Origin of the sequence: Aurantiacibacter marinus (assembly GCF_001021555.1) — a bacterium.
In the GTDB taxonomy this organism is placed as follows: domain Bacteria; phylum Pseudomonadota; class Alphaproteobacteria; order Sphingomonadales; family Sphingomonadaceae; genus Alteraurantiacibacter; species Alteraurantiacibacter marinus.
Window position 1 is genome coordinate 1 of sequence record NZ_LDCP01000002.1, and the last position, 57,671, is coordinate 57,671.

The 57,671-nt window shown below is 58.5% G+C and carries 51 protein-coding genes (1 of these 51 running past the window's edge); 33 read left to right on the plus strand and 18 right to left on the minus strand.

Annotated elements, in window-relative coordinates:
* Positions 1-10 precede the first annotated feature (10 nt).
* Positions 11-1,162 (minus strand): OmpA family protein, encoded by a 1,152-nt coding sequence (locus AB731_RS06355; RefSeq protein WP_047310199.1) that lies wholly within the window; start codon positions 1,160-1,162, stop codon positions 11-13.
* A gap of 120 nt (positions 1,163-1,282) precedes the next feature.
* Positions 1,283-2,365, minus strand: a complete 1,083-nt coding sequence (locus AB731_RS06360; RefSeq protein WP_047093840.1) for a PA0069 family radical SAM protein — start codon at positions 2,363-2,365, stop codon at positions 1,283-1,285.
* A 28-nt stretch (positions 2,366-2,393) separates the two neighbouring features.
* Here AB731_RS06360 and AB731_RS06365 point away from each other — a divergent pair, with 28 nt between their 5' ends.
* Positions 2,394-2,753, plus strand: a complete 360-nt coding sequence (locus tag AB731_RS06365; protein WP_231638871.1) for a VOC family protein — start codon at positions 2,394-2,396, stop codon at positions 2,751-2,753.
* Between the two features lie 3 nt (positions 2,754-2,756).
* On the opposite strand, the gene moaB is transcribed toward AB731_RS06365, so the two are convergent.
* From moaB to AB731_RS06380, 3 genes are read right to left on the minus strand one after another with little or no spacing between them, the layout of a single operon-like run.
* A complete protein-coding gene (moaB, locus tag AB731_RS06370) occupies positions 2,757-3,284 on the minus strand; it encodes a molybdenum cofactor biosynthesis protein B (protein ID WP_047093838.1) in 528 nt (175 codons plus the stop codon).
* Complete coding sequence (locus AB731_RS06375; RefSeq protein ID WP_231638872.1) at positions 3,284-5,050, minus strand: lytic transglycosylase domain-containing protein; 1,767 nt, start codon at positions 5,048-5,050, stop codon at positions 3,284-3,286. The genes moaB and AB731_RS06375 overlap by 1 nt, the downstream gene beginning before the upstream one ends.
* Before the next feature lie 2 nt (positions 5,051-5,052).
* Complete coding sequence (locus AB731_RS06380; RefSeq protein WP_047093836.1) at positions 5,053-5,778, minus strand: uracil-DNA glycosylase family protein; 726 nt, start codon at positions 5,776-5,778, stop codon at positions 5,053-5,055.
* Positions 5,779-5,864: 86 nt separating this feature from the next.
* Here AB731_RS06380 and AB731_RS06385 point away from each other — a divergent pair, with 86 nt between their 5' ends.
* The 7 genes from AB731_RS06385 to AB731_RS06415 all read left to right on the plus strand — a co-directional run bounded on the left by AB731_RS06385 (position 5,865) and on the right by AB731_RS06415 (position 13,944).
* A complete protein-coding gene (locus AB731_RS06385; protein ID WP_047093835.1) occupies positions 5,865-7,511 on the plus strand; it encodes an electron transfer flavoprotein-ubiquinone oxidoreductase in 1,647 nt (548 codons plus the stop codon).
* Positions 7,512-7,524: 13 nt separating this feature from the next.
* Positions 7,525-8,337, plus strand: a complete 813-nt coding sequence (locus tag AB731_RS06390; RefSeq protein ID WP_047093834.1) for a 4-(cytidine 5'-diphospho)-2-C-methyl-D-erythritol kinase — start codon at positions 7,525-7,527, stop codon at positions 8,335-8,337.
* The gene (locus AB731_RS06395) at positions 8,334-9,062 is read left to right on the plus strand and encodes an N-formylglutamate amidohydrolase (protein ID WP_047093833.1); all 729 of its coding nucleotides are present in this window, start codon (positions 8,334-8,336) and stop codon (positions 9,060-9,062) included. The genes AB731_RS06390 and AB731_RS06395 overlap by 4 nt, the downstream gene beginning before the upstream one ends.
* Positions 9,063-9,161: 99 nt before the next feature.
* Complete coding sequence (ilvD, locus tag AB731_RS06400; protein ID WP_047093832.1) at positions 9,162-11,027, plus strand: dihydroxy-acid dehydratase; 1,866 nt, start codon at positions 9,162-9,164, stop codon at positions 11,025-11,027.
* A complete protein-coding gene (locus tag AB731_RS06405; protein ID WP_047093831.1) occupies positions 11,024-11,350 on the plus strand; it encodes a hypothetical protein in 327 nt (108 codons plus the stop codon). Before ilvD ends, AB731_RS06405 begins: the two co-directional genes overlap by 4 nt.
* Positions 11,351-11,353: 3 nt before the next feature.
* Entirely contained in the window at positions 11,354-12,748 is a 1,395-nt protein-coding gene (locus tag AB731_RS06410; protein ID WP_047093830.1) for a bifunctional ADP-dependent NAD(P)H-hydrate dehydratase/NAD(P)H-hydrate epimerase, read from the plus strand.
* The gene (locus AB731_RS06415; protein WP_047093829.1) at positions 12,745-13,944 is read left to right on the plus strand and encodes a class I SAM-dependent RNA methyltransferase; all 1,200 of its coding nucleotides are present in this window, start codon (positions 12,745-12,747) and stop codon (positions 13,942-13,944) included. Before AB731_RS06410 ends, AB731_RS06415 begins: the two co-directional genes overlap by 4 nt.
* On the opposite strand, the gene AB731_RS06420 is transcribed toward AB731_RS06415, so the two are convergent.
* From AB731_RS06420 to AB731_RS06435, 4 genes are read right to left on the minus strand one after another with little or no spacing between them, the layout of a single operon-like run.
* Positions 13,903-14,700 (minus strand): hydrolase 1, exosortase A system-associated, encoded by a 798-nt coding sequence (locus AB731_RS06420; protein WP_047093828.1) that lies wholly within the window; start codon positions 14,698-14,700, stop codon positions 13,903-13,905. The genes AB731_RS06415 and AB731_RS06420 overlap by 42 nt on opposite strands.
* Entirely contained in the window at positions 14,697-15,374 is a 678-nt protein-coding gene (locus tag AB731_RS06425) for an alpha/beta hydrolase family protein (protein ID WP_047093827.1), read from the minus strand. Before AB731_RS06425 ends, AB731_RS06420 begins: the two co-directional genes overlap by 4 nt.
* Positions 15,375-15,379: 5 nt before the next feature.
* Complete coding sequence (locus tag AB731_RS06430) at positions 15,380-15,673, minus strand: acyl carrier protein (RefSeq protein ID WP_047093826.1); 294 nt, start codon at positions 15,671-15,673, stop codon at positions 15,380-15,382.
* Between the two features lie 12 nt (positions 15,674-15,685).
* A complete protein-coding gene (locus tag AB731_RS06435; protein ID WP_231638874.1) occupies positions 15,686-16,705 on the minus strand; it encodes a GNAT family N-acetyltransferase in 1,020 nt (339 codons plus the stop codon).
* Between AB731_RS06435 and AB731_RS06440 the strand changes: the two genes are divergently transcribed.
* From AB731_RS06440 to AB731_RS06495, 12 genes are all read left to right on the plus strand, one after another.
* Positions 16,698-18,200: an acyl-CoA ligase (AMP-forming), exosortase A system-associated gene (locus tag AB731_RS06440; RefSeq protein WP_047093825.1), complete on the plus strand. Its 1,503-nt coding sequence runs from the start codon at positions 16,698-16,700 to the stop codon at positions 18,198-18,200. The genes AB731_RS06435 and AB731_RS06440 overlap by 8 nt on opposite strands.
* Positions 18,197-19,423 carry a pyridoxal-dependent decarboxylase, exosortase A system-associated gene (locus tag AB731_RS06445; RefSeq protein WP_047093824.1) on the plus strand — a complete coding sequence of 409 codons (1,227 nt, stop codon included), beginning with the start codon at positions 18,197-18,199 and terminating at the stop codon, positions 19,421-19,423. The genes AB731_RS06440 and AB731_RS06445 overlap by 4 nt, the downstream gene beginning before the upstream one ends.
* A gap of 195 nt (positions 19,424-19,618) precedes the next feature.
* On the plus strand, positions 19,619-20,263 hold the full coding sequence (locus tag AB731_RS06450) for an XrtA/PEP-CTERM system exopolysaccharide export protein (protein WP_047093823.1): 645 nt from the start codon (positions 19,619-19,621) through the stop codon (positions 20,261-20,263).
* A gap of 13 nt (positions 20,264-20,276) precedes the next feature.
* Complete coding sequence (locus AB731_RS06455; protein WP_047093822.1) at positions 20,277-21,809, plus strand: XrtA system polysaccharide chain length determinant; 1,533 nt, start codon at positions 20,277-20,279, stop codon at positions 21,807-21,809.
* Positions 21,810-21,819: 10 nt separating this feature from the next.
* The gene (locus AB731_RS06460; RefSeq protein ID WP_047093821.1) at positions 21,820-22,857 is read left to right on the plus strand and encodes a P-loop NTPase family protein; all 1,038 of its coding nucleotides are present in this window, start codon (positions 21,820-21,822) and stop codon (positions 22,855-22,857) included.
* Positions 22,858-22,862: 5 nt separating this feature from the next.
* A complete protein-coding gene (locus tag AB731_RS06465) occupies positions 22,863-24,509 on the plus strand; it encodes a hypothetical protein (RefSeq protein WP_047093820.1) in 1,647 nt (548 codons plus the stop codon).
* Positions 24,510-24,532: 23 nt separating this feature from the next.
* Positions 24,533-25,687, plus strand: coding sequence for an XrtA/PEP-CTERM system-associated ATPase (locus AB731_RS06470; RefSeq protein ID WP_047093819.1), 1,155 nt, complete (start codon positions 24,533-24,535; stop codon positions 25,685-25,687).
* A 13-nt stretch (positions 25,688-25,700) separates the two neighbouring features.
* Complete coding sequence (locus AB731_RS06475) at positions 25,701-26,624, plus strand: XrtA system polysaccharide deacetylase (RefSeq protein WP_231638875.1); 924 nt, start codon at positions 25,701-25,703, stop codon at positions 26,622-26,624.
* Positions 26,621-27,679: a FemAB family XrtA/PEP-CTERM system-associated protein gene (locus tag AB731_RS06480; protein ID WP_047093818.1), complete on the plus strand. Its 1,059-nt coding sequence runs from the start codon at positions 26,621-26,623 to the stop codon at positions 27,677-27,679. The genes AB731_RS06475 and AB731_RS06480 overlap by 4 nt, the downstream gene beginning before the upstream one ends.
* Positions 27,676-28,911 (plus strand): TIGR03087 family PEP-CTERM/XrtA system glycosyltransferase, encoded by a 1,236-nt coding sequence (locus AB731_RS06485; protein WP_047093817.1) that lies wholly within the window; start codon positions 27,676-27,678, stop codon positions 28,909-28,911. The genes AB731_RS06480 and AB731_RS06485 overlap by 4 nt, the downstream gene beginning before the upstream one ends.
* Positions 28,901-30,457 carry an exosortase A gene (gene xrtA / locus AB731_RS06490; protein WP_047093816.1) on the plus strand — a complete coding sequence of 519 codons (1,557 nt, stop codon included), beginning with the start codon at positions 28,901-28,903 and terminating at the stop codon, positions 30,455-30,457. Before AB731_RS06485 ends, xrtA begins: the two co-directional genes overlap by 11 nt.
* Positions 30,458-30,468: 11 nt before the next feature.
* Positions 30,469-32,364: an XrtA/PEP-CTERM system amidotransferase gene (locus AB731_RS06495; RefSeq protein ID WP_047093953.1), complete on the plus strand. Its 1,896-nt coding sequence runs from the start codon at positions 30,469-30,471 to the stop codon at positions 32,362-32,364.
* On the opposite strand, the gene zapE is transcribed toward AB731_RS06495, so the two are convergent.
* Complete coding sequence (zapE, locus tag AB731_RS06500; protein ID WP_047093815.1) at positions 32,361-33,467, minus strand: cell division protein ZapE; 1,107 nt, start codon at positions 33,465-33,467, stop codon at positions 32,361-32,363. The two genes, AB731_RS06495 and zapE, sit on opposite strands and share 4 nt — an antisense overlap.
* A gap of 4 nt (positions 33,468-33,471) precedes the next feature.
* Positions 33,472-34,254, minus strand: coding sequence for a succinate dehydrogenase iron-sulfur subunit (locus AB731_RS06505; RefSeq protein WP_047093814.1), 783 nt, complete (start codon positions 34,252-34,254; stop codon positions 33,472-33,474).
* A 222-nt stretch (positions 34,255-34,476) separates the two neighbouring features.
* Between AB731_RS06505 and AB731_RS06510 the strand changes: the two genes are divergently transcribed.
* Both AB731_RS06510 and AB731_RS06515 read left to right on the plus strand, forming a co-directional pair.
* Positions 34,477-35,193: an SDR family NAD(P)-dependent oxidoreductase gene (locus AB731_RS06510; RefSeq protein WP_047093813.1), complete on the plus strand. Its 717-nt coding sequence runs from the start codon at positions 34,477-34,479 to the stop codon at positions 35,191-35,193.
* A gap of 107 nt (positions 35,194-35,300) precedes the next feature.
* Positions 35,301-35,942, plus strand: coding sequence for an HAD-IB family phosphatase (locus AB731_RS06515; RefSeq protein WP_052769007.1), 642 nt, complete (start codon positions 35,301-35,303; stop codon positions 35,940-35,942).
* Here the strand turns inward: AB731_RS06515 and AB731_RS06520 are convergent.
* Together AB731_RS06520 and AB731_RS06525 are read right to left on the minus strand one after the other, a co-directional pair.
* Positions 35,939-37,033, minus strand: a complete 1,095-nt coding sequence (locus tag AB731_RS06520; RefSeq protein ID WP_047093811.1) for a glycosyltransferase family 4 protein — start codon at positions 37,031-37,033, stop codon at positions 35,939-35,941. The genes AB731_RS06515 and AB731_RS06520 overlap by 4 nt on opposite strands.
* On the minus strand, positions 37,024-38,205 hold the full coding sequence (locus AB731_RS06525; RefSeq protein ID WP_052769006.1) for a hypothetical protein: 1,182 nt from the start codon (positions 38,203-38,205) through the stop codon (positions 37,024-37,026). The genes AB731_RS06520 and AB731_RS06525 overlap by 10 nt, the downstream gene beginning before the upstream one ends.
* Before the next feature lie 158 nt (positions 38,206-38,363).
* Here AB731_RS06525 and AB731_RS06530 point away from each other — a divergent pair, with 158 nt between their 5' ends.
* Both AB731_RS06530 and AB731_RS06535 read left to right on the plus strand, forming a co-directional pair.
* On the plus strand, positions 38,364-39,695 hold the full coding sequence (locus AB731_RS06530) for a lipopolysaccharide biosynthesis protein (RefSeq protein WP_047093810.1): 1,332 nt from the start codon (positions 38,364-38,366) through the stop codon (positions 39,693-39,695).
* Positions 39,692-40,450, plus strand: coding sequence for a nucleotidyltransferase family protein (locus AB731_RS06535; RefSeq protein ID WP_047093809.1), 759 nt, complete (start codon positions 39,692-39,694; stop codon positions 40,448-40,450). The genes AB731_RS06530 and AB731_RS06535 overlap by 4 nt, the downstream gene beginning before the upstream one ends.
* A 169-nt stretch (positions 40,451-40,619) precedes the next feature.
* On the opposite strand, the gene AB731_RS06540 is transcribed toward AB731_RS06535, so the two are convergent.
* Positions 40,620-43,412 (minus strand): Rne/Rng family ribonuclease, encoded by a 2,793-nt coding sequence (locus tag AB731_RS06540; RefSeq protein ID WP_047093808.1) that lies wholly within the window; start codon positions 43,410-43,412, stop codon positions 40,620-40,622.
* Between the two features lie 510 nt (positions 43,413-43,922).
* On the opposite strand from AB731_RS06540, the gene AB731_RS06545 reads away from it, so the two are divergent.
* From AB731_RS06545 to AB731_RS06570, 6 genes are all read left to right on the plus strand, one after another.
* Entirely contained in the window at positions 43,923-44,795 is an 873-nt protein-coding gene (locus AB731_RS06545; RefSeq protein ID WP_047093807.1) for an N-acetylmuramoyl-L-alanine amidase family protein, read from the plus strand.
* 75 nt (positions 44,796-44,870) lie between these two features.
* Positions 44,871-47,420, plus strand: a complete 2,550-nt coding sequence (locus tag AB731_RS06550) for a penicillin-binding protein 1A (RefSeq protein WP_047093806.1) — start codon at positions 44,871-44,873, stop codon at positions 47,418-47,420.
* Positions 47,421-47,518: 98 nt separating this feature from the next.
* Positions 47,519-48,646: a peptide chain release factor 2 gene (gene prfB, locus AB731_RS06555; RefSeq protein WP_047093805.1), complete on the plus strand. Its 1,128-nt coding sequence runs from the start codon at positions 47,519-47,521 to the stop codon at positions 48,644-48,646.
* Positions 48,647-48,700: 54 nt separating this feature from the next.
* Entirely contained in the window at positions 48,701-49,498 is a 798-nt protein-coding gene (locus AB731_RS06560) for a class I SAM-dependent methyltransferase (RefSeq protein WP_047093804.1), read from the plus strand.
* A complete protein-coding gene (locus tag AB731_RS06565) occupies positions 49,479-50,885 on the plus strand; it encodes an NAD(P)H-dependent flavin oxidoreductase (protein WP_047093803.1) in 1,407 nt (468 codons plus the stop codon). The genes AB731_RS06560 and AB731_RS06565 overlap by 20 nt, the downstream gene beginning before the upstream one ends.
* 1 nt (position 50,886) lies before the next feature.
* Positions 50,887-51,591: an alpha/beta hydrolase family protein gene (locus tag AB731_RS06570; RefSeq protein ID WP_047093802.1), complete on the plus strand. Its 705-nt coding sequence runs from the start codon at positions 50,887-50,889 to the stop codon at positions 51,589-51,591.
* Here AB731_RS06570 and AB731_RS13800 read toward each other — a convergent pair.
* Both AB731_RS13800 and AB731_RS06580 read right to left on the minus strand, forming a co-directional pair.
* Entirely contained in the window at positions 51,588-52,100 is a 513-nt protein-coding gene (locus tag AB731_RS13800; protein WP_082126404.1) for a DUF805 domain-containing protein, read from the minus strand. The two genes, AB731_RS06570 and AB731_RS13800, sit on opposite strands and share 4 nt — an antisense overlap.
* 6 nt (positions 52,101-52,106) lie before the next feature.
* A complete protein-coding gene (locus AB731_RS06580) occupies positions 52,107-53,417 on the minus strand; it encodes an ammonium transporter (protein WP_047093800.1) in 1,311 nt (436 codons plus the stop codon).
* A 131-nt stretch (positions 53,418-53,548) separates the two neighbouring features.
* Here AB731_RS06580 and AB731_RS06585 point away from each other — a divergent pair, with 131 nt between their 5' ends.
* Complete coding sequence (locus AB731_RS06585; protein ID WP_047093799.1) at positions 53,549-54,019, plus strand: SH3 domain-containing protein; 471 nt, start codon at positions 53,549-53,551, stop codon at positions 54,017-54,019.
* Positions 54,020-54,097: 78 nt separating this feature from the next.
* On the opposite strand, the gene AB731_RS06590 is transcribed toward AB731_RS06585, so the two are convergent.
* The gene (locus AB731_RS06590) at positions 54,098-54,490 is read right to left on the minus strand and encodes a hypothetical protein (RefSeq protein ID WP_047093798.1); all 393 of its coding nucleotides are present in this window, start codon (positions 54,488-54,490) and stop codon (positions 54,098-54,100) included.
* Between the two features lie 104 nt (positions 54,491-54,594).
* Complete coding sequence (locus AB731_RS06595) at positions 54,595-55,791, minus strand: thiolase family protein (protein WP_047093951.1); 1,197 nt, start codon at positions 55,789-55,791, stop codon at positions 54,595-54,597.
* A 125-nt stretch (positions 55,792-55,916) separates the two neighbouring features.
* On the opposite strand from AB731_RS06595, the gene AB731_RS06600 reads away from it, so the two are divergent.
* Both AB731_RS06600 and ndhC read left to right on the plus strand, forming a co-directional pair.
* Positions 55,917-57,356, plus strand: coding sequence for a coniferyl aldehyde dehydrogenase (locus tag AB731_RS06600; RefSeq protein WP_047093797.1), 1,440 nt, complete (start codon positions 55,917-55,919; stop codon positions 57,354-57,356).
* Between the two features lie 195 nt (positions 57,357-57,551).
* On the plus strand, positions 57,552-57,671 hold the 5' portion of the coding sequence (gene ndhC / locus AB731_RS06605; RefSeq protein WP_047093796.1) for an NADH-quinone oxidoreductase subunit A. It continues 267 nt past the right edge of the window; the window shows 120 of its 387 coding nt (coding positions 1-120); it begins with the start codon at positions 57,552-57,554; its stop codon lies beyond the right edge, outside the window.

Below are 57,671 nucleotides of genomic sequence, written 5' to 3' on the forward strand. Positions count from 1 at the left end.
TAGGCTGGACTTACATGCCCGAACCGGGGCCGTAGGTCACTTCAACGCGGCGGTTCTGCAGTTCGCGGACGCCGTCTGCCGTAGCAACGCGTGGCATGCTTTCACCGAAAGCTTCGCTTGCGATGCGAGCAGCTGGAATGCCGCGGCCTGTCAGATAAGACTGAACAGATGCGTTACGACGCTCTGCCAGGCCCATGTTGTAGGTTACGCTGCCCGAACGGTCTGTGTGACCGGCAAGCATGACGCGTGCAGTTCCGCAATCGCCGTAGGCTGTGACAGCGCTGTTAAGCACGGTCGCTGCTTCTGGCGTAATGTCCGACTGATCCCAATCGAAGAATACGATGTAGGGGCCCGTGTTACACTGCGCCTGCGGAGGAGGCGGAGGTGGTGGGGGCGGAGGAGGCGGAGGTGGGGGCGGAGGAGGTGGCGGCGGTGGGGGCGGAGGAGGCGGAGGAGCTTCCGTGCCACCGAAGTTGAAGATGAACGAGCCGAGCACCGAGTGCGTCCGAACGCTTGCGTCAAAGGTACGGCCGACCTGGTCGACGTAGGTACCGCCTTCCACATTGTGGAACTTGTACTTCAGCGAGGCGTCAATGTTGTCGGTTACCGGGCCATAAAGCTGGGCAACTGCCTGCCATGCGAAACGCACGTCATTTTCATCAAGGAAGCCCGGGCCGGTGTCGAATGCACGCACATCATTGAAGCTGGCGTTCGAGATGCCGACGCCGCCACCGATGGCGAAGCCAAAGCTGTCGTTACCGCCAAAATCGAGAAGGGCATTGAGCATGCCGCTCCAGATTTCGCCTTCACCGCCGACGGGTGAGAACGTGCCGAAAGCGAACTGGTCTTCACCACCTGCGCCAACGCTTGCAACGGTTCCGAGGTCTTCGACGTTCAGAACTTCAAGATCAAAGTTCTGGTAAGATCCTTCGACTTCGAAACGAATTGGGCCGGCATCGTAACCAAGCACCGCTTCACCAGTCCAACCGTAATCGCTTTCCAGCGTGGCGGTTTCGATAGTTCCGGTATCGGTTTCGAAATCAATGTCTTCTGCGTCCATAACACCGGCACCAAGGCCGAAGTAGAATTCACCATCACCGGCCAAGGCCGGCGTAGCGATCAGCGCGGTGGCTGATAGGAGCGCGGTAGTGATCTTCCTCATGAGGTTATCCCCTATAATCATACGTTTGCGAATCATTGCACGGCACCAACAGGGCGAAAACCCCATAATGCGACAAAGCCGATACTGCCCTAGCGCAAAAATATGCTCGTTGAACAGCATTTATATCAGACTGAGCTGACCGCCAGTATGGGGCCGGCGAAACTGTGCACAATCCAGTTCAAACTGCTCCGTGTTGATTCCAGCGCGGCGGCAAGCCAGCCGGAAGCGGGAGCGAAAAAGTTCGGCCCAGATGCCATCCGGCTTCATCCGGGAGAAAAACTCCGGATCATTGTCGCGTCCGTTCCGGATAGATTGCACGATGCCCATCACTTTCTTGGCGCGCTGCGGATAGTGAATGTCCAGCCATTCCCGGAATAACGGGCCAACTTCGTGCGGTAGTCGTAAGGGTATCCACCCGCATCTTTTCACCCCGGCCGCGGCGGCGCGCGTGATGATGTCTTCCATAAACTCGTCTGTAATAGCCGGAATGACGGGTGAAATCGAACAATGGGTCGGGATGCCTGCCCTGGCCAGTGTCTCTAGAGCCAGCATGCGCTTTTCCGGTGCTGCTGCTCGCGGCTCCAGCTTGCCCGACAACACGGGGTCGAGCGAAGTTACTGATATTGCAACGGCGACAAGCCGACGTGCCGCCATCTCCGAAAGCAAATCGATATCGTGCAGAACGCGGTCGGATTTGGTTGTAATCGTGACGGGATGACCGGTGTCGTTGCACACTTCCAGAAGTTCTCTGGTGATACGGTAGGTTTGCTCGATCGGCTGGTAGGGGTCTGTATTGGTGCCCATTGCGATGGGCCGAGGGCGGTAATTTGGCCGCGCCAGTGTTTGACGCAGCAACCGCGCTGCATCAGGTTTGGCAAACAGTTTCGTTTCGAAATCCAGTCCGGGCGAAAGATCGTGGTAGGCATGGGTGGGCCGGGCAAAGCAATAGACGCAGCCGTGCTCACACCCGCGATAGGCATTGATAGAGCGATCAAACGGGATATCGGGCGAGCGGTTGAAGCTTATGATCGTTTTGGGATGTTCCTCTGTCACGGTCGTGCGCAATTTGACCGGCGGCCCGTCCAGCGTCTCCATAACGTCTCGCCAGTCACCATCGGTGTGGCGCTGGGCAAGGCCGAACCGATCCGGCACATGTGCGGATTGGGCGCCGCGACCTTTAATAGTTGTGTTTGCTTTGGCCATGAAACAAAAGTAGAACAAAGTTTCTGGAATGCCAAGTAGGAGAGAGCTTGTGCCAAAGCTGGATTATGTCGAACTCCCTGTCGCGACGGCGGAAAATGCCGTCAGGTTTTACAGCGAGGCATTCGGGTGGGACTTCACGAGGTACGGCCCCGGTTACGCATCATATGAAGGAGGGCCAAGCCATCTTGGGCTGGACGGGACTGATGATCCGAAAAAGGCCGCTGCAATTTTGCCAGTTATCAGGGTGGAAAATCTTGAAGATGCCTACTCATCGGTGGTTGCGGCAGGGGGCACTGTCTCGCAGGAAATATTCGCCTTTCCAGGTGGAAGGCGCTTTCACTTCACAGATCCTGACGGACATGAGCTGGGATGTTACCAACCCGCTTGAGCCTCAGCGTTCCTGCAAACGTGGGATAAGCTCGACGAAGTTGCAGGGCCTATGGCGGCTGTCCAGCTGATCGGACAGGATGCGATCCCAACCATCACGCACGGCTCCGTTGGAGCCTGGCAGAGCGAAGATATAAGTGCCGGCAGCAAGTACAGCGCAAGCCCGCGACTGGATCGTCGAGGTTCCTATGGACTCAAGACTTATCCAGCGGAACAGTTCGCCGAAGCCTGGAATATCCTTATCTTTTACCGCCTCAAGCGCCTCTGGCGTCACGTCGCGGCCTGTCAGCCCGGTGCCGCCGGTCGTGATGATTACATCAACCTCTGAATCCGCTATCCATTCGCGCAATTGCGCGGCGATCAATCCGGCGTCGTCTTTCACAATCGTTCGGCGGGAAACCACATGTCCCTTTTGATTGATACGCTCACACAGGATATTCCCCGACGTATCATCTGCGGGCGTGCGCGTATCCGATACAGTCAGAACAGCGATAGTTATGGGGACGAAGGCGAGGCTTTCGTGAATTGGCATCAATTGCCGCCGGTCGACATGTAGACCCGTCCATCGCTCAGGCCTGTACCGTCAGGAAACAGCGGCCAACCGTTCTGCGCCAAAGCCCTGCGGCTAGGCGACGCCGCATTGGCCTGACGTTCGTACATCCAGTAATTGCGCATAACGATGGAAACATAGCCACGCGTTTCCCAATAAGGGATGGCCTCCATATACAGCAGCGGATCGTCAAAATCGCGGATTTCGGTTTCCCAGCGACGGATTGGCGTCATCCCGGCATTATAAGCCGCCATGATGATCGGCAGGCGCTGGCGTGTTGCGGGATCATCGCGCAGCATTTCAAGATTGCGCTGACCGAACGCCAGGTTGATTTCCGGGTCGTAAATATTCACGCTGCTGGCGCTCATCCCTAAAGATGGCGCATGCTGGCGAACGGTAATCGGGGTAATCTGCATCAGGCCTTGCGCATCGGCAGGGCTTGTGGCGTTGGGCCGAAAGGCGCTTTCCTGAAGGATGTGCGCAAAGGCAAGCGCCGGGTCTACGCGCCAGCCATTTGATGGTGCGATTTTGGGCGCGGGAAAGTGGGAAGCCGGGTCTGCGCTGGTGCCGCTGGGCGCATTGAAAGCCATAAACAATTGTGTCTGCGGGAATCCGAGTGATCGGGCGAGGCGAGACAGCGCCGCGTAATCCTGCGGATTGCCTATGCGTGCCTGATGAAGAAGGACCTGGCTGCCAGGTCCGTCACGGCCGATTTCTGCAAGAGCCACGGCGATGCGAACGTTTCTTTCGGCACCAACTGCCTGCCAGTCCTCTTGCGTAAAATCTGCGCTTTCCACGCGGTCGGGCAAGTTGCGCCCAAGCTGCTCCGCAGCCAGCATCCCGTACATGGTACGATCATCGATCGCGGCATCGCTGAGGAGGCGGGTGCTGAGATCGGGTTGCCTGCACCGCAATGCCGCTCGCGCACCCCAATACAACGCGGCAGCGCGCAGGCTTGGGCTGGATGCACCGGCAGCGGTTCGCTGGAAATAGTCGCTTGCGGTCTGGCAATCGTTCAACCGCCATGCGGCAAGACCGGCAACCCAGTCGCCTTCTGCAACCCATGGTCCGCTGCCCGCGCCCACCGTTTGCGCCATTGCCAGCGCTTCTGCATCAAGATTTTCTATAAAAAAGCTGAAGGCAACACGTTGGCGCCATTCGGCTCTTGCCTGACTGCTCAGGCTGGCATCGATTCCGTCAAGCAATTGCCGCGCACCGTAGGGGTCATCATCAGATATGTGCTGCAAGATGGCCGATCGAATGCTGGCAGGCATACTGCCATCGCCGACGGAACTTGGCCGCGTACGGCGAGGCATTGTGCCTTGTGACGTCGTTTGGCGGACATATGGCAGATCTGGTTCACGCTCGGCTCCGCGCGTTACGCTCAGGCGGCCAATCTGTTCTGCCTGCGGCAATTCCTGCCCGCGCCGAAGCCAGTCCAGCAATGCAGGCAGTTCTACGCGTGGTGAATTGGCGTGCAGATAATATTCAGCCCGCGCAAAATCGGTGAGCAGGCCGTCAGGCCGCTGGGCAAGAAGCGTCTCGACATCGGCCCAGCGCTCCCCGTCAATCGCATTGAAAAGGCGGGAGTAATGATCACGCTCCTCAGAGGAGAGCTGCTGCGGCACTTCTTGTGCGTTGATGCGGGCAGTGAAGTAGGTGCGTGTATCCTGCGCCTGCGCCAACAACGGAGCGAAAGCTGCAGCGGCAAGAGCGAGTATGCTGATGCAAGTCTTCATCGATTTCATTGTCAGGCAGTCCATTGAAGCAGTCTGTGCCACAGCCGCGCGCGCTGGCGCGGATGGTCAAGCAGACGGTCAGGGGCAAAAGTGGTGAGCGCAGGAATGTTTGCGATCTCGGTAAAAGATTCGGGCGGTGCAGCAGGATCGTGGCCAAGCATGGCCGGCAATTTGCTGCCAAACAGGATCACGCGCTGTGGCTTTGCCAATTCGATATGGCGTTGCAGTGCTGCGCCAGCGCCTTCGGACAGGAGTCCACCCCAGTCGGGCAGGGTCATATTGCCCGGTATGGCAGAAGCAAAATAGGCCCGGCCCACGTCGATGCCCAGTGCAATGGCAATGTTGTCCAACATCTTGCCCTGCGGGCCGGCTAGCAATCGTTCGCGGTCGTCAACCTCTGGCATGGGCACAAGCAGCATCAGCTGTGCGCCGATTTCTCCGCGCGGGGCAATGCGAGGGGAATGGCCGGAAGGAAGCGGCGTTTCAGGGTCCATCCACCAGCCGCGAAAAGCGGGCATATCCTTAGGAAGATCGATTTCCGGTATTACCGGTTCCGGCGCGACCTTCACGTCACTTTCAGGAGCCTGGGCTGCCGCGTTTTTGTTCGCTGACTCGTGTTCATTAGCAAGAAGGTTTTGAACATCATCTTCAAACAGGCAGTCCACGCCTGCATCGCGCCACCAATCCAGCGTGGCGGAATATTGCTCTGCGAGCGTTAATTGGGGGCGTGTTTCCATCGTATAGACCAACCGCGGTCTTGACCTGCACATGGGCAACGATCAAGTCCTCTTGCAACGGATTATATGCAAAACGGGATAAAGCGATGAGTGAACGGGAATCTATGCCCGTCGACGTGGTTGTTGTCGGCGGCGGTGTTGCCGGTTTGGCGGCAGCCATTCGGTTGAAGCAGGTCAATGAAGAGCTTGAAGTTGTGGTCCTTGAAAAGGGCTCAGAAATCGGCGCGCACATTCTTTCGGGCGCGGTGGTTGATCCCAAATCGCTCGACGAGCTGCTGCCCGACTGGCGCACCATGGATTGCCCGATGGCGGAAACGCCTGTCACGGACAATTGGCACTGGATGCTCAGCAAAGGCGGAAAAGTCAGCGTTCCGCATCTCGCATTGCCGCCCTTCATGTCTAATGATGGGTGCTACACCGGATCGCTCGGCAATCTGACACGCTGGCTTGGTGAGCAAGCCGAAGCGTTGGGCGTCATGGTTTTCCCCGGCTTCCCTGCATCAGAGGTGATGTTCAATGAAGCGGGCGCGGTAACCGGCGTTATTACGCAGGATATGGGCGTTGCTGCAGATGGCAGTCATAAGTCCGATTATCAGCCCGGCATGGAAATCCACGCAAAATACACCCTGTTCGCAGAGGGCGCGCGCGGCAATCTGACCAAGATCATGAAGGAGCGCTTCGATCTTGAGGCGAATTGCCAGCCACAGGTTTATGGCCTTGGAATCAAGGAATTGTGGGATATTGATCCGTCAAAGCATGAACCGGGCCGCGTGATTCACACGCAGGGCTGGCCGCTTTCGGAAAGCGATACGTGGGGCGGCGGGTTCCTGTATCATCAGGCGAACGGTCAGGTCGCGCTCGGTTTCGTGACCGCGCTCGATTATGAAAATCCCTATGTCTCGCCGTTCCAGGAATTCCAGCGGTGGAAGCACCACCCGGCGATCAGTGAATACCTCGAAGGCGGCACCCGCGTTGCTTATGGCGCGCGCGCGATTAACGAAGGCGGGTGGCAGTCTGTACCCAAGCTCGCATTCCCCGGCGGCGCGCTGGTTGGCTGCGCAGCGGGTTTTGTGAACGTGCCGCGAATCAAGGGCAGCCACACCGCCATGAAAAGCGGGATGCTGGCCGCAGAAGCTGTCGCCGTCGCGATTGGCGAAGGCGCAGAGCATACTGAAGTTGCGGAATATGAAGCGAATTTGCGCGAAAGCTGGATCGCGACAGAACTCAAGAAGGTGAAGAACGCGCAGCCATTGGTCGCCAAGTTTGGCGGCGATGTCGGCACAGTTCTGGCTGGCATCGACATGTGGATGCGCCAGCTGAAAATCGGCGTGCTCCCGGCGATGAAGCATCATCGCGATTATACAACAACGCAGCGGGCCGACTTGTTCAAGCCGATCAATTATCCCAAGCCTGACGGGAAGATCAGCTTCGACCGCCTCACCAGCGTATCCTACAGCTTTACCAATCATGCAGAGGACCAGCCTAACCATTTGAAAGTGGCGGATTTGGAATTGCAGCGGGAAAGCGAGTTTGAGATCTTTGCAGGGCCATCCACCCGCTATTGCCCCGCTGGGGTCTATGAATGGCTGATCGAGGAAGGGCAGGAGCCCAAATTCCAGATCAATTCGCAAAACTGCGTCCACTGCAAGACCTGCGATATCAAGGACCCGAACCAGAACATCAACTGGACCACGCCCGAAGGCGGCGGCGGTCCGAACTATCCGAATATGTAAGGGTTTCGCCAGCTTGAAGCTGACCCAAACTGCATACGCCAAGATAAACCTCGCGCTGCACGTCCGGGCGCGGCGGGATGATGGCTTTCATGAGCTTGAGACGCTGTTTGCGTTTGTTGATGCAGGTGATCAGCTTGTTGCGCGCACAGCCAATGCGGATAGTCTGACAACGGTAGGCGAGTTTGCTGGCGCGCTTGATAATCCGTTTGATAACATTGTGATGCGGGCGCTTTCTAAACTTCCGCGTCCGGATGGCTTGGCGATTACTCTGGAGAAAAACCTGCCCGTGGCGGCAGGACTGGGCGGAGGTTCAGCCGATGCTGGCGCGGTATTTCGCATCATACGCGATGCTCACGGATTGCCCGATGACTGGCGAGAGCGCGCGGCGAAATTGGGCGCGGATGTTCCGGCCTGTGTCGAAAGCGTGACCTGCATCGGTCGTGGCACCGGCACGGAACTGGAACCTGTCGAAAGCGACCTGACCGGAATGGCCGTGCTGCTGGTCAATCCGCGGGTTCCGCTGGCGACCGGGCCTGTATTCGAGGCTTGGGACGGAATGGACCGCGAGGCACTGCCTGAAGGACCGGTCAGCAAGATTGCCCGCGAAGGACGCAATGATCTACGCGCTCCGGCAATCTCTTTGTGTCCTGCAATCGCGGACGTATTGCGTGCACTGGCGACGGTTAATCCGTGGATGTGCGAAATGTCCGGATCAGGGGCGACTTGTTTTGCTCTGTTTGAACATGTCGAGGAACGCGATAGAGCGGCCGAGACATTAGCTACCGACCATCCGGACTGGTGGCAGATGAGAGGATTTCTTCGATGAGTGAACCCGTCTTCCGTATGATCGGAGAGGCCAATCGTGGCGGCATTGTCGTCGTTTGCGACCATGCGTCCAATCAGGTGCCAGAAGACATAGAACTTGGCATCTCCGGCCCGGCGCTGGAAAGCCACATTGCCTATGATATCGGCGCATCTGGTGTTTCAGAGCGGTTGGCGCGCCGTCATGGTATGGGGGCAATGTTAGGCAATATCAGTAGATTGGTAATCGACTTTCACAGAGAAGAAGAATCGACAGGCCTCGTGCCAACCACCACTGACGGTATCCTCATTCCAGGTAATATCGGGGCCAATCGAGAGAAGCGCCTGAACGATTATCACCGACCCTATCACAAGGCGCTGGATAAATGGCTGAACGATGTTCAGCCGGGTCTGATCCTGTCGATTCACAGCTTCACACCCAAGCTTGAGAGCAAACCGAAAGAAGAACGTCCGTGGGAAATCGGGCTGCTGTATAATGAGGATGATCGCGGCGCGCGTCATGCAATACGTCTGTTCAGCGAACTTGGTGTCACCGTTGGCGATAACGAGCCGTATTCGGGTAAGGAACTGAACGCGACAATGAACCGCCATGCGGAAGCTCATGGCCGGCCTTATTGCGCGATCGAGATCCGCAATGATCTGATCACGCAGGAACGCGGGCAAGCGCGCTGGGCGGCAATTATTGCGGATGTCGCTGGCAGAGTGAAGCTAGCGATCGAAACCGCCTGATCGTCTCTTCACAGCCTCAAAGCATTTCCTGTTTCGATTTGCGGCGCGATTCCTATAGGAAATATCGAACCCGATCCGAAATTCGCAGGAAAGTTACTCATGCCCGTCTATCGCTCACGCACCTCCACCCATGGCCGCAATATGGCCGGCGCGCGCGGACTGTGGCGCGCAACAGGTATGAAGGATGGCGATTTCGGCAAGCCGATCATCGCGATCGTCAACTCCTTCACCCAGTTCGTGCCGGGCCACGTCCATCTGAAAGACCTAGGCCAGCTGGTTGCGCGTCAGGTTGAGGCGGCGGGCGGCGTTGCCAAGGAATTCAATACGATAGCGGTCGATGATGGAATTGCGATGGGGCATGACGGAATGCTCTATTCACTCCCAAGCCGAGATCTGATTGCCGATAGCGTCGAATATATGGTCAACGCGCATTGCGCCGATGCAATGGTCTGCATTTCCAATTGCGACAAGATAACGCCCGGAATGCTGATGGCAGCGATGCGGCTGAATGTGCCGGTGGTATTCGTATCCGGTGGGCCGATGGAAGCCGGCAAAATTGTCCTGAAAGGCAAGGAAGTCGCGCTCGATCTGGTCGATGCGATGGTTGCCGCAGCCGATGAAAGTTATTCCGACGAGGAAGTGGCGGAGATTGAACGCTCTGCCTGCCCGACCTGCGGCAGCTGTTCCGGTATGTTTACCGCCAATTCGATGAACTGCCTTACCGAAGCGCTGGGACTTTCGCTTCCCGGCAATGGTTCACAGCTCGCCACCCATTCTGACAGGCAGGGCCTGTTCGAGCGCGCAGGCCGCCTCGTCGTGACACTGGCAAAACGGTATTACGAGGAAGATGACGCCAGCGTCCTGCCGCGTTCAATCGCCAGCTTTGAAGCTTTTGAAAACGCTGTCAGCCTGGATATCGCGATGGGCGGCTCCACCAACACGGTGCTGCACCTGTTGGCTGCCGCACATGAGGCTGGGGTCGATTTCACGATGAAGGATATCGACCGGTTGAGCCGCCACGTGCCGTGCCTGTGCAAGGTCGCGCCGGCGAAAAGCGATGTTCATATGGAAGACGTTCACCGCGCGGGCGGGATCATGGCCATTCTGGGCCAATTGGACCGCGCTGGCCTCCTCCACACCGCTTTGCCCACCGTGCACAGCCCGACGATGGGCGACGCGCTGGATGATTGGGACATTTCCCGGAACGCCAATCCCAAAGTGCATGAATTCTACAAAGCCGCGCCTGGCGGCGTACGGACACAGACCGCTTTCAGCCAATCCCGTCGCTGGGACGAGCTTGATCTTGACCGCGAAGGCGGGGTGATCCGCAGCAAGGAACATGCCTTCAGCCAGGATGGCGGTCTGGCGGTGCTTTACGGCAATATCGCGCGTGACGGATGCATTGTGAAAACGGCGGGCGTGGATGACAGCATCCTTACATTCTCCGGCCCTGCAAAGGTATTTGAAAGCCAGGATGCATCAGTCGATGCAATTCTGGCCGGCGAGATTGTTTCGGGCGATGTGGTTGTGATCCGGTACGAAGGTCCGAAAGGCGGGCCGGGCATGCAGGAAATGCTTTATCCCACCAGCTATCTGAAATCGAAGGGCCTTGGTGCGGAATGCGCCTTGCTTACAGACGGCAGATTTTCTGGCGGCACTTCCGGACTGTCCATCGGCCATGTTTCCCCGGAAGCGGGCGAGGGCGGTGAAATCGCTCTGGTAGAACCGGGTGACCGGATCGATATCGACATTCCCAATCGCACGATCAATCTTGCCATATCGGATGAGGAATTTGCCCGTCGCCGTGCGGTGATGGAGGCGAAAGGTGATGCAGCCTGGGAGCCTGAAGAGCACCGGGAGCGCAAGGTTTCGCCTGCCTTGCAAGCCTATGCTGCAATGACCACGAGCGCTGCCCGCGGTGCGGTTCGCGATGTCTCGCAGATAACCGGAAAACGCAGATCATGAAGCGACTGATCCTGATCTTGCCGCTATCGCTTGCCGCCTGTCTGGATGGCGGGGACGAAACTGCTGGAACCAGTGTCGAATGCGCACTTTCCGGTGCCGCGGGTTTCGCTGCCGATTGCACGATGGAGCGCGGGGAAGTTGACGGCCAGCGCCTGCTCACCGTGCGCCATCCCGATGGCGGTTTTCGCAGGTTTGAACTTGGCGTACCCGGGCGCGGTATTGTGACGGCCGATGGTGTGGAACAGGCAAATGTCGAACGGGGTAACGGCTTGATCGAGGTTCGTGTCGGCTCTGACAGATATCGCCTCCCTGTGGCTGAATAGGCCATGAAACCGCTTTGCCAGATACTCTCCACTGCGCAAATGCGAGCCGCAGAAGATGCGCTTGTTCAAGCAAGCGACAGCGTTGAAACCTTGATGGAGCGCGCCGGGACAGGCGCAGCAGAGTGGATCTGGCGGATGGCGGCCGGTCGATCCGTCACCGTATTATGCGGCCCGGGAAACAACGGCGGGGATGGCTACGTCATCGCGCGGGCCCTGCAGGAACGCGGTCTGCATGTGGATGTGATCGCTCCTATCGCGCCCAAGACTGACGCTGCCCGAACGGCTCGAGCCCGTTGGGCTGGAGAGCCTGTGGAGCATGCAGACAATTGCATATTCGTAGATTGCCTGTTTGGAACGGGGCTTGGCAGGCCGATCGCGGATGACTTGCTGGTCTTGCTGCGCGAATTGGCACTGGCTCACCATTATTGCATTGCCGTTGATCTGCCCAGTGGGGTCGATAGCGACAATGGTGAGATGCTGAATGAAGCTCTGCCCAATTATGACCTTACGATAGCGCTGGGTGCGTGGAAATTCGCCCATTGGCTGGTTCCGGCAATGGTTCAAATGGGTGCAAAGCGGCTGGTCGATATCGGCATACAGCCTGGTCGCGATACAGCGCGGGTTTCTATTCCTCCGGTTTTCAAGGCGCCGGACCGGACTGCGCATAAATATTCACGTGGCTTACTGGCGGTGGTGGCTGGCGAAATGCATGGCGCCGCGATCCTTGCAGCCAAAGCCGCGCAGCACGGCGGTGCGGGATATGTGAAGATTTTTGCGGGCGAAGGGGATGATATGGCCACTCATCCGCCTGACCTGGTGGTTGATTGCGGATCGCTCTTCAACCCCGCTCCCGATCACCGGATTGATGCATTTCTGGTGGGTCCGGGACTTGGGCGAAGTGCGGAAGCGCGGGCGCGGCTTGATTGGGTCTTGTCTTGCGATTTACCAACCGTCTGTGATGCAGATGCGCTGGTTTTGCTGGAGCCTCGCATGCTCGAAAAGCGCGACTGTCCGATCATTGTGACGCCGCATGCCGGCGAGCTTGAAGTCTTGGCGAATGTATTCGGGGCGGTCGGACTAGACAGGGCAGAGCAGGCCATTGAACTGGCTGAGGGAATAGAGGGCGTCCTGGTGGCGAAAGGCCCTGACACTATGATCGCTGCGCCGGGCGCGCCGCTTGTTATCATGCCGTCCGCTACAAGCTGGCTGAGCACAGCGGGCACGGGTGATATCCTGGCAGGATTGATTGCCAGCAGGCTTGCAACGGGTATGGCTGCGCACGATGCTGCGGAACAGGGATGTTGGTTGCATGCACAGTCCGCGCGCAGAGCCGGTTCAGCCTTTTCGGCTTCTGATTTGAACGATTATATTTCAGATGCTTACGGAGAATTCATGTGAGTGCATCTGAAGAAATCATCCGCATTGCCGCGAAGGGCGACGGAGTGACCGCAGAAGGGCAGCATGTCGCCTTTGCTGCACCGGGAGATACGGTGCTGCCTGATGGCAGTCTTATGCAAGGCCCGCATCACGCCGCACCGCCGTGTCGCCATTTCGGCAAATGCGGCGGTTGCCAATTGCAGCACTGCGACGAGGAAACGCTGGCGCAGTTCGTATCCGACCGCGTTACCCATGCAGCCGCAGGGCAGGGCCTTAATCCGCAGTTGATAGCGCCGCCTGCCATGTCACCGCCGCATTCGCGTCGCCGTGCCAGTCTTCGCGCGATCAATGGTGGTGGTCGTCCTTCGATCGGCTTTAACGCCGCAGGGTCGCACAATCTGGTCAATTTGAGTGAATGCCATGTTCTCGCACCTGAACTGTTCGCTTTGATCGAGCCGCTGAGGAAGTACTTCGCGCCGCTTAAGCGCAAATATTCGATCGACATCGATCTGGCGAAGACTGATCAGGGTGTTGATTGCGGCCTAAAGGGCTTCATGCCTGATGGGCTGGAGCAGACCGAAAACCTGCTGGATTTCTGTCGTGATAATGGCCTTGCGCGCCTGACCCTAGATGCCGGTTATGGCGCGGAGGGCTTTTGGGAGCCAGAGCCTGTAACCGTAACGCTGGGCGGTATTCCGGTGGCCTATCCGGCAGGTGCATTTCTTCAGGCGACGGCTCACGGAGAAGCGGCGCTGGTTGGTGCGGCGCGTGAATGGCTGGGCAATTGCGAGCATGTGGCAGACCTGTTTTCAGGCCTCGGCACGTTTGCCCTGGCACTTGGGCGAGGGCGAAAGGTACTGGCGGTGGAAGCAGATCGGGCGGCTGTGCTCGCATGTCGCAGCGCGGCCAATCCTGCGCGTCTTCCGGTGGAAACGAGCCACCGCGACCTGTTCCGCAACCCCCTGCGTCCCGACGAATTAAGCCAGTTCGACGGCGTTCTCCTCGATCCTCCACGGGCAGGTGCGCGCACTCAGATTGAGCAAATCGCAGCAAGTGGAATTGGCCGCGTTGTTTACATCAGCTGCAACCCTTCCAGCTGGTCGCGCGATTGCACGATGCTTCGCGATGCGGGTTATGTTTTGCAGGAATTGCGCCCGGTGGGGCAGTTTCGCTGGTCAACCCATGTCGAGCTGGCGAGCCTGTTCGTTAAGGGCTGACAGGATCTGATCGAGAAGCCACGCGCTGTCTTCTCCCTTTGAGAAGGCGTGGTCGGCCTCGGCTCTGACTTCGACGTTATCGCCGCCTTGCCAAACCGCCCGAAAGGCCTGACCAGTGCGATCACGCCCTGCAATCAGATAGCGCACCTGACCGTCATACGAGGCCATGGCGTTTGCCATGTCTTCCACCAGGCTGGATGGTGGTGCGCTGGACTTTAGAGCCGTTCGCACTCCGCTTGCCAGCTTTTTGAGTGATACTCCGCCTCGCAAGAAACGCAGTGCCTCACCCGGGTCCCTCAACTTGGCAACATAACGGGCGCGAATGGCCTCGGGCGGCATGACGCCAGATTGATCGTCCTCGAAAGTCCAAGGATTGGCCAAAACCAACGCATCGTAGCCCCCGCCGGCATTCAGCATCAGCGCGGTGGCGGCATCGCAATTGCCATACGCGATGATTCGCTGGATATGCGGTGAGTTTTCGCGAAAGGCGGCGATCGCGGCGGCAAGATCATGCTCCGCACTGTGAAAGCCACTGTTGCTGCCGCTGCTGTCGCCCACGCCGCGCCTGTCGAAACGGAAAACCGGATATCCTGCCGAAGCAACGCGGGCCGCCAGTGTCGCCAGGCCCGAGAAAGCACCGCTGCGGATTTCGTTTCCGCCAGTGACGATCAGCAGTCCGGAGTGTTCGTCACCTTCATCAAGGGTTCCGATCAGCGTGTCTTCCGCGCAAGGAAATGGGATATGTCGCCGGGTCATCCGATTTGCCCTACAACAAGCTCAGCCAGGGCGTCGGCCTGCTCATCATCACGTTCCGGCTCTGCGCGTAGCCATAATGCAGGCCCACCGATTTCGGCTTGCGTTATTATATGCTGGAAGGTGCCCGTTTGCGGTTCCGCTGCTTCGAGCCCGGTGAACAATTCAGCGCTGAGCTGCCAGCCTGCAAGCGCAATACCATCGGTTCGCGCGATCTTTTCCAGGTCTGCCATCACCTCTGCCTTGCCCGCCTCACGTGCAGCGATAGTGCGCGCTCTAAGCATGGCGCGCAGCTGTTTGGCACCGGTCAGCGGCGCGTATTGCCATCCGGGAAGCTCTGGCGGAGCTAACAGCGCGCCAGCTCGCCAAGCAAGAACATGTGTGCACCCGAGCAATTCCGCTGCAGCATGGATTGCGGCACGCCATCCTGACAGGGTCACGTCTTCCAGCGGTACCAGACTTTCGTTGCAGCCCGGAAGATCGGCAAGAACGGAATCAAACCCCGCACGGTCAAGGCAGCGCATTACCGCGACTATCTGCGCGCGCAGCTTGTTATGTTCGTCAAACAAAGGAGGTATCATCAGGACATTGGCCCCGCGATCCTTCGTGAAAGCCAATGCCAGTTCGTGGGACACGCCGCCGCCGGACAGTGGGCAGGGCCATGTGCGTGTCAACATCGGGCCTAGCCGTCAGCGCGCTTTTCAGCGAGGAAAGTCAGAAGCCCGCCGAACGTTTCCAGCATTTCGCCATCAACTTCGTCATCTTCAATGATGATATCCATGCGGTCTTCAATCTCGGTTAGCAGCCCGGCGACAGCCATCGAATCCAGTTCCGGCAAATGGCCGAATAGGCCGGAATCGGCATCCAGTTCTGCCACGCGGTCGTCTGACAGACCAAGGACGTCCTGCAAAACCTGTCGCAGAACAAGATCGATATCGCCGGTCTGCTCGACCGGAACGGGGAGTTTGCTCGCCATAGGTCTGTCGCCCTAGCCAGCGAGATCGCGGCTGACAAGTTTGCGTAAAGCTGCCTTGCAGATGTCAGGCCAATTGCGCGGGCTGCCAGGGCGCAGACAGGAGAGCCGCCAACGTGTGCGTGTGTCCTCCATCCAGTCCCGCTTGTAAGGATCATCACCTGTACCGAAATCGACCATTGTGACGCCGTCTGTGTTGATGACATGCTGGAGTAATGCAGCAGTTACGGTTGTGCCTGGAGATAACGGCCTGGCGCTTTCCCGGTGCGCCAGCTTGTGAATGTAGGCGATCCCGCTGTCGACTGTCCAAAACTGCGCTGCCACCGGTGTGCCTTCGTGGCGGGCAAGGCCGAAACGGTATCGACCCGAAACGCTCTCACCCTCGGCAAAGCGGCGGAGCATGGCAGGGTCGCCTTCTTCCGGCTTCCAGCTGTCTGCGTAAATATCTTCGTAAAAGGCCCAGTCTTCGTCGGAAAAGCTGGTTGCCAGTGTCACTTCGACCTTTTTGGCCTTGCGTTTCAGTGTCGTGCGCACCCGGCCGGGGCGGTCGGCCAGATATTCGCAATAATCACGGCCCCGCAATTTCAGAATGTGGTTGGTGTCACAAGGAGAGCGCAGAACAATCCAGCCTGCTTTCTCGAAGGCATTGGCAAGGCGCCCCTCGGTGCCATCGTCTTCCGGTAACTTTGACAGCTCGACGCGGACTGTGCGGCGGGCAAGGTCGCGGGCGAGATCTTCCGCCATGGTACAGTCTGTCAATCCGCTGGTTCTCATATCTGCCCAGGTGAAGGCGTACCAATTGGTCAGGGATTCCATTCGCGCGCCGTTGCGCCGAAGCGGCAGCGTAACTGCGTCGCCGCCTTTGCGTATCGTGGCAAAAACCGGGGCCACGCCACTTTCTTCCAACAGGCGAAACCATTCTAGCCGAGCAAAAGGGCTGCTCGCAGACCAATCAAGCCCTTGCAGATCGTTAACCGTGTCGTGATAGCTGATCGCTGTCACTTGCTGCATATCCCCAAGAGGTTGAATGTCCATCGCGCCAAATTCCGTGCCACAGCCGTTAGATCACCTCGCAGATTGCGGGGCGGATGGCGATGCAGCGCTGATCCTGCGCGGGCAAACCCTTAGCTGGAAGGACTTAAGAACCCGTATTGCACGCATGGCAGCGTGGCTGGCAGAGCAGGTGCCCGAGACGGGGGCACGCGTTGCCACCTGGGCTGCAAAGGGTGAACTGACTTGCCTGATGCCGCTTGCCGCTGCGCGGGCGGGGCTGGTCCATGTGCCTGTCAATCCGCTGCTGAAACACGCGCAAGTTCGCCATATATTGCAGGACTGTTCCGCTAGCCTGTTGGTTGCCAATTCGGGACGGCTTGGCTCGGTTGAACAGGGCGATCTTCCTGCTGCTTGCAAGGTTGTGGAGGAAAAGGAACTCTGCGCCGTGCTAGATGGTTTTCATGGGGTCATGGGAATTTCGTCCGCAGATCCCGAAGATCTCTGCGCCATTCTTTACACCAGCGGATCGACCGGGCGACCCAAGGGGGTGATGCTAAGCCACGCAAATCTCTGGCTCGGTGCCGTCAGCGTCGCGCATTATCTTGGCCTGCGGAGCGATGATGTTACCTTGGCAGTGCTGCCGCTCAGTTTCGACTACGGTCAGAACCAGCTTCTTTCGACATGGTTTGCAGGTGGCCGCGTTGCTCCCCTGGATTATTTGACGCCGCGAGATGTTATCAAGGCTTGCGCGCGGCATGGTGTCACCACATTGGCCGCCGTGCCGCCGCTTTGGGTACAATTGACCGAGCAGGAATGGACGGCGGAGGCCGTCGCCCCCATGCGACGGATGACCAATAGCGGTGGCGCATTGACGACAGATCTCGTGCGCGATCTGCGCCGGATATTTCCAGCTGCACGGCTGTTCCCGATGTACGGTCTGACCGAAGCCTTCCGCTCAACTTACCTCGATCCCGATCTGGTGGACAGTCACCCGACTTCCATGGGCACCGCTATTCCATTCGCCGAAATTCTGGTGGTCGATGACAAGGGACAGGTCGCCAATGAGGGGGAGCTTGTCCACTGCGGACCGCTGGTGGCGGAGGGGTATTGGCAGGATCCCGAACGCACTGCGGTTCGCTTCAAGCCGGCACCGGTTGCATCGCGATACGGCGGCACAGCAGTCTGGTCCGGCGATACGGTCCGCCGCGAAGAGGATGGCTTGCTGTATTTTGTCGGGCGCGACGACGCGATGATAAAAAGTGCGGGCAACCGGATCAGTCCGCAGGAAATCGAAGATGTCGCACTGGCCACAGGTCTTGCAGATGAAGCGGTCGCTTTTGGCATCGCCGATGACCGGCTGGGTCATGCGATTCATCTGGTCATGCGTGGCAGCGGCGATGAGGACGCCATGCGAAAGGCACTGCGCAGTGAATTGCCCAATTTCATGCAGCCTGCAATCATCCGGCGGGTTGACGTCATGCCGCTGAATGCCAACGGCAAGATTGACCGCGCGCGATTGAAAGAGGAGGCGGAATGAAACCGCTTGGCCCCATTCCCCCCTATTTCGAAACCATTGACGGCCAATTGGCCATTGGTGGCAAGACTGCGAGTGCCTTGGTAAAGGAAGCGGGCGATACGCCGCTGTTTGTCTATTCCAAGGATGCCATACTTCGCCGGATTACAGAACTCCGGGACGCCCTGCCTGACCGCGTTCGCCTGCATTATGCAATGAAAGCAAATCCTTACGCGCCTCTGCTCGAATTTATGGCGGACCATGTGGATGGGCTGGATATCGCTTCGGGCGGGGAACTGGAGCAAGCGCGCGGCGCCGGGTATCTGCCGCGGGAGATCAGCTTTGCAGGGCCGGGCAAGCGTGACCGGGAACTGTTCGCTGCCGTTCGCGCCGGGGTGACGCTCAATCTCGAATCCGAGGGTGAGGGTGAGCGCGCTCTGGATGCCGGCAAGGCTCTTGGTATAGCACCGCGTCTCGCCATCAGGGTGAACCCGTCTTTCGAACTGCGCGGTTCGGGCATGAAAATGGGTGGCGGCGCAAAACCATTCGGCATCGATGAAGAACGTGTTCCCGCTTTCGCACGAAAGCTGGTTGATGCAGGTGCCAATTGGCGGGGTTTTCATATTTACAGCGGCAGTCAGGCGCTGGACGCGGATGCAATAATTGAATCGCAGGCGAATGTCCTCGATCTGGCCGCAAGGCTTGGAAAGGAGGCTGGTGTCCCGGTTCCGCATCTCAACATGGGTGGCGGTTTCGGAATACCCTATTTTGATCGCGATACGCCGCTGGATATTGCTGCGATTGGCGCGGCGCTGAAATCGCAATTTGCTGATTTACCGCAGATTTTAAGCGAAACCAACTTCGCGATAGAGCTTGGCCGCTATCTTGTCGGTGAGGCGGGCGTTTATCTTACGCGGATTCTCGACCGAAAGATCAGCCACGGCACAACCTATCTGGTGACCGATGGCGGTTTGCACCACCAGCTCGCAGCATCAGGCAATTTCGGCACGGTTGTTCGCCGCAACTACCCCGTAGCAATTGCAAATCATTTCGGTGCTGAGCCGGCCGAGGAGGTTAATGTGGTCGGTTGCCTGTGCACACCGCTCGATAGGCTGGCCGATCAAGCTCACCTGCCTCGCGCCGATGTCGGCGATCTTGTCGCTGTGTTCTGCGCCGGTGCCTATGGTGCAAGCGCCAGCCCGGCGACTTTTCTCGGGCAGGGCGCAGCGCGCGAAATGCTCGTTTGATACCGCAGCAAGCGCACGTCCCGATACGGGACACAGCCCAAAAAATGCGGCTTTTCTGCCGCTCGGGACCGCAAAGCTAACGCAATGTTCACCCTTTTTCGCGAGAAGGCCTGACTGGATCCAGAGGCGCAATGCGTGCGTGGCAATTGAGGCCGCGTCAGCTGACCGTCAGCATATTCACGAAGGACGCATTCGATGCGAACGACATTCCCGGCCAAAGCCCTCCTCGCCTCAGCAGGTTTCGCCATTGCGCTAACCGGCTGCAGCGGTGGTTCTGCAGGGTCGCAGCTTGAACCCGCCCGTTTTGTCTCCATGCAGGAAGGCCCGGGCGAAGAATACGTGATCGGCCCGCTCGACAAGCTGACAATTCACGTATGGCGCAATGATGAACTTGGCGCAGAAGTGCAGGTCCGTCCCGATGGACGTATCACGACTCCGCTGGTCGCGGATATGCCTGCCGTCGGCAAGACCCCGACAATGCTCTCGGAAGACATTCGTCTCCAGCTGTCGCAATATATCGAAGAACCGATCGTCACGGTGATTGTGAACGAATTTGCCGGCACTTTCAGCCAGCAAGTGCGGATCGTCGGCGCGACAGCAGAGCCGGCCTCAATACCTTTCCGCGCCAATATGACACTGCTCGACGCGATGATTTCCGTTGGCGGCCTGTCGGAATATGCCGCAGGCAATCGCGCCCGGCTTATCCGGTTTGACCGCGAAAGCGGTGAACAGCGCGAATATGATTTGCGGCTGTCTGATCTGCTGCGCCGCGGTGACAGTGAAGCCAACGTCCTTCTGATGCCGGGCGATGTCATCATCATCCCGGAAAGCATGTTCTGAGGGGGTCGGGCATTTGAACCACCTTCTTGAAGAAATGCGTGCCGGACTTTGGGCCGTGTGGAACCGCCGCTGGCTAGCCCTGGGCATCGCCTGGGGCGTGTGCCTACTTGGCTGGCTGGTAATTGCGCTGATTCCGAACACTTACGAATCAGAAGCGCGAATTTTTGTGCAGCTGGATGATGTGCTGGCCGAACAGATTGGCATCGGCGCCAATGCGCGTGAACGTGATATCGACCGGATCCGCCAGACTTTGGTGAGCTCGGTCAATCTGGAAACAGTCATCCGCTCCACCCGGATCGGTGATGGGGTTAGTTCACCAGGCGATATGGAAGCAGCGATTGCCCGTCTGGAAAAAGATATCCAGGTGGTCAGTGAAGGTGAAAACATCTTTGAAATCGCTGCGCAAAGCGGTCGCGGCGATTTGTCCGATTCCGAAAATGCGCAGCTCGCAAACACCATAGCTCAGCGCATGATCGACATTTTCCGAGAGGAAAATCTCGGCGGCGCGCGCGGTGAAATGTCCAGCTCGATTGAATTCCTTAACGAGCAGCTGGCCAACCGGGAAGCTGAACTGGAAGCTGCTGAAGAACGCCGCCTGGCATTCGAAGCGCAGCATCCCGATCTGATTGGCGGCGCACAGAATATTGCGACCCAGATGAGCGCGACGCGCGCTGAGTTGCGCAGCGTCGAATCGGATCTGGCCGCTGCGCAGGCTGCTGCCGCTTCTCTCGAAGGGCAACTGGCCAGCACACCGCGCTCCATTACCATTCCCGGCACAGGTGGAGGCGGTCCGCAGGCAACGCTTGCACAGGCAGAAGCCAACCTTTCTGCCATGCGTGCTCGCGGTCTTACCGATGAACATCCCGATGTAATCGCTGCCACCCGCACGGTTGCGAGCTTGCGCGAACGGGCGCAGGCTGCGGGTGGTGGTAGCGGCGCAGCGAGCATGCCAAATCCAGCGTACAGCTCCCTTCAATCGATGACGGGTGAACGTCAGTCCAATGTAATGTCGTTACAATCCCGCGCGGCTGCATTGCGGGCAGAAATCGCCTCTATCAATGCCAGCCAGGCCCGTGAGCCGGGGGTTGCTGCAGAAGCCCAGCGGATCAGTCGCGATTACGAAGTGCTGCGCGAACAGTATGATGAATTGTTGCAGGACCGGGAAGAATTGCGATTGCGCGGACAGGTCGAAAATGAACGCAGTGCTGTCCAGTTCGAAGTTGTCGATCCGCCAACCACACCGCGCGTGCCCGCAGCACCGAACCGCGCATTGCTGCTGTTTGGTGTGCTGATCCTTGGTCTTGGTGCCGGTGTGGGCACCGCCTTTGCACTCAGCAAGCTGGGTTCGACCTTTGCCACGGCGGGCCAGATGGAGCGTACCTTCGGGCTGCCGGTTATCGGCACCATTACACACACATTCACCGAAGCGGGCCGTGAACTGCGCCGTCAGCGCTTCAAATATTTCGCAGCCGGCGTCGGCGGGCTCGGCGTGCTGTTCGTGGTGCTGATGGGCGTTGAAATCGTCCAGCGCAGCACGATGGCTTGAGGGACAGGAAATGACTGAACACAGCAAAATCCAGACCCCGGGCAAATCGCTGTTCGAGCGTGCTGAGACCTTCTTCGGGCTCGGCGGCGATTTTACGCCTTCGCCGGTGCCAAAGAAACTGCGAGATCCGGTAAATCGTCAGATCGTTCGCAAGAACAGGTCCGTGGCAAAGCCGCAGGTTGAAGCAGAGGTTCCGCTTGCCAAAGCCGCTGCAAAGCGGATGCCCCCGCGCGATTTGCCACCAGAAGGCGTTGCCCCTGTTGCAACTGAAAAGGTCGCGCCCGAGCCGATTTATGAAGACGTGGAATTTTCCCAGAGCATTCATGAACTTGATCGTGAATCCCTCGCGGTACATGGCCTGATACAGCCCGAGGGTCCGGTCACGGCACTGCTTGAAGAATTCAGGATCGTGAAGCGGCAGGTGCTGGCATCTGTGCAAAAGGCGCGCAATTCGGGTTCGGGCAAAGTAGCGCAGCGCGTACTTGTATGCTCGCCGTTGCCAAACGAAGGCAAAAGCTACTGCGCCGCCAATCTGGCGCTCGCGATGGCGGCAGAGAAAGATAGTGAAGTGCTGCTGGTGGATGCCGATTTCGCCAAGCCATCGATCCTCTCCATGCTTGGATTGCCGCGTGGCCCCGGGTTCATGGACGTGCTTGCGCGTGATGATATCAATGTCGAAGACTGTGTGCTGGCAACCGATGTGGCAGGCCTCTACGTGCTGCCAGCGGGCAACCATACCACGTCTGACAGCGAATATCTTTCCAGCACCCGGACCGCGGAAGTGCTGGACCGGCTGACCCGTGCCGCGCCCAATCGCATCGTGATTTTCGACAGTTCTCCAGCACTGGCCGCTTCGCCTGCAGCAGAGCTGGCCAATCACGTGGGGCAGGCCATTGTAGTCGCCCGTGCCGACCGAACCGGACAGAGCGCGCTGGAAGATGCGCTGACCCTGCTTTCATCCTGTCCCGATCTCAAATTGCTGCTGAATGCAGCGCATTTCAGCCCGAGTGGTCGCCGTTTTGGTGCCTATTACGGGCAAGAGGCATAGCCATCATGCGTATGACCATAGCCACCATTCTTGCCCTTGCGGTGACGCCATCAACCGTGCTGGCCCAGCAATCGGGTGAAGTCGAAGAGGGCCGCAGCAGTCAACGCAGCTCTGATCGCGGCGTAGAGATTGCGCCGTACATCGAGGCTGCGCAGGTCGTAACGGCCGAGCTTGCCCCAGGCGATGACGTGGTCACCTATTCGCGCGTCGCCGCAGGTGTGGATGCCGGATTTGGCGGGCGCTATTCACAAGGCTCTGCTTCGCTGCGCTACGAACGCCGTATCGGATACAGCGACGATGTGGCGGATACTGATACTTTCTCCGGCATTGCCCGTACATCGCTGGCACTTGCCGGCCCGAATGTGACTTTTGAAGCTGGCGGCCTCGCCTCGCGCACACGGGTTGAAGGCAGCGGCGCTACATCAATCGGCGGTTTCGGCGGCGATGATGATTTCACGACGCAAATTTACTCGGTTTACGCCGGGCCTGCCGTACAGACACAGATCGGTGTTGCCGAAGTTACCGGTGCATACAGACTGGGATATACGCGAGTGGAATCGCCCGATGCTGTGCTCGTCACGCCAGGCGGAGAGCGCGCCGATATCTTCGACGATTCAACCACACACAACGCCGTGGTAAGGGCTGGTATCGCACCAGACACCGTTTTGCCGATCGGGGTTGGTATCGGTGCAGGTTGGAACCGGCAGGACGTATCCAATCTCGATCAGCGTATCGATGATCGCCATGTCCGCGCGGACGTTACTGTGCCGGTATCGCCCAACGTCGCCCTGATCGGCGGTGTTGGTTATGAAGACGTGGAAGTTTCCAGCCGCGATGCCTTGCGTGACATCAATGGCGATCCGGTCATCGGCACCGATGGTCGTTTCGTCACAGATCGCAGCGCGCCGCGCCAGATCGCTTACGAAACCGATGGGATAATCTGGGATGCAGGCGTCATGTGGAGGCCCAGCAACCGTACGTCGCTGACCGCCTCGGTTGGTCGCCGCTATGGTTCGACCACCTATTACGGCTCCTTGTCCTATGCTCCCGATGACCGCTCCAGCCTGAATGTTTCAGTTTATGACAACATCAACAGTTTTGGCGGACAGGTGGTTGGCGCGTTGGGCGATCTTGGCACAGATTTTGACGCCTTCCGCAATCCGGTAACGGGTGATCTGGGCGGCTGTGTCATTGGCACGGAGGGAGACAATTGCGCGCTCGCGCGTCTTGGATCAATCCGGTCCGGCGTGTTCCGCAGCCGCGGCGTTTCTGCCAGTTATGGCGCAAGCTTCGGGCGCACTTCGTTTGGCTTTGGCGCCGGCTATGATCGCCGCACCTTCATTGCCGGCCAGAATACGGTCCTCGCCGGGATCGACGGTATTGCAGACGAGAATTACTGGCTTGCGGCTTACGGATCGCGGCAACTCGATCGATGGTCGCAGTTCTCGCTCGGCGGGTCTGCATCGCTGTTCGATAGCGGGTTGGACAGTTCCGGCCAGGCGCTCGGTTACAGCGTGACCGCAGCTTACGATCGTACTTTCATCGAAGGGCTCAGCGGCACAGCTGCTGTTGGCCTTGACGGTATCACTCGCGAAGATCTGCCCGACTACCAGGCCGCATCGGCCCTTGTCGGTCTTCGCTACACTTTCTGACGGGTCCAAAGGGAAACCGAAACATGTTCGACAACTTCTATGGCCTGAGCGGCAAACCATTCCAGCTGACGCCCGATCCGGAATTCTATTTCCGTTCGATCACGCACCGCAAGGCGTTGTCCTATCTTGGATATGGTTTGGCGCAGGGCGAAGGCTTCATCGTCATTACCGGCGAAATCGGTTCGGGTAAGTCGACTCTGGTAGCCCATATGATGGAAAGCCTCGATCCGAAGCAGGTGACGGTCGCCCAGATCGTGACCAGCGCTCTGGACGAGTCCGAAGTGGTTCACGTAGTTGCATCGGCCATGGGTCTTGATGTCGAAGGGCATGACAAGGCCACTGCACTGACCGAAATCGAAAGCTTCCTGCACGAGGAGGCCCGGGCGGGTCGCCGCTGCCTGCTTGTGGTGGACGAATCGCAGAACCTGTCGGTCGCAGCTCTCGAAGAACTGCGCATGTTCTCCAATTTCCAGCTCGGCAGCCATCCCCTTCTGCAGACGCTCCTGCTGGGTCAGCCGGAATTCCGCGTGACCCTGCAGAACGACGGCGGGCTGGAGCAATTGCGCCAGCGTGTGATCGCGGCTCATCATCTTGAGCCGATGCAGAAAAGCGAAATCGAACCTTACATCATCCACCGTCTCGAAAAGGTTGGATGGGAAGGAAATCCGGCTTTCGACCAGCGGGTGTTTGCCGAGGTTTTCGAAGCTTCGGGCGGTATTCCGCGCCGCGTCAACCAGATTGCCAATCGCCTGATGTTGCTTGGTGCGGTTGAAGAACGTTCTCGCATCGATGCGTCTTTGCTCCAGTCCGTTCTGTCGGAAATGGAAGCAGAACGCGCTTTCCCTGAAGCGGCACCTTCGCCGCTGAAGTCCAAAGATCCGGAATTTGAACCGGTCAAGGCAATGCCGACTGTTCCGCGCGTGGACATGGAAATGTTCGAAGCTGCAATGGCCGACCGGGATGCGCAGATTGCTGAATTGCAGCAAGCCGTGGTGGAACTTTCCAACCAGGGTGATCAGGCCGTCATCGACGTGGTGAAACCGGAGATTGAGGTCATGCGTGAACAGATCGCCCTTATTGAAGCCCGATGTTTCGAACAGGAACGATCTATCCGCCAGACGCTGACGATGCTGATCGAATGGATTGAGGGCGAAATGGAATCGAGCAAGGCCGCCTGAGGAGCTCTGTGCGGTGAACGCGATCACATTTCAGGAAAAGGGCGAGGCGCAGGAAGCCATCGTCAACGGCCTTTCGGTCGATGTCGAGGACTGGTTTCAGGTCGGCGCGTTCGAGGACGTGATCGAACGTGATAGCTGGGGCGGGCTTGATGACCGTGTCGAGCGTAACGTTCACGCGATACTTGACCTGTTCGATGAAGCAAAAGCTACGGCCACGTTCTTTACGCTTGGTTGGGTTGCGCAACGGCATGGAACGCTCCTGCGTGAAATCGCGAAACGCGGCCATGAAGTCGCCAGCCATGGATGGGACCATCAACGTGTTTTTCGTATGGACAGGCAGACCTTCGCGCGCGATCTTGAGAAGACGCGCAAGACAATCGAGGATTGCTGCGGCAAACGCGTGATAGGGTATCGCGCACCCAGCTTTTCCATCGACCACCGCACGCCCTGGGCCTTTATGGAACTGGCTGAACAAGGCTATCTCTATTCATCCAGTGTCGCTCCGGTTGCGCATGATCATTACGGTTGGGCGGATGCCCCGCGCTTCGCTTTCCGTCCGATGCCGTGGCATGATCTGATCGAACTTCCGGTAACCACGGCAGAGTTTCGCGGAAAACGGCTTGCTGCGGGCGGCGGCGGATTTTTCCGCGTGCTGCCCTATGCTTTCAGCCGCTGGGCAATTCGGCAGGTCAACCGTGAAGAGCAGCGCCCGGCGATCTTTTACTTCCACCCGTGGGAAATCGATCCCGGCCAACCGCGCGTTTCTGGCGCTCCGCTGCGATCACGACTGCGCCATTACACCAATCTTTCAAAGATGTCAGACAAGCTGAACCAGCTTATCAATGAATTTTCGTGGGGCCGGATTGATCTGATCGCTCACCGAGAGAACGCCAGGCTAGCTGCCGAAAAGGCTGCGAAGTACGAGTTGGACACGTGAATGCGCCGTTTAGCCTGACACGCGAACACGTCCGCACAGCCAATTTGCGCGAACCTGACGAGGCGGCGCGGATTGAGGCATTTGTTGCAACCAAGGCTGGCTCTGTTTTTCACCGCCCTGCATGGCTTCGTGCTATCGAAAAGGGCACTGGCCAGCGCGCTTGCGGATTGATCGCGGAACAGGGAAGCGCGATCACCGGTTGGCTTCCGCTTACAGAAGTGCATTCACCAATCTTCGGCCGGATGCTCGCCTCCAGCGGGTTTGCTGTGGAAGGCGGCATTCTTGCCGATGATGACAGCACGGCTTCAGCGCTGTGCAATGCAGCCACCGAATATGCGCTGCGCCTGTCCTGCACGACCATTGAATTGCGCGGTGGCCCGGCGGGCGTGGGCTGGGAAGTGCGAACGGACAGCCATTGCGGTTTCGTGCAGCCTCTTGCTGGAGACGATGACGCGCAACTTACTGCCATCCCGCGTAAACAGCGCGCTGAAGTGCGTAGATCACTGAAGAACGAACTTTCGGTTTCCGTCGGTAGCGGTGCGGCCGATCGGGCCGCCCATTATGCCGTCTACGCCGCCAGCGTCCGCAACCTCGGTACGCCGGTCTTCCCGCGCAGCCTGTTTGATGCTGTGCTGGATACGCTGGACGCCGATATCCTTACCGTGCGCCATGAAGGCGAAGCGGTTGCGAGTGTATTGTCGCTCTATCACGGCGGTGCAGTCATGCCTTATTGGGGCGGCGGCACAATGGCGGCGAGGTATCTGCGCGCCAACGACCGGATGTATTATGCACTGATGCTCCACGCCCGCAGCCGTGGCTGTGACCGGTTCGATTTCGGGCGAAGCAAGACCGGCAGCGGGGCCTACAGCTTCAAGAAGAACTGGGGTTTTGAACCGGAGCCGCTTTCCTACGCAAGCTGGACTGCAGCGGGACACGAGGCCCGCGATGCCGATCCAACTAGCGAGCAGCATCAGTCGCGCATTGCGCTCTGGAAGAAGCTGCCATTGCCGGCCGCCAATCGGCTCGGCCCGATTATTGCGCGGGGGTTGGGGTGAGCGGTGACATCCTCTTCCTTGCCCATCGCCTGCCTTTCCCACCTGATCGGGGCGACAAGATCCGTTCGCATAATGTGCTGAAGGCGCTGGCGCAGATTGCGCCGGTTCACGTGGGTTGCCTGGCCGAGGATAGCGGCGACTTTGCCTATGAGCATGAACTGGCGGCAATCGCAGCATCGTATTGCATGCCGCGGCGGTCAAAGCCCCTGCCGCTTGCCGGAGTTGAGGCGCTGGCACGGACTGAGCCTGTCAGCCTCACTGCTTTTCGTTCCGACCAATTGAAAAGCTGGGTGAAGCAAACGCTCGCCGAACAGGACATTGCTGCAATTTACGTCTTTTCCGGCCAAATGGGCCAGTATGTGCCCGTTGATTGGTCCGATAATGCAAACGGCCATCTGGTCGTTGATCTGGTCGATGTCGATTCGGCCAAGTTTGAAGCTTACGCCAGGGACGGTTCCGGGCCGCGTGCTTGGATTGATGGACGGGAAGGGCGATTGCTGCGCGCGATGGAAAGCGATCTCGCGGTACGCGCCAACCACACCCTGCTGGTGAGCGCCGAGGAAGCGGAATTGCTGCGCTCCCGCGTTACCGGCGGCGCAGACATTCGTGCGCTGCGCAATGGCATCGACTGCGTTTTTTACGATCCGAGCGACGTAAAGCCGCTCGTGGAGATGTCCGGCGAAGGGCCACATTTCGTGTTCACGGGTCAAATGGACTACGCCCCCAATATCGCCGCCGTTACTCGGTTTGCCGGGGCAATACTGCCCGCAATCCGCGTACAACGACCTGATGCACAGTTCCACATCGTCGGGCGTGCTCCAACGGCTGCGGTCGTCAAACTGGGCGACCTTCCGGGGGTCACAGTCTGGGGCGCCGTGCCCGATGTCCGGCCCTTCCTTGCAAGCGCCGATGTCGTTGTCGCCCCGCTTACAATTGCGCGCGGTGTTCAGAACAAGGTGCTGGAGGCGATGGCGATGGCGCGCTGCGTGTTGCTCAGTACGGAGGCCGCGACTGGCATTGATGCTGTTGATGGGCAGCACTTCATGATTGGCGAAAGCAACGCGGCACTCATATCGTGCGCGCTCCAATTGATTGAAAATCCCGCGATGCGCGATGCCATAGGGCAGGCCGCGCGGGAGTTTGTCCTGAACACCATGAGTTGGCCTGCGATGATGGCGGAGCTGCCTGCGCTTATGGGCTTCGATGGTAAGGCGCTGTGCGATGCGGCTTGATGCGATCTCTCCGCAAAGGGCGCTGATCGCAGACCGGCTAACGCCAGCCTGGCGGAAGCCGCTGGCGCAATTGGCGTTGGCGTGGGCGGCAGTTTTTCTGCTGTTTGCGCCCGACTGGGCCGACATGATGGTTCATTGGTGGGACAGTTCCACTTATAATCACATTCTTCTTGTCCCTGTAATTTTGGTCTGGCTTGTTTGCCAAAGATCAGGAGAGTTGGCGAAGCTGCAACCGCATTCCTGGTGGCCCGGCCTGATCCCGCTGGCTGGAGCCCTGTTCCTTTGGCTTTTGGGTGACATATCCGGTCTTGCGACGGCGACACATCTTGGCGTTGTGGTCGCGCTGCAGGCAGCAGTTCTGACGATGCTTGGCCCGCGCATCAGCTGGGCGCTGCTTTTTCCGCTTTGCTACGCATTGTTCCTGGTGCCGATTGGCGATGAGTTGGTTCCGGCTTTGCAGATGATCACCGCCGACATCACGATCGCGCTAACTATGGCGAGCGGTATTCCTGCCCATATTGATGGTGTGTTCATCGACACGCCAGCGGGCCTGTTCGAAGTGGCAGAAGCGTGTTCGGGCGTGAAGTTTTTAGTCGCGATGGTCGCGCTCGGCACTCTGGTTGCCCATGTGTGCTTCCAATCCTGGCGCCTGCGTGGGGCCTTTATGGCTCTCGCTGTCATCATCCCGATCCTGGCGAATGGAGTGCGCGCCTGGGGCACAATATTTATCGCGCAATCACAGGGAGTGGCCTTCGCTGCAGGTTTCGATCACATTTTCTACGGTTGGATTTTCTTCGCGATGGTGATGGGCTTGCTTCTCGCTATCGCGTGGAAGTTTTTTGATCGCGATGTCGATACGCCTTTTATCGACGGCGAAAGCATTGCGGCGATACGGGTGTTTGACCGGTTTGAAAGTGCCGGTGACAAAGGCTGGTATGCGCTGATGGCTTTGGCAGCGATGGCGCTGGTCACAATCGCGTGGTCGGCCAAGGCGCATTCGCTCGAAGCAGAGATCGCGGACCAACTCACGCTCCCACAGGTTGAAGGCTGGACGCAGGTCCCATCCGCGCAACCATACAATTGGCAGCCGCGCGCTGGCGGGGCCGATCAGGTCCTTCGTGGCAGTTACCGCGATGCCCAAGGGCGCGTGGTTGAAATTGTCTATGCACTTTACGCTGCGCAGTCGGAGGGCCGGGAGGCTGGCGCATTCGGCGAGGGCGCTCTGCCGCCTGACACCGAGTGGCGCTGGCTGTCTGCTGCAACTGCGCCTGATGGCGTGGTGGGCGCGCGTTTGCAGGCGCTGGGAATGCATCGCCGGGTCGCAGAAACTTGGTATCGTGCAGGAGATTGGAGCGGGGGTAGCGCCTTGCGTCTCAAGCTGATCACCATGCGGGATCGGCTGTTGCTGCGCGCGCAGCCGTCCGCGATGCTGATCATCTCTGCTACAGAAACGGCGGATGAGAACGGCGCGCAGGCAATCTATGATTTCCGGTCTTCCACCGCCGACCTCGGTGAATGGATGGACCGCGCGGGCCGCGTGGATTAACGCGCAAATCCATGTGCGGCATTGCAGGTCTTTTTCATACGGGCACCATCAAGCCGGTTGATCCATCACGGGTTGAGCGGATGTGCGATGTGCTTGCGCACCGCGGGCCCGACGGATCCGGCGTATGGACTGCGCCCGGCGTGGGGCTGGGCCATCGCCGTCTGTCGATCATCGATCTGGAAGGATCACCGCAGCCGATGCATTCGGCAGATGAGCGCGCGGTGATCGCCTTCAATGGCGAAATCTACAATTTCCGCGAATTGCGGCGCGAACTGGAAGAGCAAGGCGCGAAATTTAAAACTGACGGCGATACCGAAGTCATCCTCGCCGCATGGCAGCGCTGGGGCGAGGATTGTGTGCAGCATTTGCACGGCATGTTTGCCTTCGCGCTTTACGACCGGTCCGAACGGACGCTGTTCCTCGCGCGCGACCGGTTTGGCGTAAAACCGCTGTTTTTTGCGGAGCTTGCTGACGGATCGCTGGCCTTTGCCTCCGAATTGAAAGGCCTTCTGGCGCATCCATTGCTGCGCCGTGATGCCGATCCTCTGGCGATCGAGGATTACATGACCTGGGGCTATGTCCCCGATCATCGTTCAATTCTTCGCGGAGTGCGCAAGCTGCCAGCTGGCCATACCATGCTGCTGAAACACGATACGCCGCTGCCGCAGCCGCGCCAGTTCTGGGATGTGAGCTTCGAGAAACGCCATAAGGCCAAGGCCCGCGATCTTGAGGCGGAATTGCTGCATCACCTGCAACAGGCTGTCGAAAGCCGGATGGTGTCAGATGTGCCGCTGGGCGCGTTCTTGTCCGGCGGGGTCGACAGCTCTGCCGTGGTCGCCTTCATGGCGGGCGCGGGGCAGGGCAAGGTGCGCACCTGCTCCATAGGGTTTGACGTCGCGAGCGCAGACGAGACAAGCTATGCTGATCAAGTCGCGCAGTTGTTCAACACCGATCACGCCAGCCGCATCGTCAGCGCGGACCAGTTCGATGCCATCGACACCATTGCCGGCATGTTTGATGAACCCTTCGCCGATGCCTCTGCCTTGCCGACATGGCGGGTGTGCCAATTGGCGCGTGAAAGCGTCACGGTTGCCCTGTCTGGCGATGGCGCGGACGAGGCCTTTGCCGGATATCGCCGACAAGTGTTCCATGCCCATGAAGAGCGCGCGCGCGGCATGATCCCGGGCGCCGTTCGTTCGAAAGTGCTTGGTCCGTTGGGGAATGTTTTCCCGAAAATGGATTGGGCGCCCAGACCTTTGCGAGCGAAGGCGACACTCCAATCGCTCGCTGGTTCCGGGGCTGAAGGCTATGCACGGGCGCTGTCGGTTGTGCCTCCTGAAATCCGGCAGTCGATGTATGGTGAGGGCCTGCGCAAGCAGATCGGCGGCTATCGCGGGGAAGCACCGTTGGAGGCTCTGATGGCAAATGCTCCGGCGCGTACGGGACTGGATGCGGCGCAATATGCCGATCTCAAATTCTGGCTGCCGGGCGATATTCTTACAAAAGTTGACCGTACCAGCATGGCGGTCGGGCTGGAGGCGCGTGAACCGCTGCTCGACCACCGGTTGGTGGAATTTGCAGCAGCTCTCCCCGATGGCCTTCGCGTGAAACGTTCACAGGGCAAATGGCTGCTCAAAAAATCGATGGAGCGGTATCTGCCGGAGGACATTCTCTATCGGCCCAAACAAGGCTTCGTCACGCCGATTGCACATTGGTTTCGCGGCCCCCTTGCGGGGAAAGCACGTGGCATCGCCAAAAGCGCCATGCTTGCACGCACGGGCTGGTTCGACAATGCGCGAATTGCAGAACTGGCCGAAGCGCATATTGCGGGCCGGTCGGACCATTCACGACTGCTTTGGCAATTGTTGATGCTCGACCGCTCGCTTGCGCGGCTCGGCATTACCTAGGTCGCCCTGCCGTGGCCTAGGGCCATGTATTGGGTGCTTTGCATTTCCTTCAGGCGGCTGACTGTCCGCTCGAACTCGAAGGCACCATCGCCTTTGCGATAGAGATCTTCCGGTTCGGCCTGTGCCGTCGCAAACAGTTTCACACCGTTTTCATAAAGCGCATCGATCAGCTTGGTAAAGCGGATTGCCTCATTGCGGTTTTCAGGCCCCATGCGCGGAATGCCAACTACGATCACGGTGTGATATTCGCGCGCCACGGCCAGATAATCAGCCGCGCCGCGGTTTTCACCGCATAAGCGCTTGAAGCTGAATACAGCGACCCCCTTAAGACTTTTGGGCACGAAAAGGCTCCGGCCGCCGCCAAGGTCAAGTTCACCGGAGGGGACGTTGGCGGCATCTTCTGGCGCATAATCCGTGAGCCGAAAAAAGGCCTCTCTTACTTGGGCCGTGGCAGCAGCGCTCACCGGGGCATGCCATGTTTCAAGGTCTCCCAACCTGTCCAGCCGGTAGTCGGTCGGGCCGTTCAGGGAAACCACGTCCATTTCAGCTTCCACCAGATCAATGAAAGGCAAGAACAGTGACCGGTTCAGGCCATCCTTGTAGAGATCGCGCGGGGGCCGGTTGCTTGTCGTGACGATGGTAACGCCTTCGTCAACAATCAACGCGGTGAACAGGCGCGCCATAATTGCTGCATCGGCGGTGTTGTTGACGACCATTTCATCGAAAGCCAGGCAACGAACATCGGCAGCAATTCGCTTTGCGACACGGCGCACCGGTCCTTCGGTTTCCCGCTCTCGCTCTTCGCGCAGCAAGCCGTCAACTTCCAGCATGAAGGCGTGAAAATGGACGCGGCGCTTTTCCGGAATTCGCAAGGTGGACACAAACATGTCCATCAACATAGACTTGCCGCGCCCGACGCCGCCCCACATGTAAACGCCCCGCGGGCTGGTCCTGCGGCTGCCGAACAGCTGGCCCAACAACCCGCCAGGAGCATCGGCCTGAAGCTCTTTCTGCAGCGCATTCAGCCTGACGGCTGCGGCGCGCTGGTCCGGATCGGATTGCAACTCTCCGGCTGCAATCAACTGCTCATACCGTGCGAGCATTTACCTAGATCGCGCGTTCGGCCTGCATCTTCTTGATTTCGGCAATCGCTCGCGCGGGGTTCAGACCCTTCGGGCAAACATTGGCGCAGTTCATGATCGTATGGCAGCGATAGAGGCGGAAGGGATCTTCCAGATCGTCCAAACGCTCCCCTGTCATTTCATCGCGGCTGTCGGCGAGCCAGCGATATGCCTGAAGCAGGATCGCCGGGCCGAGGAACTTGTCGGAATTCCACCAATAGCTGGGGCAGGCGGTGGAGCAGCAGGCGCACAGGATGCATTCGTACAGACCATCAAGCTTTTCGCGCTGCTCTGGCGATTGCAAACGTTCCTTGCCGCTTGGCGTTGTAGATACGGTCTGCAACCAAGGGCGGATGCTGGCATATTGCGCGTAAAAATGCGTGAAGTCGGGCACCAGATCCTTCACCACCTCCATGTGAGGGAGGGGGGTAATGCGGATATCGCCGGCCATGTCTTCGATCGCAGTTGTGCAGGCGAGGCCGTTCTTGCCGTTCATGTTCATCGAACACGAACCGCAAATACCTTCGCGGCATGACCGGCGGAAGGTCAGCGTCGGATCGATTTCGTTCTTGATCTTGAACAGGGCATCCAGAACCATCGGGCCACAATTGTCCAGATCAACTTCAAAGGTGTCGTAGCTGGGGTTTTTGCCGCTATCCGGATTGTAGCGATAGATCCGGAAGGTTTTCGTCCGGCTTGCTCCCTCCGCCTTGTGGACTTCGCCATCCTTGCGGATCTTGCTGTTTTTGGGGAGAGTGAAGGTTGCCATGGTATCTTCCGGTTGTTCCAGCCTGTTGCTGCCTATCTAGCTATCGTGTCAGCAAGGGCAAGCAGGACCTTTGGCCAAAGGCGCGATTTCCGCAGGAATTCTGCCGGTTTTTGCTGATCGGGCAGGCGTCCGGCATATCCAAACGAATACGGCAGAGCGGACCGGTTATCTTCGCCAAACTGGTGCCCTAAATAATAGCTTCAAATTGCGGGAAGTGACGAGATGAACTGGACCAAAGCAGCTATTTTCGGCGCAAGCGGCGGCATAGGCGATGCGCTGGTGCGCGCTTTGGCGGCGGACGGTGTTGCTGTGCTGGCAGGCTCTCGCAGAGGCGATGTTCCGCAATTGCCGGGAGTGACACCATTCACCTTTGATCTGACCGACGAAGCCAGCATTGCGGCGGCTGTTGCGCCGTGGAAGGAAAGTCCGCCTGATCTGGTTTTTGTCACCACAGGCGTTCTTACCTTGAAGGACGGTACCGGGCCTGAGCGGAGCCTGAAGCAACTGAGCGGAGAGGCGATGAGCGAAATACTTCTTCTCAACGCTGTCGGCCCCGCAATGATCGCAAAGCACGTGCTGCCGTTGTTTCCGCGCAATGCGCCTGCATCATTTGCAGCCCTTTCGGCCCGTGTTGGTTCTATCGCTGACAACCGGATTGGCGGGTGGCATTCTTACAGGGCAAGCAAAGCCGCGCTGAACATGCTGATCCGCAACTTTGCTATCGAGATGTGCCGCACGCACAAGCAGGCCGTAATCGCTGGCCTTCATCCCGGTACCGTCGACACACCGCTGTCACAGCCGTTTCAGTCCAATTTGCCAGCGGGTCAATTGACTCCAGCTGATGAATCCGCACGCAACTTGCTGGCCGTTTTGCAGAAGCTGGGGCCGGAAGACAGCGGCAATGTGTTCGACTGGAAAGGTGATCGCATTCCCGAATAACCAGTCGAGACAGCTTGCGATGTGGGCTGACATATGGCGGGATTCGCCCTGTCGGGAGGATCGATCCAGCTTGAACGAGGTATATGTTGCTGCCATTGTCAGCCGCGATGAAAACCGCCGTCTATGACCTCGACAAGACCTTGGTGCGCCGGGCAACGTTCACACCCTTCCTGATCTTTGCATCGCGGCGTCTGGCGCCTTGGCGGATTACCTTCCTTCCCTTGTGGGTGTTGATGATGGCCGGTTACCGCATCGGCTTATACAATCGCACTTCACTCAAACAGTTTGGCATGCGTCTGATGCTCGGGAATCCAGGCCATGAAATCCTGCAATTGACCGGAAGAGCCTTCGCTTCTGCCCATGTCGAGCGATCGGGCTGGCTGGAAGGTATCGTCGCCATGGTTGAAGCCGACCGTGCAGAAGGCAGGCGTATTGCTATCGCAACAGCCGCGTTTGAATTTTATGCCACGGCATTCGCTGATATGATCGGGATTGAACATGTAATCGCCACCCGTTGGGATGGCAGATTGATCCCGGGCGGCAATTGCTATGGGGCCGAGAAATATCGCCGTGTTGCGGAATGGCTCGGGCACGATCCTGCCCAATCAGACCTTCGTTTTGTTAGCGACAGCTTTGCCGATTTGCCTTTGCTGGCAGCGGCGAAGGACGCAGTTTTCGTCACACGAAACAATGCGAAACGTGCCAAAGCCGCGGCGCAGGGCTGGCAAGTGGTGGACGGCGAGCTTTAACGTTCCGCAAGGATGTGGCGAATTCTGCCAACCAACGCCGCCCCGATTTCATCAAAATGCGATTGTGAAAACTTTTCCAGCACCCGTTCCCGTGCGCGGTGCCCCATATCTTTCAGGATCAGGGGCTGTGACAGCATTTGCCCCAAGGCTTCTGCAAGCGCAGGCACATTTCCGACAGGAACAGCCAATCCGATTGCGGGATCATCCACAGTGAAGGGCATTTCTCCCGTTTGTGAGACGATAACCGGCAGACCGGCCTGCATCGCTTCATGCGCTGCGATGCAAAAGCCTTCACGCCTTGAAGGTTGAAGATAAAGATGCTGGTCAGCCAGAAACGCTGCCGGATCCTCCACAAAGCCGGCGAACCTGATCGTATCAAGACCGGCGGCGGCGGCCTGTGATTTAAGCTGCGCTTCGTCCTTGCCGATCCCGCCGATGGTAATCTGGAATTTCGCTGCAGGCTCAAAACCCGTCGATTGCAATTGCGCCAGAGCAGCGATCAAAATGTCATAGCCCTTTGCGGGATGAAGCCGCCCCAGGCTTCCGATGCGCAGCATTTCGCCTTCGGTCCAACTCCTGGATTGAGGAGCATCGGGATTGGCGGCGAATATCGGCCATGTAACGACATCTTTTGCGGCGATATCAAGCCTGTTTCGCGTCAAATCCGCCACCTGTGCACTATCTGCAACCCAGATGTCGGAAGCTGCAGCGCGCCAGCGCAATATTCTCTCGTTCCATGGTTTTAGAAAGGCATTGTGTTGCCAGCTCACCACCGGCAATTTGAACCGCTGGCCCGCAATTTGTCCCAGCAGTGTTGCGCGGGTGAGAGATGTCCACAAAACGTCGGCACGCCAATCGTGAACCTGCTGCGTGATCCAGCGTAATGCAGCCGGGTGATCCTTCTCCCCGCCTTCTCTTACCACCGGCTCAATACCGCGCTCAAGCAGCCGGGGGATCGCGAGGCCGTTGCGTCGGGTAAGTGCGAAGACCCGTACTTCCGCGCCTGCCTGTCGCAGCGAGCCGATGATCTGCGGGAGAGGAGACTGCGCCCCGCCGCCCTCCATGGAATTGATCAGATAGGCTATCCGCATTGATTCTGCCGGTCAGCGATCAATTGCGCGATGGCATGCGCCGCGCGCTGCGAAGACGGAACGTCTGACTGCGCAAATGTGTGGGCGATCAGCGTTTTCTGTGCGCTGCGATACCTCTCGCCGATATTCCGGTGGTCCGCCAGCAGTTCGGACAGTTCAGTAATATTTTGCGCAATTGGCCCGGTGCCGAGAAACGGCAAATCGTCCGACCCTTGCTGGCGTAGCGCTTCGTTTGGATCGAGTAGGAATACAGGGCGAGGGCGAACAAGAAATTCGTAAAGCTGGCTCGACGCTTCGCCGATATATCCGTCACTACCCAGCATATAACTCATGTCGAACAGGCGAGGCCCATCGACATCGATAAGAATGTTCTGCACCGCCCGTGCTTCTCCAGGAATATCAGGGCGGCGTTTGCCAATCCCGTATTCCGGCGAGATGTGCATGGCTTTGCGAAACAGCATTACATGCGGGGCGAACACCAGATTATATGCCTGTCCCGCTTCGCTGGCGAACCACCGCAGCAGATCGGGGCCCATATCGTACCAACTGGAAAGGTGCGGGTCGAAATGCGGATTGTAGACGAATGTCGGGCGTCCGTTGCTGAAAAAGACCGGCTTTGATGCAAGATCGACACGTTCGAACTTGGGGTAACCTGTTACCTTGATTCGCGCGGGATCAACGCCGTTTTCGGCAAGCTTTTCCGCCATCTTCGGCCCCGCAACAAGACTGAGGTCGAACTTGCGGTGATCCGGGTGAAACGTGACACTGCGGTCGCCGGTCCCGTGTGGAACCCTTATGAAAGGTGGCGCGCGGTCTGGGCCAAGGCGCGCTTTTACCCGCAGGCATGTCCTTTCAGTGGATATGACTGCATCGCTCTCGGCAAACAGTTTTTCATGAATTCGCAGCCGTGCCAGGCGTGAGGCAGGCAAAATCCTGTCCAGCAGCCTGGCGGCTTTTCCAACAAAGCCTGTAAGATGCAGTTCGTGCCAATTCATAAGCGCTGCATCATCAGGACTGATCAGGCTCTCGATTTTTTGCCTGAGCGCCTTGTCCGAATACGCAACGATGGTTTCGACATCGCTATGCTCGCGGGCCATTGCGGCCGCGACAGGCGCGAGATGCGCGACCTGGTGGGCCGCATCATGGTTGAATAGGAAGACGGCGCTTGGCATCGCGCAGTCAGCGGATAGGCATATCGCCTCTTCATGCAAGGGGTTTCGGTTAAGTTGATATTTGCCAACGGTCCATGATCGATTAGGAAGCAATCGAAGCCGCCGACCCGAATGCAACAATCGGTCGATACCTAGCCAGCCGCACGAGGACCCTTGCCATGGAGACGGACCAGACGATCCGCCCACAACGGGGCGGAATGCGTCAAATCCTCAAGAATGTTGCCTGGTTGATGGGAGGTAAGGGCTTCGGAGCAATCTGCTCGATCGCCTACCTGGCAATTCTTTCACGCTCGCTGGGATTGAAGGATTTCGGTCACTTCTCGCTGATTTTCGTGACTGCGCTCACGCTGGTGGCATTGGCAAGTTTCCAGACCTGGCAAACCGTGGTGAAATTCGGCGCAGAGCCGGTGCAGCAGAAGGACTGGGCCCGGTTCGGAAAGCTCATCTGGTTGTGCAGCAAGATTGATGTGGCAGGTGCCATTGCAGGGTGCGTTATTGCCGCAATCGTGTTTCACGGCTTTGGATCAATGCTGGAACTAAATCCCCGCTATATTGACGTGGCCTTCTGGTTTGCCTGTGCCATGCTGTGGTCCCGCATGACGACGCCTAATGGTATCGTAAGGGTGCTGGATCGGTTCGATTTGGGTATCTATGTCGAGGCGGTGGTTCCGGCGGGCCGCCTTTTGGCATCCTTCGTCATCGTTCTTGCCGGGGCAACAGTTGAACGTTTCCTTTTCGCCTGGGCAATGTTCGATTTGCTGGCGGGCGCTCTATACTGGATTGTCGCGTGGAGGCTGGTTCCAGAGGCCATGCACCGCAGCCACTTTGGTTACGCCCGTGATACGCTGAAGGACCACAGGGGTTTGACCCAGTTCTTCACAGTAACCTATTTTTCGTCGACACTTGATGCCCTGTACAAACAGGGACCGCTTCTGGCGGTCGGTTATTTTCTCGGAACCAGCGCTGCGGGCCTATACCGTCTGGCAGATCAATTGGCGCAGGGTATCGGCAAGCTTTCCGGCCTGCTGGCGCGCGCGATTTTTCCCGAATTTGCGGTTGCCCGGACTACCCACTCGGAACAGCTTTTTCGCAAGCTGGTGCGGCAAACCACCCTGATCGCTGCGGGTGGCGGAGCCTTGGTGACAGCGTTGGCCGTATTGCTCGGTGAACCGTTGCTATTGCTGATCGGGGGCGAAGATTATGTGGGCGGTGCGGCGGTTCTGATACCGCTGGCTATCGGCGCGTCTTTTGAATTGGCCTCGGTCGCGTATGAGCCGATGCTGTATTCTACCGGGCGCGCGATTTACTCGATGCTGATCCGCGCATTGGCAGTTGGCGTACTGACGGCCGGTATTTTGCTGCTTGTGCATCTGGGCGCTGTTGGCGTGGGAATTGCGGTTGCCGCCGGTCTCGCCGTGATGTGGGTTGTGATGAGCCTGACTGTCTGGCGGGTTATGACCACACTGATCCGTAAGGAAGGCGCACAATGACCGTTGCCGCTCTGGTACTGGCGGGAACGCGCGAGGGGGGAGATCCCTTTGCACAGGCGCAAGGCGCCTCGCACAAGGCGTTGATCGACGTTGAAGGAGTGCCGATTCTTCAGCGTGTGGTGGATGCCTTGTTTAAGGCTGGTATAACCCGGATTGTTGTCAGTTGTGATCCCGGGCCAGTATCTGATCTTGCGCAGGCGCTTGATTGCGAAACATTACCCACAGGGCGCGGGCCCAGTGCAAGCGTTGGTCTCGCGCTGAAAAATATCGGTGCACCGCTGCTGGTGACGACTTCGGATCATGCGTTGCTGGAAGCTGCCTGGGTCCGTGAACTTATCGACAACACACCGGGTGATTGCGATGTTTCGGTTATGCTGGCCCGGCGCGAAGAGATTGACCAGGCGATGCCGGGTAGCAAACGCACTTATCTGCGTTTCGCAGACGGGCATTGGTCCGGCTGCAATCTTTTCTATCTGCAGACCGCGTCTGCTGAACGGGCGATCAATATCTGGAGCACGGTGGAAGCAGATCGCAAACGGCCATGGCGGATCGTTGCCCGGCTTGGTTTTGGCACATTGTTTTCAATGCTTTTGGGCCGTTTGACCTTGGCTGACGGCCTTGCTCGCCTTGGTCAGAAGATCGGTATCCGTGCCAGCCTAGTGCCTGCCTCCAATGGCCTCGCCGCTGTCGACGTGGACAATGCTGAGGATCTTTCGGCCGTTCGTGCTTTGCTGCTTGCAAGGCACCGCGACTGACATTTCGACATTTTGACTTCAATCACCTGAAGGTGTCATCAGACTGATGGCTTGACGCCACCAAGCAAAGGTTGCGCGCCGAAAATGCGGCGTATCGCGTGCAGTTATCCCGCTAAAAATAGAGGAGCGGGATAACTGCACATACCAAGCATTGTTGAATTTGGCGAGATCAGGCGCCGAAAGTGCGCTGCCACCATCCGCCGCGGCGAGCCCCGCCTTCGCTTGTTTCGCCTTCGCTAGTTTCGCCTTCGCCAGCTTTTACCTGTGCCGGAACCTCGGAGGCAGTGGTTTGCTTGGTTGAGGTAGCTTCGGCTGTTTCGCCAGCCTTCGTCTTTGGTTCAGCCTTTGCCTTTGGTTCAGCCTTCTTGCGTGGCTTGCGTTTTGGCTTGGGCTTCTCTTCGGCATCAGCTGCGGCTTCTGCGCTGTTGTCAGCGGCCGGAGTTTCAGCAGCGTCGACCGCTGGCTTTTTCCTGCGCGTACGCGGCTTCGGCTTCGGCTTTTCCTCGGTTTCGGAACCGTCCTGAGCGTCAGCGTCCGTATCGGCTATAGCCGCTGGCTTTGCTTCGGAAGCCTTCGCCCGCCGGACGCGCGGCTTCGGCTTCGGCTTTTCCTCGGCGTCTGGTGCAGCTTGTGTTTCGCTGCCCTGTTCTGCCGCCGTGTCAGTTGCCGTATCGGTTTCCGCGCCGGTCGCATCATCGCTTACCGGCTTGCGCGAGCGACCACGACCGCCCCGGCGACCGCGACGAGGCTTTCTCTCACCTTCGTCATCACCACGTTCTTCAGATGGGCTTTCGTCCTGCTGCGAATTATCACCGTCATCATCAGATGAATTTTCGTCAGACTGGCTTTCGTCAGCATTCCGGTTCTTGTTGCGGCCACGCCCGCCGCGGCGACGTCGCCGGCGCTTTTTGGCCTGACCATCTTCATCCGTGTTGTTATGATCACGCGCTTCCTGCGCATCTTCGCTGGCATCATCATCGTCGTTATCATCGACGACTTCATCTTCTTCATCGTCAACAATAGGTTCGAACCGGGGCGCTTCGCTCGGCTTGGGGCCGGACGAATTGACGCGCATTTTCGCACCTTCGTCTTCGCCTTCGGGCTTCACTTCGACCGTTACGTGATAACGGCTTTCGATTTCTGCAAGGTCGGAACGTTTCGCGTTGAGCAGGTAAACCGCCGCCTCTGTCGAAGCGTGCAGGGTGATGACAGTGCCTTTGCCCTTGGCAGCTTCATCTTCGATCACACGAAGAGCCGAGAGCCCGGCAGATGACGCTGTGCGGACCAGGCCCGTACCGTCACAATGCGGGCATTCGCGGGTAGAAGCTTCGAGCACGCCGGTGCGCAACCGTTGGCGGCTCATTTCCATCAGACCGAAGCCGGAAATTCGGCCCACCTGGATGCGGGCGCGATCGTTCTTGAGTGCATCCTTCATCGCCCGCTCGACTTTACGAACGTTGGAATTGTGATCCATGTCGATGAAATCGATCACCACCAGACCGGCCATATCGCGCAAGCGCAGTTGCCGCGCGATTTCACGTGCCGCTTCGAGATTGGTGTGAAGCGCCGTCTGCTCGATGCCGTGTTCCTTGGTGGAACGGCCCGAGTTGATGTCGATGGATACCAGTGCCTCTGTCGGGTTGATGACCAGATAGCCTCCCGATTTCAGCTGGACGACGGGTTCGTACATCGCGGAAAGCTGGTCTTCCGCGCCGTAGCGCTGGAACAACGGGACCGGATCATTATAGGCTTTTACCCGGCGTGCGTGGCTGGGCATGAGCAGTTTCATGAACTGCTTTGCAGCCTTGTACCCCTGTTCGCCCTCTACGATGACTTCTTCGATCTCGCGATTGTAGATATCGCGGATGGCACGTTTGATCAGGTCCGAATCCGAATGGATCTGGGCCGGTGCGCTGGAGCCGAGAGTGCGTTCGCGGATTTCGTCCCACAACCGTGCGAGATAATCGAAGTCTCGCTTGATTTCCGGCTTGGTGCGGGAAAGGCCAGCTGTCCGTACGATCAGGCCCATGCTTTTCGGCAGGCTGAGATCGCTGACAATGCTCTTGAGGCGCTTGCGGTCAGAGCCGCTGGAAATCTTGCGAGAAATGCCGCCACCGTGACTGGAATTTGGCATGAGCACGCAATAGCGGCCCGCAAGACTGAGATAGCTGGTGAGGGCTGCACCCTTGTTGCCGCGCTCTTCCTTCACAACCTGGACTAGCAGCACCTGACGGCGCTGGATCACGTCCTGGATCTTGTAGCGGCGACGCAGAGCCTGACGCTTTGCCCGCGCTTCGTCTATTTCCTTGGCACGGCTGCCGCCGCCCCGGCTTGAACTCTGGCGACCTTGTGGCCGGCGGCCCTTGTGGCCGCGCCCCTGCTGGCGACCACGACCGCGTCCCCGGCGATTGCCGTTCCTGGCATCGCCGTTTTCATCGTCGCCGTCCGATTCCCCGTCATCCGAATCGTCATCGGAATCATCGTCGTCTGAATCATCGTCGTCGTCATCGTGAGAATCTTCGAGCTGGCCCTCTTCGATGGTCGCAACCTTGTCCTTTTCGGACGTGTCGATTTCCTCGACACCAGGTTCATCATCATCGTGATCATGTTCGTCCGCAGGCTCTGGCGTGCCGTCTTCGTCTTCTTGCTCGCGCAAAGCGGCTTCTTCATCAGCCGCAGCCTGTTCTTCGGCCAGCAAGGCCTCGCGGTCCTGCGCCGGAATCTGGTAATAATCCGGATGGATTTCACTGAAAGCAAGGAAGCCGTGACGATTGCCACCAAAGTCGACAAATGCCGCTTGCAAAGAGGGTTCAACCCTCGTGACTTTGGCTAAATAGATATTGCCCTTGATCTGCTTGTGTTCAGCAGATTCAAAGTCAAACTCCTCAATCCGGTTTCCCTTGACTACCGCCACCCGCGTTTCTTCCGGGTGGCGCGCATCGATAAGCATGCGCGTTGCCATTAAATATTCTCCAGGCAGGCCCCAATGTACCACTGGAAAGGCCGGTTGAAGCCTGTCCGGTTGCGGGGGGGTGCCGATATGTGTGGATCCCGGCGCTCAAGCGCAGGGAAGGAAGGATCGCACCGTCGCCATGTGCCCAAAACGGGCGCTGGCAATCGGGCTTGCGAAACGTGTTCGCCGGAATGCGGAGGCGCAGTTTTGTCATCTGCGCGAAGCAAGCCGCACCTGCCACACGCCCTTGCGGACGTGCTTTGGCAGTCTGGCTATTGCTTTGCATTGCGGCATCAACCTGTAATCTGTGCCGGGCCTGACAGGGCGCCATCCCGGAATGCCGGGACGTAATACACCGGCGGCTATTCTGCTAGCATCAGGGGAAACTATCGGCAACCTTGTTGCGCGTTTCTGCAAATTTCCCTTGGGTCTGCGTTAACAATCGGCAAGTGTTGTATGCAGCGGAGTCAGAGGCTGCTGTACTACGGGCATTTGAATAGAGGAGGTCGGGCAACTGCCGTGGCGCAACGCATCCAGGTCAGCCTTTTGTTTGCATTCCCTGTTGTCCTTGTCGGCGCGCTTTATCTCTGGGGCCTGACTATACCTGTGCCGGTCCTCGGGCGCGGTTACGTCATCACTCTGCCGCTACCTGATACCGAAGCACAATTGGGGTTACCGGAAATTTTTGGCCCGCAAGATCCCACACGCCCTCTGATTGTTATTGATGCCGGCCACGGCGGTCCTGACCCGGGCGCTTCCAGTGAAGGGCTTCGCGAAAAATCCATCGTGCTTGGCCTTGCCAGGGCCCTGCGCGACAGATTGGTCGAACAAGGAGGTATCCGGGTCGCGATGACCCGCGAAGACGATACGCTCATCATCCTGGAAGAACGCGCCCAGATCGCCCGCGCCCTTGGGGCAGACCTGTTTATTTCTATCCATGCTGATTCGGCAGGCGACAAGGAAGGTGTGGAGGGGGCAAGCATCTACACCCTCTCTGAAACCGCGTCATCCGAAGCAGCAGCCCGCTTTGCACAGCGCGAGAATGACGCGGATATTGTAAACGGGGTTAATCTGTCCGGCAATAATGATGCAGTGAATGCCATACTTGTCGAGTTATCGCAGCGGCGCACTTCCGAGAGTTCTGCCGAATTTGCGTCACTTATCGAGCGTGAAGGAGCGGACACCTTGCGGTTTCACCCGCAAGCGCGGCGCTCGGCAGCGCTGGCTGTTTTGCGGGCACCCGATGTGCCAGCGGTTTTGTATGAAGCGGGGTTCATTTCCAATCCCGATGAAGCACGCGCCTTGGCTTCAGCCGAGGGGCAGGAGCAATTCGCGGATGTGCTCGCGCGCGCCATCCGGATTTTTTTCGCACGGCAGAGCAATTCCGGCTAATGTTGACGGGATTGGCTGAAACGGCGCGCATTCATTGTGGCGCCAGCTTTAATTGCCATGCTAGGGCCCTGACTCATGAGCAATGAATTTCCCGGTGATGCTGCAACTGACGGCAAAGGTGGCTTTACGCGGCGCGTTTCGCGCGGTGGTGAGGGCACTTGGATGAAGATCCGCGTAGCGTGGCAAACCCGCCGCCGGTTCCGCATGCTGTTTTATGCACTTGGCGGCGGACTGTTGCTGGCGATCCTCGGGTGGTTCTGGCTGGCGCATGATTTGCCTGATGCTGAAACACTGCTGGATTACGAACCCAATCTGCCGACCGTTGTGCGCGGCATGGATGGCGAAATTGTTCACCGGTATGAACGTGAGCGGCGAGTGGAGCTGGATTTCCGGGACCTGCCCGAACAATTGCTCAACGCGTATGTCTCGGCAGAAGATGAGACCTTCTGGAGCCACAACGGGATTGACGCGGGCGGTTTTGTTAACGCGGTCTTCGATTATGTTTCCAAGCTGGGATCGGGGGAGCGAGCCGTGGGCGGCTCCACCATCACGCAGCAGGTCGCGAAAAACATTCTTGTCGGTAATGAATATTCGGTCACGCGCAAATTGCGCGAGATGATCCTGGCCACGCGCATCGAAGGCGTGCTGCCGAAGGAAGAGATCATCACGCTGTATCTCAATGAAATTCCTCTCGGGAGGCGCAGCTTCGGCGTTCAGGCAGCTTCTCTCGCATATTTCGACAAGGACGTGGACGAGCTCGATCTGCACGAGATGGCCTATCTTGCCATCCTGCCGCGTGCACCAGAGGAATACAGCCGCTCCGCCAATTTCGAAATTGCGCAGGCGCGGCGAAACCTTGTTCTCTCCCAGATGGAAGACAATGGTTACATTACGCAGGCGCAGATGACGGATGCCCAAGCGAGGCCGCTTGGCATTGTTGAAGGGCAACGCACGCAGCGCTCCGCAGATGCCGGGTATTTCCTCGAAGAGGTGCGACGCCAGTTGATCGCGCGGTTCGGTGAAGAGGCAGAGGACGGCGAGAACAGCGTTTATGCAGGCGGGCTTTGGGTGCGGACCTCGCTCGATACAGAATTGCAGGATGCCGCGCGCGATTCATTGCGGGCAGCAATGCTGCGTTATCATGGCAATCGCGGCTGGACAGGGCCTTTGGCCACGATCGACGCGGCCAACGGTGATCTGACGGAGCAGCTGCGAAGTTCGTACCTGTCGATCAATTATGATGACTGGCGGATCGGCGTGGTAACAGCGCGCAGCGGTGCAACCGCAACGATTGGCTTTGCCGACGGGGACGAGGCGCCTTTGTCTGGCCTGCCGGACGCTTTGGCTGTCGGCAATGTTATTGCCGCCTCGCCAAGCGGAAATGGCTGGCGGGTTCGAACCGTGCCAGAAGTCTCCGGCGGTTTTCTGGCGATGCAGCCGGAAACGGGCCGTATCCTTGCGATGCAGGGGGGTTTCGATAGCAGGCTTGGGGCGTTCAATCGCGCAACACAGGCCGATCGCCAACCGGGCTCTACCGTCAAGCCATTCGTCTATGCTACGGGGCTTGATCACGGGATGACGCCTGCAACAATGATCCCCGACAGTCAGTACTGTTATTACCAGGGCAGCAACCTCGGAGAAAAATGCTTCACCAATTTCGGAGGTGGCCGCGGCGGCGGCGAATTCCCGATGCGTTACGGGCTGGAGCAATCCAAGAACCTGATGACTGTCCATATCGCAATGGACGCCGGCATGGAAAATGTGATCCAGACGTTCCGCGACATGGGTTTGGAGCCTGAAGGTATTGAATACGAGCCATTCCCGGCATTCTCTCTGGGTGCAGGTGAAACCACTGTCGAGCGGATAACCGCTGCTTATGCTGCCATGGTGAACCATGGGCGGCTTAATCCGCCGACCGTCATCGATTATGTTCAGGACCGTGACGGAAAGGTGATCTGGCGCACCGATCAGCGCGACTGCACTGGTTGCAATATGGCTGAGTGGGACGGCGCGGCGATGCCGCGGTTTGGCCGAACGGGCCGTCAGGTGATGGACGCGCGGACTGCTTTCCAGACCGTACATATGCTTGAAGGAACAGTGCAGCGCGGCACCGCGACCCGTCTGCGTGATCTCGATATTCCGATGTTTGGCAAGACCGGCACCAGTACCGGCCCGACCAATGCCTGGTTCGTCGGCGGATCTCCCGATATCGTGGCCGGAACCTATCTCGGGTTCGACACCCCGCGCAACATGGGCGGTTACGTGCAAGGCGGAAATACTGCCGTGCCGATTTTTCGCCAATTTGCCGAAGAGACACGGGATCACTGGTCCGGGCGGCCATTTACTGCGCCGGCCGGTGTCCGCATGGTGCGGATCGACAGAAGGACCGGAAACCGGGTATTTGGTGGCTGGCCAGGTGATGAACCCACTGCCGCGGTCATCTGGGAGGCTTTCAAGCCCGACACCGAACCTCGCCGTACGCAGCGGCAGGATGATATAGACACAATGCGCGAAACCATTCTGGCGCAATTGCGGCGAAGAGAGCGCGGGCCTGCGGTTTCGACGCAAACCCAGACGGCTGAGGAGCCAGATGACTTCGCAGAAGAGCAGGGCGGCATTTATTGATCGGCAACCCGTTGGCCGTGTCTGAATAATCGCGGCCTCTTCCGCAAAGCCGCGCGCTGCGCTAGGCGCGCCAATCAATTCTATCGGAGAACAATGCCATGCGTGCCGAAGGGCAGGCCCATATAGACCGGATCACTGCTGCTCTTGCCTTGGTAAAGAAGTCGCTGGATTGGGAACACGCGCTGCGCCGGCTCGACGAGTTGGAAGCGCGCGTGCAGGATCCTGACCTGTGGAACGATCCCAAGAAGGCGCAGGCCATCAGCCGCGAGCATAAACTGCTGAAGGACGCAGTTGCGACCGTGCGGGAAATTTCTGCTGAAATGTCGGATGCTGTCGAATTCGTCGACATGGGCGAAGCCGAAGGTGATGACGACGTTGTTCAGGATGGCCTGAAAAGCCTTGCCGCGCTCGCCAAGCGTGCGGACCGCGACAAGGTCAACGCCCTGCTGTCTGGCGAGGCCGATGGATATGACACCTATCTCCAGATCAATTCAGGCGCAGGCGGGACGGAAAGCCAGGACTGGGCCGAAATGCTGTTCCGCATGTATGGCCGCTGGGCAGAACGACGGGGGTTCAAGGTCGAAACTGTAGAATACGCGGCGGGCGATCAGGCTGGCATCAAGTCTGCCACTTTGCTGATCAAGGGCGAAAACGCCTATGGCTACGCCAAGACCGAAACGGGCGTACACCGCCTTGTGCGCATAAGCCCGTATGACAGCTCGGCCCGCCGTCACACATCATTCAGTTCCGTCTGGGTCTATCCGGTGATTGATGACGACATCAATATAGAAATCAACGAAGGCGATCTGAAGATCGACACTTACCGTGCGTCGGGCGCGGGCGGGCAACACGTCAACACGACCGATTCTGCAGTCCGGATCACGCACAAACCGACCGGGATTGTGGTGGCAAGCCAGAACGACCGCAGCCAGCACAAGAACCGCGCGACCGCGATGAATATGCTAAAGGCGCGGATGTTCGAACGCGAGATGGCAGAACGTGAAGCCGTGGCGGCCGGCGAATATGCCGAGAAAACCGAAATCGGGTGGGGCCACCAAATCCGCAGTTACGTCCTGCAACCGTATCAAATGGTGAAAGACCTGCGGACCGGAGTCACCAGTCCCACGCCTGATGATGTGCTGGACGGCGACATCGACGACTTCATCGCCGCCGCCCTTGCTCAGCGCGTAACTGGCGAGAAGGTCGATGTGGAGGATGTGGAGTAGGCACCGCAAAGAGCGGCTTTGCCAAGCGCCACACGGACAGCTAGAGGCTCAACAATGGAGAGAGGGTCAGCTTTCGGGATTTTGGCATGCGTTGCTGCGTGCGGCTTGCTCGTCGCATGTGACGTCGCAGAGGATGATCGCCCCGTAACCAGCCAGGATTTTCCGAGGCCTTATCGCCCGGTATCCGATCTCAGCGGCAATGCCTTTTCGACCGAACAGATTCGCGACGATCGCCGCGAAGCTGAAACGGTAATGGATCAGGCCGCAATTACCGAAGGTATGACCGTTGCCGATATCGGAGCGGGGGAGGGGTATTACACCGTCCGCCTTGCTGCGCGGGTCGGAGAGGATGGCCGCGTACTTGCGCAGGATATTGACGATGCCGTTCTTCGCCGCCTCGGCAGCCGTGTGGAGCGGGACAGGCTCGACAATGTTTCGGTTGCGCGGGGAAAATTCGATGACCCGGGCTTGCCACCCAATAGTTTCGACCGCATTTTCATGGTACATATGTATCATGAGATAACGGAGCCATATGCGTTCATCTGGCGTATGCGCCCTGCGCTGCGCGAAGGCGGGCAAGTGATTGTGGTTGATGTTGACCGTCCGGCGGATCAACATGGCATCAATCCCCAGCTTCTGTTTTGCGAATTTGAACGGGTCGGGTATCGGTTGGTCGAATTCGTCCGCAAACCGCAAATCGCAGGGTATTACGCACAATTTGAAGTATCTGGCGAGAGGCCGGACCCAAGCGATATAGAGCCCTGCGTACAGCCGGGCGAAGATTTCAACGAGCTTTCCATCAATGATGATAGCTCCTCCTCCGGGGAAGATAATGACGTTCAAGGGTCTTAAACCCATTATGTATGGCGGCCGTGAAGTGTGGCCGCTGGTCGAAGGTGGCAAAGGTGTTTCGGCAACCAACCACGACAGCTCTGGCGCGTGGGCGGCAGCTGGCGGTATTGGCACGGTAAGCGCCGTGAATGCGGACAGTTATGACAGCGACGGCAATCCCGTGCCGCAGGTCTATCCGCAGGCAACCCGCGTCGAACGCCACGAACAGCTGATCCGTTACGCCGTCGATGGCGCGACAGAGCAGGTGAAGCGCGCGCATGAAATTGCTGGCGGTAAAGGCGCGATCAATATCAACGTGCTGTGGGAAATGGGCGGCGCCCAGCAAGTGCTGGAAGGCGTGTTGGAAAACTGCCCCGGCATGATCACCGGCGTCACATGCGGTGCCGGCATGCCGTACAAGCTGGCTGAAATCGCAGAGCGGCACAATGTCCACTATTTGCCGATCGTCAGTTCGGGCAGGGCATTTCGCGCCCTGTGGAAGCGGTCTTATCACAAGGTGCCGCATCTTATGGCGGCGGTCGTGTATGAAGATCCATGGTTGGCCGGCGGTCACAATGGCCTTTCCAACGCAGAAGATCCCAAAGTGCCGCAGGATCCCTATCCGCGCGTGAAGGAACTGCGCGACATGATGCGCAAGGAAGGCGTATCGGACGATGTGCCAGTCGTTATGGCTGGCGGCGTCTGGTGTCTGCGTGAATGGGAAAACTGGATCGACAATCCGGAACTTGGTCAGATCGCATTTCAATTCGGCACGCGGCCTTTGCTGACCGAGGAAAGCCCGATTCCGCAAGTGTGGAAAGAAATGCTCCGTACGGTCGAGCCGGGTGATGTGTTGCTGCACAAATTCAGTCCCACGGGCTTTTATTCCAGTGCTGTCAAAACGCCGTTCCTTTATGACCTGATGCACCGCAGCGATCGGCAAATTCCGATTTTCAAGCGGGATCAGGAAGAAGGCACCGTACCGCTGACCGACCACGGCAAGGCGAAGTATTTCTGGGTCCACCCCGGAGACCAGCGCAAGGCCCAGTCATGGATGGCCGAAGGCTTCACGGAAATCATGAAGACGCCGGATGACACGGTTGTTTTTGTGACCCCGGAAAGCTCCGAGACAATCCGCAAGGATCAGGCGGATTGTATGGGCTGCCTGTCGCATTGCGCATTTTCGTCATGGAAAGACCATGACAATTTCACAACCGGCCGCCTTGCCGATCCGCGCAGCTTCTGCATCCAGAAAACACTGCAGGATATCGCCCACGGCGGGGACCCTGACGATAATCTGGCCTTCGCCGGACACTCGGCATACCGGTTCAAGCAGGACCCGTTCTATTCGAACAACTTCACGCCTAGCGTGAAGCAATTGGTCGACCGTATTCTAACGGGCGACTGATTTGGCAGACAGCAACGCCGCACCGCCGCCGCTTCGCAACATTTTGCGGGAAGCGCTGGCGGTGCCGCGTGTGCTGGTCAATCCGCTGCGCCGGGCGCGATCCGGCGCGCAGATCGGGGAAGGGCGGGCAGCGCTCGTCATTCCTGGCCTCGCCACGGGCGATGTCTCCACCACGCTTCTGCGCCGGACGTTGAAGTCGCGCGGGTTTGCGCCAGAAGGCTGGCGGCTTGGCCTCAACACCGGAGCAGACCCTGCCAAGGTGAAAAAACTGGAAGCGAGGATCGCCGTCCTGCACCGCGCAACGGGCAAGAAAGTGCTGCTTATCGGATGGAGCCTCGGCGGTCTTTACGCGCGCGTTCTAGGCCATCGCTGCGCAGAGCACCTGCATATGGTTGTCACCGTCGCCAGCCCCTTTTCCGGTGATCGCCATGCGAACCGCGCATGGCAGCTATACGAAGCGATCAACGATCACACAGTCGAAAACCCTCCGTTTGTGGAAGACGTTTCAACCAAACCGCCTGTGCAGACGCTGGCGATCTGGTCCGCTGTGGACGGCGTGATTTCGCCGGAATGCACGCGCGGCAAGGAAGGCGAGACGGATCATACCCTGCGCATAGACGCGCCGCATTTCACGCTCGGCACTTCGCGCAGTTGTATCGAGAAATTGCTGGCGAAGATCGCGGAGATCGATGCGGAGAGCGCCTAGATCACCTTGGGTGCAGGGCGCGGGTTCGGTCCGTACGGATTGCCCTCGTCGCGCGGAGGTTGCAGCAGCACAGCAACGTAAAAAAGGCATAATCCCGCAAAGCCGACTTCTGCAATTATGTTGGTCCCCCACAAATCGTGCGATGCATAAGGCCCGGCCTCCCAGTCCTTCCACACGTCCCAAAGGCCCACTGCGCACATGATCAGAACAGGCAATGCGAACCATCCGCTCTTCCCGATGTCGTGAAAACGGCGCGCGGCAGCAGCGGGAATGGGCACGAATACCAAAGCGGATACCAACCCGCCCCACTCACCGAACCTGAACGTTGGGGCAAATAGCCCGTACAAAGCGAAGGCAAGAGCAACCACCGCTACAGGAAGTGCTGGCAGTAGGAACAGCTCTGTCCGACTGGCCCGGCCACGTGGGTCGAAGAAGCGGCGCAAACCTCTCCATGATGTCGCCAGGTCGGCAAAGCATCCCCGCCGTGCGCTCAGATCAGCGGTTGGCATATGGCATCAGTCGATCAGCCAGGCACGCTCGCCATGGCTGGTCTGGTCGAGGCCCTGGACTTCTTCGTCCTCGCTCACGCGCATCGGTATGAACAGGCTGACACCCACGGCGATCAATGCAGTTACTATGGCGCTGAACAGAACGACCACCACCACGCCCAGCGCCTGCACGCCAAGTGCCAGTGGCATCGCGCTGAACTCGGTGTAGCCAGTGCCGCCAAAACCGCTCCAGATGAATACGCCGAGGAGCAGCGTCCCGAGTATACCGCCCACTCCGTGAACTGCGAAAACATCCAGTGAATCGTCGATGCTCAGCGTGTTTTTCACCAATGTGATGGCCCAATAACATACCATGGAACCGGCAACGCCCAGCAAGATCGCAGCACCGGGGGCGATATAACCTGCGGCGGGAGTTATGGTCGCAAGGCCTGCAATTGCGCCCGTAGCGAAGCCGACTGAAGTGGGTTTGCCGAATTTGATCTTCTCGATCAGAATCCACACCAATGCCGCGACAGCGGCGGCGACATGGGTGTTGATAATGGCGCTGGAGGCATCATCCGTCGCGGTCAGCGCGCTACCACCGTTAAAGCCGAACCACCCGACCCACAGCAGCATGGCGCCCAGCATCGTCATCGCAGGCGCGTGGGGGAGGAGGGCGGAGGAGGGGAAGCCTTGCCGTTTACCCAGCAGCAGAGCGACAACCAGCGCGGATGTACCTGCCGTTGCATGAACAACCAGACCACCCGCGAAATCCACTACGCCAAGCTGGCCCAGCCAGCCGCCGCCCCAAATCCAGTGCGCCACGGGGGCATACACCAGCAGGCCCCAGATGGCGGTGAAGGCCAGCACCCAGCCGAAGCGCGCGCGGTCAACCCATGCGCCAACCATCAGTGCCGGAGTTATCGCGGCGAAAGTCATCTGGAAAAGTACGAATGTGCTTTCCGGCAAGGTCATGCCTTCGCGAAGGATTTCCAGTTCGATCAGCATCCATTTCTGGCCGTTGCCGATGACGCCGCCAACGCTGTCTCCGAAAGCCAGCGTGTAACCGACCACCACCCATAATACAGAAGCAAGACCGGCTATTGCGGCGACCTGCAGCATAACTGACAGAAAGTTCTTCGCGCGCACCAGGCCACCGTAAAACAGCGCCAGTCCCGGCAGGGTCATCAGCAAAACCAGCGCGCTCGACATCAGGATCCAGGCGGTATCGCCTGTCTCATTCTGAGCGAGATTGGTCATCTCTTGAGCGAAAGCAGCTTGCGGAGCGGCGATCAGCCCAAAAAACCCGGTGAGTGCGATACCCGTCTTACGAAACATTCTTTACCCCTAGAAGCCCGCTCTGATGGCGGGATTGCGGCCGTGGCGCCTGTTAAGACACATTCAGTGCCCCAAGCAAGCTACAAGGATGCTGTTGCGGCGACTCTATCCACCACGCTAGACACTGCCGGATGATCCGTAATGCAATCCTTGCTGCTTTGGCTGCTGTCGTCCTTCTTCCCGTGGGCGCACATGCGCAGGATACGGGGGTACCCTATTGGGCCAGCTTGGCAGCTGAAGAGGCCAATATGCGGGTGGGTGCCGGCGAACAGTTTCCCATAGAGTGGGTTTACGAGCGCCCCGGATTGCCTTTGAAAGTTATCCGCCGCCATCAGGGCTGGCGCCTTGTCCAGGAGCCGGACGGAACACAAGGTTGGATATTCTCAGGTCTGCTCAGTGATAAACGAACGGCCATCGTGACGGGCCAAGATCTTGCCCCTATGCGCGAAAGTGGTTCTGATCAGGCGCAATTGCGCTGGAATCTGGAGCCAGGAGTTATCGGCGATTTGGGTCAATGTGCAGTGGATTGGTGTGAGCTTGATGTCGAAGGTCACCGCGGGTGGGTCGAGCAAGATCGCCTGTGGGGCGCGGGTGAGCCTTGACCATTCGGTAGAATCGGCTCGCAACAAAAAAGGGCGACCCAGCGGGGCCGCCCTTTTTTGTTTACGGGTGCTTCGGACTTAGCTCGTGTAGGAGAAAGTCAGGGTGTCGCCAGCAGAATTGGTCATATCGACCGTGCCAGCTTCAACACCAGGAGCGAAAGTCGCACAATCCGCTTCGGCTGCGCCTTGGGCAGTCCAGCAAGCGCCTTCTGCGGTGTCTTCCCACGTGCCTGTTTCAACCTGTTCACCCGCTTCGGTAACAGCGTAGGAGCCATCAGCATTCAGCGAGATTGCGAGCTCGGTGCCATCTTCGGTCAGCGAAGTATATGTACCAGCATCAGAGGCGACAGGTGTCGTAGCGACTGTATCGTCAATCACCGCTTCGGTCGGTTCTGCGGCATCATTGCCACCGCAGGCTGCCAGCGTCAGGGATGCGGCACATACGCCGGCAAGTGCAAAAATTGTCTTCATGGTAATGTCCTGAATGTTGTTTCGGGGGTTGGTAGTGCAAGATTGGAAAGCCTTCCTCACATAATTCGCCAGCGATGGCGAGTGCGAAGGGGCAAACCGAATAATCAGGCGAGCTCGACTGCCAGTGCCGTTGCTTCGCCGCCGCCAATGCAAAGCGATGCAATGCCGCGTTTCTTGCCCTGTTGCTTCAACGCGTTGATTAGAGTGACGATAATGCGTGTGCCGCTCGCGCCGATGGGATGGCCCAATGCGGTGCCGCCGCCATTCACATTGATCTTCTCATGCGCAATGCCGATGTCGCGCATGGCGAACATGGCGACACAGGCAAAGGCCTCGTTCACTTCCCACAGATCAACATCTTCCACGCTCCAGCCGGTCTGATCGAGCAGCTTCTTGATCGCGCCGACCGGAGCGATAGTGAACTCTTCAGGCGCCTGCGCGTGGGCAGTCAGGCCAATCACAGTTGCGACCGGAGTCAGGCCCTTTGCTTCCGCAACGCTCTTGCGCGTCAGCACGACCGCTGCTGCACCATCCGAAATTGAAGAGGATGTCGCGGCCGTGATCGTACCGTCCTTGGCAAATGCTGGGCGCAGCTGCGGGATCTTGTCCGGATTGCCCTTGCCAGGCGCTTCGTCAGTGTCGACGGTGACATCGCCGCGACGGGTCGAGAAGGTAACCGGCACGACTTCGCCAGCAAATGCGCCGCTGGAAATCGCGGCATTTGCGCGTTCGAGAGAGGCGATGGAGTAATCATCCATTTCTTCGCGGGTCAGTTGATACTTGTCCGCCATGTCCTGTGCGAATGTTCCCATGGCGCGGCCTTCTTCATAGGCATCTTCAAGTCCGTCCAGGAACATGTGGTCATAGGCCGTATCATGGCCGATGCGCGCTCCGGAACGGTGCTTCTTCAGCAGATACGGTGCGTTGGTCATGCTTTCCATGCCGCCGGCAACAATGGTGTCGGCTGACCCGGTGGCAAGCGCTTCTGCGCCCATGATGACGGTTTGCATCCCGCTGCCGCATACCTTGTTTACCGTGGTGGCCTGCGCGCTTAGTGGCAGGCCAGCCTTTAGTGCAGCCTGACGGGCAGGGGCCTGACCAAGCCCGGCAGGAAGTACGCAGCCCATGTAAACGCGGTCCACATCCTCACCTGCAACACCCGCACGTTCAATTGCAGCCTTCACCGCCGTTGCGCCAAGATCGGTGGCAGCAACATCGGCAAGTGCGCCCTGCATCGCCCCCATGGGGGTGCGGGCGTAGGACAGAATGACAATCGGATCGCTTTCATTGAATGCGGGCATGGATGCAGGCCTTTCGGGCATTAGATTGGATTGGTTTCGCAGGTCTTTTAGGAATGCGCCGCAACGAATGCAATCGGCGCGCGTTGGGAGAATAAATCCAGACGATACAAGCAGAGGTACCAGAAATGTCCGCTACCCTTACCGACCCCGCAATGCTGAAACCCATGCTCGAGGCGCAGCAACGAGCGTTCATTGCGGCCCGGCCGGAGGCGCTTTCAATCCGCCGTGACCGGCTCGACCGGACGATTGCCTTGCTGGCCGACAATGACAAGGCGCTGTGTGATGCGATGAGCGAGGATTATGGCAACCGGTCCGAAGTGCAGAGCATGCTCACCGATATTCTGGTGTCCATCCGGTTCGCCAAATATTGCCGTGAAAAAATGGCGCATTGGGCGAAGCCGGATAGTCGCAGCGTGCAGTTTCCGCTGGGCCTGCTCGGCGCGAAGGCCGAAGTGCGTTACGAGCCAAAGGGCGTTGTGGGCATCATCAGCCCGTGGAACTTCCCTGTGAACCTCGCCTTTGGTCCGCTGGCGCAGGTGCTGGCAGCAGGCAACCGCGCGATGATCAAACCGAGCGAGTCCACGCCAACGACTGCAAATTTGATTGCCGAACTGGTGGGTGCGCGGTTCGATGCACACGAAGTAGCTGTCGCAACTGGCGGCGTTGACGTTGCAAAAGCGTTTTCCGCGCTGCCCTTCGATCACCTTGTCTTTACCGGTTCTACTGAAACCGGACGCAAGGTGATGGAAGCTGCTGGCACAAACCTTACTCCAGTAACGCTCGAACTGGGCGGGAAAAGTCCGGCGATCATCGGCGCCAGCGCCGACCTTGAACGCACCGGTTCGCGCATCGTAACCGGCAAGATGATGAATGCCGGTCAGATATGCATCGCCCCGGACTATCTCCTTGTGCCCGAAAGCATGGAAGATGGCGTGATTGCGTCGCTGGAACTGGGCGTATTGGATCAATATCCCACTGTGCGCGATAATCCTGACTATGCGAGCGTGATCAATGACAGCCAGTATTCCAGATTGCAGGAAATGGTGGCTGACGCGCGCGACAAGGGCGGCGATGTCATGGAAATCAATCCGGCGGGAGAGGACTTCAGCGCCAGCAACACCCGCAAGATGCCGCTTACAATTATCCGGAATCCCACACCGGATATGCAGGCCATGCAGGAGGAGATTTTTGGTCCGGTGCTGCCGGTAAAAACCTATCGCGGTATTGATGAAGCTATTCAATTCATCAACGATGGCGGGCGACCGCTTGCCTTGTATTATTTCGGCAATGACTCCGCTGAACGTGATGCAGTGCTGTCCCGCACGATCTCCGGCGGGGTGACGGTCAACGATGTCATCTTCCACAACACTGTGGAGGACATGCCCTTTGGCGGTGTCGGTGCCAGCGGCATCGGCGCATATCACGGCGTGGAGGGATTCCGCGAATTCAGCCATGCGCGCGCCGTCTATACTCAGCCGAAAATCGATGTGGCGGGCATGGCAGGCCTGAAACCACCATATGGGGATCGGGCTCGCAAGATGCTGCACATGATGGCGCGGAAATAGAACAGGTTGAAGTCTGATATCGGGGCATGACGGGCGGTTTGACCGGCGGTAACAGGCACGCCCATTACGGCCGCTGAGCTGCAACTGGTGGAAACTGCACCATAACAACCGTAAATAGGGTCCTTAGTCGCCTTGCATGATGGCGGGCAGGGGCCTAAACGCGCCACCAACCCTTTAGCTATATCCGAGTCCGCTTTGGCCGATCTCAATCCATATCTTGTGCAGTATCTCCCGATCCTGCTGTTCCTCGCCATCGCATTTGGCCTGTCTGTTGCGTTCGTGTTTCTGCCGATGGGCGTGTCTCGTCTCACAGGC

Coding starts and splice junctions, on each gene's coding strand:
- AB731_RS06355 (WP_047310199.1), bottom strand. CDS start 1,162: ATGAGGAAGATCACTACCGCGCTCCTATCAGCCACCGCGCTGATCGCT.
- AB731_RS06360 (WP_047093840.1), bottom strand. CDS start 2,365: ATGGCCAAAGCAAACACAACTATTAAAGGTCGCGGCGCCCAATCCGCA.
- AB731_RS06365 (WP_231638871.1), top strand. CDS start 2,394: ATGCCAAGTAGGAGAGAGCTTGTGCCAAAGCTGGATTATGTCGAACTC.
- moaB (WP_047093838.1), bottom strand. CDS start 3,284: ATGCCAATTCACGAAAGCCTCGCCTTCGTCCCCATAACTATCGCTGTT.
- AB731_RS06375 (WP_231638872.1), bottom strand. CDS start 5,050: ATGAAATCGATGAAGACTTGCATCAGCATACTCGCTCTTGCCGCTGCA.
- AB731_RS06380 (WP_047093836.1), bottom strand. CDS start 5,778: ATGGAAACACGCCCCCAATTAACGCTCGCAGAGCAATATTCCGCCACG.
- AB731_RS06385 (WP_047093835.1), top strand. CDS start 5,865: ATGAGTGAACGGGAATCTATGCCCGTCGACGTGGTTGTTGTCGGCGGC.
- AB731_RS06395 (WP_047093833.1), top strand. CDS start 8,334: ATGAGTGAACCCGTCTTCCGTATGATCGGAGAGGCCAATCGTGGCGGC.
- ilvD (WP_047093832.1), top strand. CDS start 9,162: ATGCCCGTCTATCGCTCACGCACCTCCACCCATGGCCGCAATATGGCC.
- AB731_RS06405 (WP_047093831.1), top strand. CDS start 11,024: ATGAAGCGACTGATCCTGATCTTGCCGCTATCGCTTGCCGCCTGTCTG.
- AB731_RS06410 (WP_047093830.1), top strand. CDS start 11,354: ATGAAACCGCTTTGCCAGATACTCTCCACTGCGCAAATGCGAGCCGCA.
- AB731_RS06420 (WP_047093828.1), bottom strand. CDS start 14,700: ATGACCCGGCGACATATCCCATTTCCTTGCGCGGAAGACACGCTGATC.
- AB731_RS06425 (WP_047093827.1), bottom strand. CDS start 15,374: ATGTTGACACGCACATGGCCCTGCCCACTGTCCGGCGGCGGCGTGTCC.
- AB731_RS06430 (WP_047093826.1), bottom strand. CDS start 15,673: ATGGCGAGCAAACTCCCCGTTCCGGTCGAGCAGACCGGCGATATCGAT.
- AB731_RS06440 (WP_047093825.1), top strand. CDS start 16,698: ATGTCCATCGCGCCAAATTCCGTGCCACAGCCGTTAGATCACCTCGCA.
- AB731_RS06435 (WP_231638874.1), bottom strand. CDS start 16,705: ATGGACATTCAACCTCTTGGGGATATGCAGCAAGTGACAGCGATCAGC.
- AB731_RS06445 (WP_047093824.1), top strand. CDS start 18,197: ATGAAACCGCTTGGCCCCATTCCCCCCTATTTCGAAACCATTGACGGC.
- AB731_RS06450 (WP_047093823.1), top strand. CDS start 19,619: ATGCGAACGACATTCCCGGCCAAAGCCCTCCTCGCCTCAGCAGGTTTC.
- AB731_RS06460 (WP_047093821.1), top strand. CDS start 21,820: ATGACTGAACACAGCAAAATCCAGACCCCGGGCAAATCGCTGTTCGAG.
- AB731_RS06465 (WP_047093820.1), top strand. CDS start 22,863: ATGCGTATGACCATAGCCACCATTCTTGCCCTTGCGGTGACGCCATCA.
- AB731_RS06470 (WP_047093819.1), top strand. CDS start 24,533: ATGTTCGACAACTTCTATGGCCTGAGCGGCAAACCATTCCAGCTGACG.
- xrtA (WP_047093816.1), top strand. CDS start 28,901: ATGCGGCTTGATGCGATCTCTCCGCAAAGGGCGCTGATCGCAGACCGG.
- AB731_RS06495 (WP_047093953.1), top strand. CDS start 30,469: ATGTGCGGCATTGCAGGTCTTTTTCATACGGGCACCATCAAGCCGGTT.
- zapE (WP_047093815.1), bottom strand. CDS start 33,467: ATGCTCGCACGGTATGAGCAGTTGATTGCAGCCGGAGAGTTGCAATCC.
- AB731_RS06505 (WP_047093814.1), bottom strand. CDS start 34,254: ATGGCAACCTTCACTCTCCCCAAAAACAGCAAGATCCGCAAGGATGGC.
- AB731_RS06510 (WP_047093813.1), top strand. CDS start 34,477: ATGAACTGGACCAAAGCAGCTATTTTCGGCGCAAGCGGCGGCATAGGC.
- AB731_RS06515 (WP_052769007.1), top strand. CDS start 35,301: ATGAAAACCGCCGTCTATGACCTCGACAAGACCTTGGTGCGCCGGGCA.
- AB731_RS06520 (WP_047093811.1), bottom strand. CDS start 37,033: ATGCGGATAGCCTATCTGATCAATTCCATGGAGGGCGGCGGGGCGCAG.
- AB731_RS06525 (WP_052769006.1), bottom strand. CDS start 38,205: ATGCCAAGCGCCGTCTTCCTATTCAACCATGATGCGGCCCACCAGGTC.
- AB731_RS06530 (WP_047093810.1), top strand. CDS start 38,364: ATGGAGACGGACCAGACGATCCGCCCACAACGGGGCGGAATGCGTCAA.
- AB731_RS06535 (WP_047093809.1), top strand. CDS start 39,692: ATGACCGTTGCCGCTCTGGTACTGGCGGGAACGCGCGAGGGGGGAGAT.
- AB731_RS06540 (WP_047093808.1), bottom strand. CDS start 43,412: ATGGCAACGCGCATGCTTATCGATGCGCGCCACCCGGAAGAAACGCGG.
- AB731_RS06550 (WP_047093806.1), top strand. CDS start 44,871: ATGAGCAATGAATTTCCCGGTGATGCTGCAACTGACGGCAAAGGTGGC.
- prfB (WP_047093805.1), top strand. CDS start 47,519: ATGCGTGCCGAAGGGCAGGCCCATATAGACCGGATCACTGCTGCTCTT.
- AB731_RS06560 (WP_047093804.1), top strand. CDS start 48,701: ATGGAGAGAGGGTCAGCTTTCGGGATTTTGGCATGCGTTGCTGCGTGC.
- AB731_RS06565 (WP_047093803.1), top strand. CDS start 49,479: ATGACGTTCAAGGGTCTTAAACCCATTATGTATGGCGGCCGTGAAGTG.
- AB731_RS13800 (WP_082126404.1), bottom strand. CDS start 52,100: ATGCCAACCGCTGATCTGAGCGCACGGCGGGGATGCTTTGCCGACCTG.
- AB731_RS06580 (WP_047093800.1), bottom strand. CDS start 53,417: ATGTTTCGTAAGACGGGTATCGCACTCACCGGGTTTTTTGGGCTGATC.
- AB731_RS06585 (WP_047093799.1), top strand. CDS start 53,549: ATGATCCGTAATGCAATCCTTGCTGCTTTGGCTGCTGTCGTCCTTCTT.
- AB731_RS06590 (WP_047093798.1), bottom strand. CDS start 54,490: ATGAAGACAATTTTTGCACTTGCCGGCGTATGTGCCGCATCCCTGACG.
- AB731_RS06595 (WP_047093951.1), bottom strand. CDS start 55,791: ATGCCCGCATTCAATGAAAGCGATCCGATTGTCATTCTGTCCTACGCC.
- AB731_RS06600 (WP_047093797.1), top strand. CDS start 55,917: ATGTCCGCTACCCTTACCGACCCCGCAATGCTGAAACCCATGCTCGAG.